This window comes from Binatus sp. (SeqCode) (assembly GCF_049584895.1).
Taxonomy (GTDB): domain Bacteria; phylum Desulfobacterota; class Binatia; order Binatales; family Binataceae; genus Binatus.
This window is the reverse complement of the sequence record NZ_JBAUYR010000003.1, coordinates 1-40,796: the sequence shown is the minus strand read 5'-3', so window position 1 is coordinate 40,796 and position 40,796 is coordinate 1. Positions and strand designations below refer to the sequence as shown.

Annotated in this window: 46 protein-coding genes; 19 read left to right on the top strand and 27 right to left on the bottom strand. The window is 60.8% G+C overall.

The window, feature by feature from the left end; all coding sequences use genetic code 11:
• The 13 genes from WB650_RS00870 to WB650_RS00810 all read left to right on the top strand — a co-directional run.
• Nucleotides 1-547, top strand: a 547-nt coding sequence (locus WB650_RS00870) for a cytochrome c-type biogenesis protein (RefSeq protein ID WP_423959070.1), incomplete at its 5' end; no start/stop codon positions are given.
• Between the two features lie 3 nt (nucleotides 548-550).
• On the top strand, nucleotides 551-1,102 hold the full coding sequence (gene ccmI / locus WB650_RS00865) for a c-type cytochrome biogenesis protein CcmI (RefSeq protein WP_422307803.1): 552 nt from the start codon (nucleotides 551-553) through the stop codon (nucleotides 1,100-1,102).
• Entirely contained in the window at nucleotides 1,051-1,800 is a 750-nt protein-coding gene (locus tag WB650_RS00860; RefSeq protein WP_423959068.1) for an ABC transporter ATP-binding protein, read from the top strand. Before ccmI ends, WB650_RS00860 begins: the two co-directional genes overlap by 52 nt.
• 9 nt (nucleotides 1,801-1,809) lie before the next feature.
• Nucleotides 1,810-2,481, top strand: coding sequence for a heme exporter protein CcmB (locus tag WB650_RS00855; protein ID WP_423959066.1), 672 nt, complete (start codon nucleotides 1,810-1,812; stop codon nucleotides 2,479-2,481).
• Nucleotides 2,482-2,490: 9 nt separating this feature from the next.
• Nucleotides 2,491-3,204, top strand: a complete 714-nt coding sequence (locus WB650_RS00850) for a cytochrome c biogenesis protein (RefSeq protein WP_423959064.1) — start codon at nucleotides 2,491-2,493, stop codon at nucleotides 3,202-3,204.
• A 13-nt stretch (nucleotides 3,205-3,217) separates the two neighbouring features.
• On the top strand, nucleotides 3,218-3,403 hold the full coding sequence (locus tag WB650_RS00845; RefSeq protein WP_422300839.1) for a CcmD family protein: 186 nt from the start codon (nucleotides 3,218-3,220) through the stop codon (nucleotides 3,401-3,403).
• Between the two features lie 37 nt (nucleotides 3,404-3,440).
• Nucleotides 3,441-4,577, top strand: coding sequence for a DnaJ C-terminal domain-containing protein (locus WB650_RS00840; protein WP_422300838.1), 1,137 nt, complete (start codon nucleotides 3,441-3,443; stop codon nucleotides 4,575-4,577).
• A gap of 17 nt (nucleotides 4,578-4,594) precedes the next feature.
• Complete coding sequence (locus WB650_RS00835) at nucleotides 4,595-4,885, top strand: chaperone modulator CbpM (protein WP_422300837.1); 291 nt, start codon at nucleotides 4,595-4,597, stop codon at nucleotides 4,883-4,885.
• 82 nt (nucleotides 4,886-4,967) lie between these two features.
• Nucleotides 4,968-5,240, top strand: a complete 273-nt coding sequence (locus WB650_RS00830; protein ID WP_423959063.1) for a YciI family protein — start codon at nucleotides 4,968-4,970, stop codon at nucleotides 5,238-5,240.
• Between the two features lie 5 nt (nucleotides 5,241-5,245).
• Complete coding sequence (locus WB650_RS00825) at nucleotides 5,246-6,451, top strand: CaiB/BaiF CoA transferase family protein (RefSeq protein ID WP_423959061.1); 1,206 nt, start codon at nucleotides 5,246-5,248, stop codon at nucleotides 6,449-6,451.
• Between the two features lie 2 nt (nucleotides 6,452-6,453).
• Nucleotides 6,454-7,698, top strand: coding sequence for a CaiB/BaiF CoA transferase family protein (locus WB650_RS00820; protein WP_422303826.1), 1,245 nt, complete (start codon nucleotides 6,454-6,456; stop codon nucleotides 7,696-7,698).
• A 9-nt stretch (nucleotides 7,699-7,707) separates the two neighbouring features.
• Nucleotides 7,708-8,556: an SMP-30/gluconolactonase/LRE family protein gene (locus WB650_RS00815; protein WP_422303829.1), complete on the top strand. Its 849-nt coding sequence runs from the start codon at nucleotides 7,708-7,710 to the stop codon at nucleotides 8,554-8,556.
• Nucleotides 8,557-8,600: 44 nt separating this feature from the next.
• Nucleotides 8,601-9,929 (top strand): aminopeptidase P N-terminal domain-containing protein, encoded by a 1,329-nt coding sequence (locus WB650_RS00810; RefSeq protein WP_423959059.1) that lies wholly within the window; start codon nucleotides 8,601-8,603, stop codon nucleotides 9,927-9,929.
• Nucleotides 9,930-10,175: 246 nt separating this feature from the next.
• Here WB650_RS00810 and WB650_RS00805 read toward each other — a convergent pair whose 3' ends face one another.
• From WB650_RS00805 to WB650_RS00790, 4 genes are read right to left on the bottom strand one after another with little or no spacing between them, the layout of a single operon-like run.
• Nucleotides 10,176-11,057, bottom strand: coding sequence for an FAS1-like dehydratase domain-containing protein (locus tag WB650_RS00805; RefSeq protein WP_423959057.1), 882 nt, complete (start codon nucleotides 11,055-11,057; stop codon nucleotides 10,176-10,178).
• 18 nt (nucleotides 11,058-11,075) lie between these two features.
• Nucleotides 11,076-11,471, bottom strand: coding sequence for a thioesterase family protein (locus WB650_RS00800; RefSeq protein ID WP_422302161.1), 396 nt, complete (start codon nucleotides 11,469-11,471; stop codon nucleotides 11,076-11,078).
• Nucleotides 11,472-11,474: 3 nt separating this feature from the next.
• Complete coding sequence (locus tag WB650_RS00795) at nucleotides 11,475-11,897, bottom strand: MAPEG family protein (protein WP_423959055.1); 423 nt, start codon at nucleotides 11,895-11,897, stop codon at nucleotides 11,475-11,477.
• Between the two features lie 6 nt (nucleotides 11,898-11,903).
• Nucleotides 11,904-12,515: a 2-hydroxychromene-2-carboxylate isomerase gene (locus WB650_RS00790; RefSeq protein ID WP_422302158.1), complete on the bottom strand. Its 612-nt coding sequence runs from the start codon at nucleotides 12,513-12,515 to the stop codon at nucleotides 11,904-11,906.
• Between the two features lie 389 nt (nucleotides 12,516-12,904).
• On the opposite strand from WB650_RS00790, the gene WB650_RS00785 reads away from it, so the two are divergent.
• Nucleotides 12,905-13,075 (top strand): Flp family type IVb pilin, encoded by a 171-nt coding sequence (locus WB650_RS00785; RefSeq protein ID WP_422302156.1) that lies wholly within the window; start codon nucleotides 12,905-12,907, stop codon nucleotides 13,073-13,075.
• 49 nt (nucleotides 13,076-13,124) lie between these two features.
• On the opposite strand, the gene WB650_RS00780 is transcribed toward WB650_RS00785, so the two are convergent.
• Both WB650_RS00780 and uppP read right to left on the bottom strand, forming a co-directional pair.
• Complete coding sequence (locus WB650_RS00780; RefSeq protein WP_423959053.1) at nucleotides 13,125-14,117, bottom strand: DMT family transporter; 993 nt, start codon at nucleotides 14,115-14,117, stop codon at nucleotides 13,125-13,127.
• A 3-nt stretch (nucleotides 14,118-14,120) separates the two neighbouring features.
• Complete coding sequence (gene uppP / locus WB650_RS00775; protein ID WP_422302152.1) at nucleotides 14,121-14,909, bottom strand: undecaprenyl-diphosphatase UppP; 789 nt, start codon at nucleotides 14,907-14,909, stop codon at nucleotides 14,121-14,123.
• A gap of 188 nt (nucleotides 14,910-15,097) precedes the next feature.
• Here uppP and WB650_RS00770 point away from each other — a divergent pair, with 188 nt between their 5' ends.
• Nucleotides 15,098-15,421: a hypothetical protein gene (locus WB650_RS00770; protein ID WP_422302151.1), complete on the top strand. Its 324-nt coding sequence runs from the start codon at nucleotides 15,098-15,100 to the stop codon at nucleotides 15,419-15,421.
• Nucleotides 15,422-15,527: 106 nt separating this feature from the next.
• Here the strand turns inward: WB650_RS00770 and WB650_RS00765 are convergent, their stop codons facing one another.
• The gene (locus tag WB650_RS00765; protein ID WP_423959051.1) at nucleotides 15,528-16,148 is read right to left on the bottom strand and encodes a hypothetical protein; all 621 of its coding nucleotides are present in this window, start codon (nucleotides 16,146-16,148) and stop codon (nucleotides 15,528-15,530) included.
• Nucleotides 16,149-16,321: 173 nt separating this feature from the next.
• Between WB650_RS00765 and WB650_RS00760 the strand changes: the two genes are divergently transcribed.
• The 3 genes from WB650_RS00760 to WB650_RS00750 all read left to right on the top strand — a co-directional run bounded on the left by WB650_RS00760 (nucleotide 16,322) and on the right by WB650_RS00750 (nucleotide 20,217).
• Entirely contained in the window at nucleotides 16,322-17,683 is a 1,362-nt protein-coding gene (locus WB650_RS00760) for a hypothetical protein (RefSeq protein ID WP_422302148.1), read from the top strand.
• 94 nt (nucleotides 17,684-17,777) lie between these two features.
• On the top strand, nucleotides 17,778-19,025 hold the full coding sequence (gene glyA, locus WB650_RS00755) for a serine hydroxymethyltransferase (RefSeq protein WP_422302146.1): 1,248 nt from the start codon (nucleotides 17,778-17,780) through the stop codon (nucleotides 19,023-19,025).
• Nucleotides 19,026-19,137: 112 nt separating this feature from the next.
• Nucleotides 19,138-20,217, top strand: a complete 1,080-nt coding sequence (locus tag WB650_RS00750) for a TIGR03617 family F420-dependent LLM class oxidoreductase (protein WP_422302144.1) — start codon at nucleotides 19,138-19,140, stop codon at nucleotides 20,215-20,217.
• A 9-nt stretch (nucleotides 20,218-20,226) separates the two neighbouring features.
• Here WB650_RS00750 and WB650_RS00745 read toward each other — a convergent pair whose 3' ends face one another.
• The 14 genes from WB650_RS00745 to WB650_RS00680 form a co-directional block, all read right to left on the bottom strand.
• Nucleotides 20,227-20,928 carry a TenA family transcriptional regulator gene (locus tag WB650_RS00745; RefSeq protein WP_422302142.1) on the bottom strand — a complete coding sequence of 234 codons (702 nt, stop codon included), beginning with the start codon at nucleotides 20,926-20,928 and terminating at the stop codon, nucleotides 20,227-20,229.
• Nucleotides 20,929-20,939: 11 nt separating this feature from the next.
• The gene (locus tag WB650_RS00740) at nucleotides 20,940-22,583 is read right to left on the bottom strand and encodes a (2,3-dihydroxybenzoyl)adenylate synthase (protein ID WP_423959048.1); all 1,644 of its coding nucleotides are present in this window, start codon (nucleotides 22,581-22,583) and stop codon (nucleotides 20,940-20,942) included.
• A 6-nt stretch (nucleotides 22,584-22,589) separates the two neighbouring features.
• Nucleotides 22,590-23,252: a TetR/AcrR family transcriptional regulator gene (locus tag WB650_RS00735; RefSeq protein WP_423959046.1), complete on the bottom strand. Its 663-nt coding sequence runs from the start codon at nucleotides 23,250-23,252 to the stop codon at nucleotides 22,590-22,592.
• 9 nt (nucleotides 23,253-23,261) lie between these two features.
• Nucleotides 23,262-24,002 carry a Phenylacetic acid catabolic protein gene (locus WB650_RS00730; protein ID WP_422306378.1) on the bottom strand — a complete coding sequence of 247 codons (741 nt, stop codon included), beginning with the start codon at nucleotides 24,000-24,002 and terminating at the stop codon, nucleotides 23,262-23,264.
• A 65-nt stretch (nucleotides 24,003-24,067) separates the two neighbouring features.
• Nucleotides 24,068-24,826: an SDR family NAD(P)-dependent oxidoreductase gene (locus tag WB650_RS00725; RefSeq protein ID WP_422306380.1), complete on the bottom strand. Its 759-nt coding sequence runs from the start codon at nucleotides 24,824-24,826 to the stop codon at nucleotides 24,068-24,070.
• Nucleotides 24,827-24,855: 29 nt separating this feature from the next.
• On the bottom strand, nucleotides 24,856-25,611 hold the full coding sequence (locus WB650_RS00720; RefSeq protein WP_422306382.1) for an SDR family NAD(P)-dependent oxidoreductase: 756 nt from the start codon (nucleotides 25,609-25,611) through the stop codon (nucleotides 24,856-24,858).
• Nucleotides 25,612-25,781: 170 nt separating this feature from the next.
• The gene (locus tag WB650_RS00715) at nucleotides 25,782-26,339 is read right to left on the bottom strand and encodes a Spy/CpxP family protein refolding chaperone (RefSeq protein WP_422306384.1); all 558 of its coding nucleotides are present in this window, start codon (nucleotides 26,337-26,339) and stop codon (nucleotides 25,782-25,784) included.
• Between the two features lie 103 nt (nucleotides 26,340-26,442).
• Entirely contained in the window at nucleotides 26,443-27,291 is an 849-nt protein-coding gene (locus tag WB650_RS00710; protein WP_422306386.1) for an isocitrate lyase/PEP mutase family protein, read from the bottom strand.
• 60 nt (nucleotides 27,292-27,351) lie between these two features.
• Nucleotides 27,352-30,522, bottom strand: coding sequence for an error-prone DNA polymerase (locus WB650_RS00705; RefSeq protein WP_422306388.1), 3,171 nt, complete (start codon nucleotides 30,520-30,522; stop codon nucleotides 27,352-27,354).
• A gap of 19 nt (nucleotides 30,523-30,541) precedes the next feature.
• Nucleotides 30,542-32,266 carry a DNA polymerase Y family protein gene (locus WB650_RS00700; protein WP_423959043.1) on the bottom strand — a complete coding sequence of 575 codons (1,725 nt, stop codon included), beginning with the start codon at nucleotides 32,264-32,266 and terminating at the stop codon, nucleotides 30,542-30,544.
• A 20-nt stretch (nucleotides 32,267-32,286) separates the two neighbouring features.
• The gene (locus tag WB650_RS00695) at nucleotides 32,287-33,135 is read right to left on the bottom strand and encodes an ATPase domain-containing protein (protein ID WP_422306392.1); all 849 of its coding nucleotides are present in this window, start codon (nucleotides 33,133-33,135) and stop codon (nucleotides 32,287-32,289) included.
• A gap of 104 nt (nucleotides 33,136-33,239) precedes the next feature.
• Complete coding sequence (locus WB650_RS00690; protein WP_422306394.1) at nucleotides 33,240-33,413, bottom strand: hypothetical protein; 174 nt, start codon at nucleotides 33,411-33,413, stop codon at nucleotides 33,240-33,242.
• Nucleotides 33,413-34,048: an O-methyltransferase gene (locus WB650_RS00685; RefSeq protein ID WP_422306396.1), complete on the bottom strand. Its 636-nt coding sequence runs from the start codon at nucleotides 34,046-34,048 to the stop codon at nucleotides 33,413-33,415. The genes WB650_RS00690 and WB650_RS00685 overlap by 1 nt, the downstream gene beginning before the upstream one ends.
• Nucleotides 34,049-34,152: 104 nt before the next feature.
• Nucleotides 34,153-34,803, bottom strand: a complete 651-nt coding sequence (locus WB650_RS00680) for a POTRA domain-containing protein (RefSeq protein ID WP_423959041.1) — start codon at nucleotides 34,801-34,803, stop codon at nucleotides 34,153-34,155.
• On the opposite strand from WB650_RS00680, the gene WB650_RS00675 reads away from it, so the two are divergent.
• Nucleotides 34,784-34,999, top strand: coding sequence for a hypothetical protein (locus tag WB650_RS00675; RefSeq protein ID WP_422306400.1), 216 nt, complete (start codon nucleotides 34,784-34,786; stop codon nucleotides 34,997-34,999). The genes WB650_RS00680 and WB650_RS00675 overlap by 20 nt on opposite strands.
• 43 nt (nucleotides 35,000-35,042) lie before the next feature.
• Here WB650_RS00675 and WB650_RS00670 read toward each other — a convergent pair whose 3' ends face one another.
• From WB650_RS00670 to cofG, 6 genes are all read right to left on the bottom strand, one after another.
• The gene (locus tag WB650_RS00670; RefSeq protein ID WP_422306402.1) at nucleotides 35,043-36,242 is read right to left on the bottom strand and encodes an FAD-dependent oxidoreductase; all 1,200 of its coding nucleotides are present in this window, start codon (nucleotides 36,240-36,242) and stop codon (nucleotides 35,043-35,045) included.
• Nucleotide 36,243: 1 nt separating this feature from the next.
• The gene (locus WB650_RS00665) at nucleotides 36,244-37,254 is read right to left on the bottom strand and encodes a polyprenyl synthetase family protein (protein WP_422306404.1); all 1,011 of its coding nucleotides are present in this window, start codon (nucleotides 37,252-37,254) and stop codon (nucleotides 36,244-36,246) included.
• Nucleotides 37,255-37,281: 27 nt separating this feature from the next.
• Complete coding sequence (cofE, locus tag WB650_RS00660; protein WP_422306406.1) at nucleotides 37,282-38,034, bottom strand: coenzyme F420-0:L-glutamate ligase; 753 nt, start codon at nucleotides 38,032-38,034, stop codon at nucleotides 37,282-37,284.
• 15 nt (nucleotides 38,035-38,049) lie between these two features.
• Nucleotides 38,050-38,955, bottom strand: coding sequence for a 2-phospho-L-lactate transferase (gene cofD, locus WB650_RS00655; RefSeq protein WP_423959038.1), 906 nt, complete (start codon nucleotides 38,953-38,955; stop codon nucleotides 38,050-38,052).
• The gene (gene cofH, locus WB650_RS00650; RefSeq protein WP_423959036.1) at nucleotides 38,942-40,195 is read right to left on the bottom strand and encodes a 5-amino-6-(D-ribitylamino)uracil--L-tyrosine 4-hydroxyphenyl transferase CofH; all 1,254 of its coding nucleotides are present in this window, start codon (nucleotides 40,193-40,195) and stop codon (nucleotides 38,942-38,944) included. Before cofH ends, cofD begins: the two co-directional genes overlap by 14 nt.
• A partial coding sequence (gene cofG, locus WB650_RS00645; protein WP_423959034.1) for a 7,8-didemethyl-8-hydroxy-5-deazariboflavin synthase CofG occupies nucleotides 40,192-40,796 on the bottom strand: 605 nt, incomplete at its 5' end. The genes cofH and cofG, both read right to left, overlap by 4 nt.

The window sequence follows — 40,796 nt, the reverse complement described above, 5'->3', positions numbered from 1 at the left end:
GATGCAGCGCCCGGAGGTGACTGAATTCGTGCGCGCCAAACTCGTATTCGTTTCGTCGATTTTATTCTTCGTAGTCGCGCTATTCGTTTTTCTTTCTCCTGAACTAAAAAACGTTTCACGTGAAACGTTCGCGTCGGAAACTCCAACCAACGCGGAGGTTTCTGAGGGTTTGACCTGCCAATGCGGCTGCGGTTTGACGGTCGCCAATTGCAATATGCCGACCTGCGGATTCTCAGTGCCGATGCGCCGCGAAATCGATCGCATGATCGCCGAGGGCAAGACCCGCGCGCAGATAATCGCCTTCTATCGGCGTCAATATGGCGAAAAAGTTTTGTCCGCACCGACCACCGAGGGCTTCAACATCCTTGCGTGGACGATGCCGTTCATCGCGCTCGCACTCGGCGGCGGCTTGATGGTGCTAGCCGTCGGACGATGGCATTCGAATCAGCCGTCGGTGTCTTCGGACTCGACGGCGGGCGCGCAGCCGGCGTCATTCGATCCCGAGCTCAGACGCAAACTCGAAAAAGAACTCGAGGAGCGCAGGTAGCCGGTGTTCATCCTCGCCGCCGCGCTGATTGTCGCCGGAGTCGCGCTGTTCGTCGCGGCTCCGCTCGGCATCGGCCTGGTCGGAGCGCGCGCCAAGTCCGCCGGCGAGCTGCAAGTCGAGCGCCACGAGCATGAACGCGCGCTGGCGGTGCAAGGTCTGCGCGAGCTCGAATTCGATCGCGAGATGGGCAAGCTGTCCAACGCCGACTACGAATCGATGCACAAAGCGCTCGAAGATCGGGCGTTGACGGCGATGGCCGCGGTCGAGAATATCCGCGTGCAGGCCGACAACGCCGCGAACGCGAAGAAGCCGAGCGTCACACCTTTGGCCCCGCGCAAGTCCGCGCCAGCGCTGCGGCGCATTGACCCGATACCGACCCTCGTCGTGCACGCCGAACCACCGCGCCCGCCGCAACCTGCGCCGCAGTCGTCACAGTCGCGAAAGATCAGCTTCTGTCCGCAATGCGGGATGCGTGCGGCAATCGATTCGAAGTTCTGCGCGCAATGCGGCATCGCGATCAAACCGATGGGCGCGGCAATCGCCCGGTCCGAGTGATGTCGGCGCCGGTCGTCGAGACTCATAGCCTCGCAAAGACTTACGGTCTGTCGCCCGTGCTGCGGGAGGTGGAGTTGCGCCTGTTGCCGGGCGCGGGTGCATTCGTGATCGGCGGCAATGGCGCCGGCAAATCAACACTGCTGCGAATCCTCGCGGGACTCGAGGCTCCCAGCGACGGTTACGCTCTTGTCTTCGGACAGGACACGCGCAAACTTGCGGCGCGGTACCGGCGTCGAATCGGCGTGGTGGCGCATCAGAGTTTCCTCTACCCGAATCTCACCGCGCGCGAGAATCTGGAATTTTACGGCGAGCTATATTCAGTCGCCGACCCGCATGCGTCCTCCCAACTGTGGCTTGAACGTGTCGGCCTGGCCGACGTTGCCGATTCCCGCATGCGTACATTCTCGCGCGGGATGGAACAGCGGCTGTCTGCCGCGCGTGCGATGCTTCCTGAGCCTGCGCTGTTACTGCTGGACGAGCCGTTCGCGTCGCTCGATCATGATGGAAGCGAAGTAATCGCGTCGCTGATTCGCGGTGCAGTCGAACACGGCGCCTCGGTGATAGCTACCGCTCACGCGATCCCCGAAATAGAAGGCGTGGACTTCGCCGCCTACGAAATTTCGCGAGGCCGCCTGCAGCCGCACGTACATAAGGAGGAGGGGCGGCGCGGCGGGGCGAATCCGCTCGCTGCTCGGTAGATAGAAGCGATGTCGGGATTCACCGCAGTGCTGCGCAAGGATTTGCGTCTCGAACTTCGCAGCGGCGAGAGCACGCTGGCGCTGCTCGCGCTGTCGATGCTGGTGCTGGTCGTGCTCGTATTCGCGCTCGACGCGGCGCGCGTGCGCAGCTTCGAGGTGGCGGCGGGTGCACTGTGGGTCGCGATGGTGTTCGCCGGGATGCTTGGTGCGAATCGCGCGCTGCTCGCCGAGCGCGACAACGGCGCGATTCGCGGCCTGCTCCTGAGCCCGCTCGATCCCGGCACGCTCTACGCCGCCAAACTCGTCGCGGCGCTGATGTTCATGGCAGTCGCGGAGGTGGGCGCGGTCATCCTGATGGTGCTGTTCTTCAATCTTGAATTCGACGCGTCGATAGCGCGCCTCGCGCCGATCCTCGCTCTTGGCGCGATCGGATTTTCCGCGCTTGCGACGCTGCTCTCCGCGATCACCGGACGGACTCGCGGCGGCGATATGTTATTGCCGATTCTCGCCGTGCCGATTTTCGTGCCTGCTCTGATAGCGGGCGTGAAGGCGAGTGCGGCGGCGCTCGCGGGCATACCGCTCGATTCGATGGGCCAGTGGCTGAAGATCATGGTCGCGTTCGACGTGCTGTTTGTCACCGCCGGTTACCTGTTATTCGAGCATGTGGTAGGTGAGGACTGATTTTGCTCCATGACTAATTCCGCGATTCGCAACGGACTCGGATACGTGACGCTGGCGCTGATGATCGCGGCGCTGTTCATGGTATTCGACTACGTGCCGCCTGAGGCCGAGCAGGGAATCGCGCAACTGATCTTTTATTTTCACGTGCCGCTGGCATGGGTCGCTTTCGCGTCGTTCGGAATTGTCGCGATCGCCGGAATATTTTATCTGTGGCTGGGAGATCAGCTGTGGGACGACCTGGGCTACGCCGCCGCCGAAACCGGGATGGTCTTCTGCACGTTGATGATCATCGCGGGTTCGATTTGGGCAAAGCCGATTTGGGGCACGTGGTGGACGTGGGACTCTCGCCTGACGACTACCTTCATCCTGTGGCTGATGTACGGCGGCTACCTGATGCTGCGCGCGAGCGCCGACGATACGCCCCAGGTGGCGCGCTTCGGAGCCGTAATCGGAGTCGTCGCCGCGCTCGACGTGCCGATAGTGATCGCGTCGGTGCGGCTTTGGCGCACCATTCATCCCGCGGTGCTGGTCACCAGGCAGGGCGGGCATGGACTCGAAGACCCGCGGATGGTCGCGACGCTGCTGGTATGCCTGGCCGCATTCACGGCACTATGGGCGTGGCTGCTGATGTTGCGCTTCACGCAGTTGCGCGCGCGCAGCAGGATGAGTGAGCTGGCGGTCAGAATTGCGTTCGCCGACGCGGCACTATCGGACAGCAAGTGATTAAGTTTATTTGATGGAACACCTTGGATACCTGTTCGCCGCGTACAGCATCATCTTCGGGGTGATTTTTCTGTACGTCGTATTCATCTGGCGCCGGCAAGCGGCGCTCGACGCCGAGCTTCGCACGCTGGAGACGCGGATGGCGGCGCTGACGGAAGAGTCAACAGCATCGGCGTCGCAATCACAGCCTGACGCATGATTCGCTGAAATAAGATTTTCCAAACTGAGCATGCTGGATGGAATTTCAAGACTACTACAAAACTCTCGGCGTTGACCGGAAGGCGAGCGATGCGGACATCAAGAGCGCCTACCGCAAGCTCGCCCGCAAATTCCATCCCGACGTCAATCCCAACAACAAAGAAGCCGAGGCCAAATTCAAGCAGATAAACGAGGCCTACCAGGTCATCAGCGACCCCGAGAAGCGCAAGAAGTATGACGAGCTCGGCGCAGATTGGGAGCATGGCGTGTCGCAGGAGGAGATGATGCGCCGATACGCGCAGCAGCAACGGGCGGCTGGCGCGGGCGGTAGCGGTGCGGATTTTGGCGGCGGCGGTGGCGGCGACTTCAGCGATTTTTTCTCACAATTCTTCGGCGGTGGTGGCGGCGGTGGTCGAAGCGGTTTCGGCTTCGGACGCGGCGGCGGCCGCACGTCACGCGGATTTTCCGGCTTCGACTTCGCCAACCAGCCGGTGCGTGCGCCGGACCTGCACGCCGACGTCGGAATCACGATTATGGATGCTGTCAAGGGCGCCAAACGGCGGCTCGATCTGCTTGCCGAGGACGAATGCACCACCTGCGGTGGCACCGGGATGATCTCGCGCGAGGAGAAGCAGGGCAAGGCGCGCGTGATTCGATCAGCCTCGCCGTGCCCGACCTGCAGCGGGACCGGAGTGGTGCAGGCGCGGCGCACCCTCGAAGTCACGATTCCGGCGGGTGTGACGGACGGCACGCAGTTGCGCTTGAAGGGGCAGGGCGGGCGCGGGCCGCGTCCCGATCTGAATGGCGATCTCTTCCTGACCATCCGAATCGAGTCGCATCCGGTGTTTCAGCTCGCGGATCGATCCATCAGGGTTAATTTGCCGGTGTGGGATTACGAAGCAGCGCTTGGCGCCGAGATCACCGCGCCGACCGTCGACGGACGCGTGTCGCTCAAGATTCCAGCCGGGAGCCAGACCGGACGCGTGATGCGGCTGCGCGGGCGCGGGCTGCCTGCGCGCGGCAAGGAGCCGGCCGGCGACCTGCTCTATGAGCTGAAGGTGCTCGCGCCGACGGACATGACCGCCAAAGAGCGCACGCTGATGCAGCAGCTGGCCGATAGCTTCACGGCGCGCGGCGTTCCGGATCCGCGCGCGGAACTGATGGCGTCGAAATAATGCGGAGCTGAGTTGCGATGGCGCGCCGGTCTTCATCTAAAACCTCGACTCGCGGCGAAGTGGTGCTGATGAGCCGCAGCGTGTTCTGCGCAGTCGGCGGAATCAGCGAGCGCGAGTTGGCGTCGTGGGAGCGCGAGGATTTGATCGCGCCGGCGCGCCTCGAGCGAGTACGCGGGCGCCTCGAGGCGCTGTACGATCGCGAGGCTCTGCGCCGGGTGCGCGTAATTCGCACGCTCGCCGAGGAGCTCGAAGTTAATATTCCCGGGATCGGTGTGATTCTGCATCTGCTCGATCAGATGGAGCGGTGATTGAGGTACTTTTGCGGGACCGGGTCGGCCGTGCTAAGTAACATCGGTTCATTCCGCATATTATTTTCAGAAGGACGATGAGATGCTGTTCGTGATTATCGGCCATGACGGACCCGAAGGCGCTGCGCTGCGACCGAAGGTGCGGCCGGCTCATCTCGCGAATCTGCAGCCGTTGGTGAACGCCGGCAAAGTGAAGATCGCGGGGCCATTCACCGACGGCAGCGGCAGTCTTATCATTGTAGATATGGAGAGCGAGGCGGAGGCGATCGCGTTTGCGAATAGCGATCCGTACGTCACGAGCGGCGTTTTTGCGAGGATCGAGGTGAAGCCGTTCAGGCAAGTGTTTCCGGAGTAGTATCGATGGCGGGAGCGTTATCCAGTTTAAAAATCGTCGAAGTAGGCGAGATGGTCTCGGCGCCATATTGCAGCAAGCTGCTGGCGGACATGGGCGCCGAGGTCGTCAAGATTGAGCGGCCGGGCGTCGGCGATCGCGCTCGGACGCGCGGTCCGTTTCCGGGCGACAAACCGAACCCCGAGACCAGCGGTCTGTTCCTCTATCTCAATACAAACAAACGCGGCGTCACGCTCGATATCACAAAGCCCGAGGGCTTCGAGATTCTGGAGAAGCTGGTCGCGGGCGCCGACATCCTGATTCATAACGTCACGCCGCCCGAGATGGATCGCGTCGGACTCACCTACGAGCGGATGCGGCGCGCGAATCCAAAACTAATCATGACGTCGATACTGCCGTTCGGCCTGTCGGGGCCATATCGCGACTACCGGGCTGAGGACCTGACGATCTGGTGCGCGGGCGGCGTGTGCGTGTTGAACGGCGGCGGGCCTGAACATCCGGAGTTGCCACCGCTCAAGACTGCGGGCCATCAGGCGGGCTACCAGGGCGGAGTGCATGGCGCGACTGCGACGATTGCGGCGGCGTTCGCGCAACTCCGCGACGGGGCAGGGCAGCATGTCGAAGTGTCGGTGCAGGAATCGATCGCGTCGATCCTCGAGATGACGTTCGAGTACTGGCCGTACATGAAGATGATCGCGACTCGCCTCGGGCAGAAGCCGCTGCAGCCGGTCGAGACGATGCAATGCAAGGACGGCTACATTTATCTGTGCTGCATCGAGGAGCATCAGTGGCGCAATTTCGTCGAAATCATGGGAAATCCCGAATGGGCGGAGATGGAGATTTTCAAGGATCGGCTGGTCCGCGCGCTGAACTGGGACGCGCTCAAACCGTTGCTCGAAGAATGGGTCAGCCAGCAAACGGTGCTCGATCTGTACCGCAAGGCGCAGGCCAAGCGCGTTCCGTTTGCGCCGGTGTCGACCATGGGCGACCTGCTCAACTCGGAGCATCTCAAGGCGCGCGGATTCTTCGTCGAGATCGCGCAACCGGTCGCGGGCACGCATAAATATCCGGGCGCGCCGCTCAAGTTCGCGCGCACACCGTGGGAAATTCGGATGCCGGCGCCGACCATGGGACAGCATAACGCCGAAGTATTCGGCAAGCTCGGGATAACGCCAACGCGCCTCGACGAACTCAAGCGCAAGGGTGTGATTTAGTAATGGCGAAGCCTCCTCTATCAGGAATTAGAGTTTGCGATTTCACCTGGGTGTGGGCGGGACCGTACTGCACCCTGCAACTGGCGCATCTTGGGGCCGAAGTGATCAGAATCGAGACCAAGACTCGCCCGTGCGTGACTCGCATGCTGCCGCCGTGGCCCGACGGTGTGTTCAACAGCCTCAACAAGTCCGGCTACTTCAATCAATACAATCAGGGCAAGAAATCGCTGTCGCTGAATTTCAAGCATCCCGAGGCGAAGGAAGCGGCGTGGCGGCTGATCAAGAATAGCGACGTTGTGATTAACAACTTCGCGGCGGGCGTGCTCGAGAAGATGGGATTCGGCTACGAAGAAGTGAAGAAGGTAAATCCCAATGTAGTAATGATTACTCTGTCGGGCTACGGCGACACCGGACCGTATAGTCACTACGTTGCTTACGGGCCGGCGCAGGTGCCGTTATCGGGGCTGTCGGCTTTGACTGGCTATAAGGGCTTTCCCCCGATGCACGCGGGGTTCAGCTACGCCGACCCCAACGCGGGAGTACATGGCGCGTTCGCGATAATCAGTGCGCTGTTCCATCGCGCGAAAACCGGCGAGGGACAGTATATCGACATGAGCCAGTGGGAGTGCGCGATGGACCTGCTGGCAGAAGGGATTCTCGAGTACACGATGAACGGACGCGAGCCGGAGCGAAACGGCAATCGCGATCCGTTGATGGCGCCGCATCAGCTTTTCAAGTGCGTCGATCTGCCGGAGAAGATACTTGACGTCACGATCGATCAATGGGTCGCGATAGTGTGTGCGGACGACGCCGAATGGGCGCGACTGGCTAGAGCAATAGGTAAACCGGAACTAGCCAATGATCCGCGATTCGCTACGCTCGCGGCGCGCAAAGAGAATGAAGATGCACTCGAAGCAATAGTCAGTGCATGGACCGCGACTCGGAGAGCTGCCTATGTAGTGGATACTCTGCAGGCGGCTGGAGTCGCGGCGGGAGCATGCGCCGATAACAAGTACCTATCGGAGGATCGGCATCTCACAGAGCGCGAGTACTTTGTCTACCGCGAGCATCCCGAAGTGGGTAAGCGGCAGCATTGCGGAATTCCGTGGCGGATGAGCGGGACGCCGTGCGAGGTGAAAGCGGCCGCCCCCGTGCTCGGGCAACATACTGACGAGGTGATGACGGGGTTGCTCGGCTACAGCGCGGCTGAAGTCGATGCAATGCGCGCGAAGGGCGCGCTGGATTAGAGGTTCATAATCACAATGCGTACTCTCAAGGTTTTGGTCGATGGGCTCGCGTTTCCCGAGGGACCGCGATGGCGTGATGGGAAGTTCTTTTTCTCCGACATGCATGCGCATCAGGTGGTCGCGGTCGATCTGGCGGGTAAGCCCGAGGTCATTTGCGAAGTGCCGAATCGGCCGTCGGGGCTTGGATGGTTGCCGGATGGGCGAATGCTCGTGGTGTCGATGACGGATCGGAAGTTAATGCGTCTCGATCGCGATGGCCTGAAGACAGTGGCCGACATGACCAAGCTCGCGCCCTTCGATTGTAACGACATGGTGGTCGATGCGCGCGGCCACGCGTACGTCGGGAACTTCGGATTCGATTTGCACAAGAACGAGACTCCGCGCGGGACGACGCTGGTGATGGTTGGCGCGGACGGCGTCGCTCGCGTCGTGGCCGAGGAAATGATGTTCCCGAACGGGATGGTGATTACGCCGGATGGGAAAACGCTCGTCGTTGGCGAGTCATTCGGGCAGCGTTTAACGGCGTTCGATATTGGCGCGGACGGCTTGCTGAGCAATCGACGCGTGTGGGCCGATATCGCGGGAAGAGTGCCTGATGGAATTTGTCTGGATGCGGAAAATGCAATCTGGGTGGCGTGTCCGACCGCATCGGAAGTGATTCGGGTCAAGCAGGGTGGCGAGATTGTCGAGCGGATAAAGGTCGAGACGGACGCGTTCGCATGCATGCTCGGCGGTCCCGACGGGCGGACCCTGTTCATTGCGACGGCGCCGAATTCGGATCCGGAGAAATGTCGCGCGACGCGCGGTGGGAGAATCGAGACCACTCAAGTCGAAGTTCCGCGCGCGGGCTTGCCGTGAACGCTACTGGCGTGAACAACACGCGCGTGGCGTAATGATTTGCGATGGGTGTTAACGGACACAGCGAAAACGAGACTTTTCGCGCGCGCCGCAAACGCATGATGGATGCGATCGCGCCAGGCGCTACTGCGATCATGCCCAGCGCGCCGGTTGCGGTGCGATCGGGCGACGTCGAGTTCGTGTATCGGCAGGACAGCGACTTCTACTACCTGACCGGATTCGCAGAGCCGGAGTCGGTCGCGCTGTTGTCGCCGGGGCATCCGGACGGCGAATTCGTAATGTTCGTGCGGCCGCGCGACAAGGAGCGGGAGACGTGGACTGGCAGGCGCGCGGGAATCGAGGGCGCGATCATCGAGTACGGCGCGGACAAGGCCTACGTGATCGACGAGCTCGAAAAAGTTCTGCCCCGCTATCTCGAAAAAAGTGAACGTGTGCATTACCCGCTCGGGCTCAACGAAAAGATGGATGAGCGGGTGATGAAGCTGATTCGATGGGCGCAGACGATGCGGCCGCGAATCGGGATGGGGCCGTCGGCGATAATCGATCCGCGCGACATCATCCATGAGGCGCGGCTGATGAAGGAGCCCGCGGAACTCGAGGCGATGCGTCGCGCGATGGCGATTTCAGCCGACGCGCACAAACGCGCGATGATGAAGGCGCGCGGCGGGATGCGCGAATGGCAGATCGAGGCGGAGGTTGACTACGCGTTTCGCTCGCAAGGCGCGACGGGGCCGAGCTATCCGTCGATCATAGCGTCGGGACCCAACGCGGCGACACTGCACTACATCAGCAACGATCGCGAGATGCGGACCGGCGAGCTGCTGCTGATCGACGCGGGCGCGGAGTACGATTTTTATGCGGCGGATATCACGCGCACGTCGCCGATTGGCGCGCGCTTCTCAGGCTTGCAGCGCAGTTTGTACGAAGTAGTGCTCGACGCGCAGCTCAAAGCGATCGACGCGATCAAGCCCGGTGCGCATTTCGACGATCCGCACGAAACCGCTCTGCGCGTGCTGGTTGACGGCATGAGGCAGCTCGGAATCCTGCAAGGATCGGCAGAAGAAATAATCGAGAAGGGCGCGTATCGCCGCTACTATATGCATCGCACGAGTCACTGGCTGGGCATGGACGTGCATGATGTTGGGCTTTACCGGGTGGACGGTTCGTCGCGAGTGCTCGAGCCAGGGATGGTACTGACGGTCGAGCCGGGGCTGTATATCGCTCCCGACGACGACGAAGTCGCTGACAGTCTTCGCGGGTTGGGGATTCGAATCGAGGACGACGTGCTGGTGACGCCAGACGGTCACGAAGTGATGACGGCCGCGACGCCGAAATCGATTGCGGACGTCGAAGCACTGACTACTGCGCAATAGTCAATTCAATAGTATATCCAGGAATGACAACTGCTGCGCTGGTCCTGACAAGCTACCGTACAATTACCGATTTCGTTTCGGCAATAGAATTCGTCATTGCCGTGTAGCTCGCATACCTGGTAATTGCGATTGCATTCGTACTGGCATTTGGTCTGTGCGTAGTCGCATCGATTGGCGCATCCTGCGACGAACAGTCCCATTCCCGCGGCCACGAGCAATACCTTCGCGCTCACGAGCGGGACTGCGTTACAGTTCGAGCGCGCTCGCACTGCCGACTATGGTCTTGGTTCCGTCAGCCTTGTCGCACCAGACTTCAACTTCCGCGCGTGAGCGGCTGCCCTCGGGGTGACGCTCGACTATCAAGCCTTTCGGCCCGGTGACGTCGTTGCCCCACACGACGTTGACGAGCCGCAGATCCATCTTGCCGCCGTAGAGGAAGCCGGGGCCGAAGCGTTTCGTCATCATTTCGGCGACGAGGCATACGGAGAGCATCCCCTGCACGACGATTTCCGGAAATCCCAGCTCGACCGCCTTTTGCTTGTCGTTATGGTAGTTGCGGACGGGCCCTGAAAAAGCCATGCACATATCTTCGGTGATCTTGCGCATCGGAGATTCGATCGGATCGCCGCCGCGCTCGCCTATTGTGAATGATCGCGACGAATCCTTCTCGCGCGACTTATCGACGACGAACCCCTGCTTGGTTTGTTCGGGGAGCAGGAAGCTCTGATGGGTGCGGCTGCGCGAGACGATTTGCCCCGACGCGTTGCTGACGAGGACCTCGTTTACGACGTACTCGCGATCGCGCTTGACGTAGCGGTCGACGATTACGGCGCGAGTCGTGAGCCGCTCCCCCACCATCACGGGCGCGAACAGGCTCCATTCCTGGCGCGCGTGCAGGTTGCCGTAAATGTTCGGCAGATACCACCCGAGCGAGTGGTAGACGGCGTCGTAGAGAATCAGAGCGGGCGCGACAGGGCCGCCGAACGGAGACGGGCCGCGATACCACGGATTGTCGTCTCCGGTGCCGGCGACGTACTTAGCGACGAACTCGGGCGTAATGTCGTAAGTGACGCCGCCGAAATCGCGCCCGACGTAAACCTCTTTGCGATCGAAAATTTCCTTGGCCATCGTGCTGTCCTGAGCGCGCTAGTTTTTCTGTTTGGTTTTGAGGCGATCGTTGAACTTGGCGGCGTCGACTACCGCGCGTCGATGAGTCCCGGAGCCAATCTGCTCGACGTCATCGAAGGCGCGCACGATAAACTCGAGTCGCCGCCCCTCGACCTTGGTCACTTCGGCTTCAGCGCGAGCGCGATGCCCCGGCGGCGTCGCCGCAGTGTGGCTGACTTCAACCGACATGCCGACGGAACTCTCGCCCGCGTCGAGAAACGGCTTGATCGCTTCGATAGCAGCCTGTTCCATCATCGCGACCATTGTCGGCGTCGACAGAACCGATGCGAGCGACGAATCGAGTTCGCTCGCGAGATGCCGCGTCTCGACGATCTGTTCGAACTTGCCTTTGGCTCCAACTGGTACGGGTTTCATAGCTTAGAGCACCGCGCCCAGGATTTGGATGGAAAGCGTGACACATACAAACATTCCAACGGTGAAGAAAATTGTTCGCCATGGTTGCATGCCGTTCAGGTACGCAATCGTGTGCAGGATTCGCGCGATGACGAAGATCGTGAAATAGATGTAGGCGCCTTCGGGCCAGCATCCGACCGTGACGTAAATCAACCCGAGAAACAGGAACATAGGAATGTTCTCGAGGTCGTTGCGCCAGGCCATCGCGGCGCGCTTGACGATCGGCGCCTCCTCCAGCGCGGGCGGCGCCTGCGCGAAGAAGCGCGCGTCTTCAGCCGTCACGAATGTTTTCGTGTTGACTCGCCCGACACCCTGAACCACCGAGATCGCGATCATCTTGAAGAACAGAATCACAGTAGTCAGCGCGTAAAACTGGTATTCGCTCATCCGCAGCTATCTCCTCAGTCCCATGGTGTCGAGCTTCTTGACGATCCATTCGACGCGATCGTTGCCCCAGAACGGTTCACCGTCGACGATGAAGGTCGGCACGCCGAAGACGCCGTCGCGATCGCCCGTCGCGAATGCCTCGGACAGTTCGCGCTGGCCCTCGTGGGCGGCGTAGCGCTGAAATGCGTCAGGGTCGAGCCCCGTTTCCTTCATGACGCCGGCGAGAGCGGAGGCGTTTTCGATATCCAACTCGCGCTTGAAGAAGCGCTCGAAAACGCGGTCGGAGTACGGGCGAAAGAGGCCGTGCCTGTCGGCAAACAATCCGGACATGAGAGACAGTTTCGAGTCAAAGATCTTCTGCGGTCCGCGGATGATCATGCCGCGCGCATTCGCGTAGCGCCGGGCGTCCAGGTACAGGTACCTGACCTTTCGCCATTCGCGCTCGGGCCGCTCCTCCAGTTCGCCGCCGAATGCGCCGCGGACGTTGAGCTCGTGCGGGATGTAATGCAGGCGGACGCTATGCGATTCCATCAGGGCGTACGCAGGATGCATCGCGAGATACGCGAAGGGGCTCTTGTAGTCGTAGTAAAGTTTGATGGTCAGGAGTTCTTCGGCCATGGATGAGGGTTTAGCATCACGGCCGCAAGACAGAAAGAAGTGGCGGGCGCTGGATGAATCGACACCCAAGGGCGCAGTTTTCGCCTCCTTTAAGGATAATTTCATGGCGGCAAGAGATGTTTTGATATCCTAATTTATATATAGCTGCTTTATCAAGCTTTAAAACAAATAAATCTAAGTTTGAAAGAAAAAAAAGAGGGTACTACATGCTTGACTTAAGTATGACATATTTAGTACATCCAATAGGCAGTGAATTGTAGTTTGACGAAGTTGGTTAGTAGTCAGTTTGGAGAGTTTTTATACTATTTGAGTAGGTAATCAATACATACCAACTAGGTTTTCCTACAAATAGTAAAGTTACGAAAAACGCATGGACGGAGGGACAAAAAATGGACGTAATCAGAAAACTCTATGTGAAGGCCGATAGTTTCGCGCGCGGCCAGACGATGGCTGAGTATGCGCTCATCCTGTCGTCGATCGCCGTGGTGGTTTATGCGACCTTGCATACCACCGGCACTGCCATTAGCACGGTGGTGAACACCGTGGACGGCAAGCTTTAGGGAAAGCATGAAGAGGGGCGCCTCGAGAAGCCGCCGTAATTCACACCTCTTAGATGAGCGGTTCGTGGATTGCTTCGGCGGCTTCCGAGGCTGCTTGTTTGCGATGGGGATCCGCGCCCAGGACGAGGGCCAGCACGCCGCTGACTGAAATCAGAATGCCGACGACTTCACGCCTCGTTGCGCGCTCACCCAGAAACATCACCGCGAACAAAATCGACAGTATCGGGATGCCCGGGACGACCAGGGCCGTCGTCCACGCCAGCGAGAGCCGGTTGATAGCGCCGTACCATGTGAGCCCGCTCAGAAAATACACGAAGAAACCGGTGACCATGATGACGCCGAGCGTGGTTGGATCGGCAAGTTGCAGCAGCGCGTCGCGCCGGAAAATCAACAGCATCGCCGTCAGCACAATCGACGCGTAAAGGAAGCGGCCGCCGGTCATCGAGGTCGGTGTCAGCGGCGGCATCAGCTTCAGCCCCAACACGTGCGACGTCTGCCAGAACAGCGGAGTCGTGAAGATGATCGCCGACGCCCATAGCGGTGAAAATGAGCCGCCACCAGCGAACACCGACCCGATCCCAACCAGCACGGTTGCGGTCGCGAGCACCTGGCGAATCGACGGCCGCTCACCGACGAAGATCGTCGAGAGCACCAGCGAGTAGACCGGCTCGGTTTGCAGCAGCAACACTCCCGCGACCGCGCCAATACGGGTGAGTCCGTAGGTGAGCGTGAGACTGGTCATCACGGTTCCCGCCATCGCGATCATGAACAGCCGACCGCGGTAGCGCGGGTCGAAGATCAACCTCAACTCGCCGGTGAACTGGAGCACGGGAATCGTGCATAGCGTCGCGAATACGACAGCTCCGGTGCAAAAAAGCAGGGGATCGAGATGAACCGCGCCCCATCGCGTGATGACGGGCTGACCCGCGCCAATGATCGTGTTGATGATGCATAGCGTCAAACCCACCTGAAAGGCGCGAGCGCGCAGAGCCGTTTCGTGGGCGACAGGCGGCATCGAACCCGCCGAGGTCTCGGTGGACATCGATTACGCCCGCGCTAACGCGACCGCGACCACGACTGCGGCGAGCATGATTCGATAGATCGCGAACGGCCGGTAGGTGTTGGTTCGCACATAATTCAGTAGCCAGACGATTGCGATCAGACCGAAAACTGCCGACGCCCCAAATCCCCATCCAAGCTGTGGTGTAACGCCGGCGTTGAACGCCTTGTGCGCTTCATGAAGGCCGGCGCCCGCGATGATCGGCGTCGCCATCAAGAACGAGAAATTGGCGGCGTCCGCGCGTTCGATTCCAAGAAAGCGCGCGGTCGTGATCGTTGCGCCGGAGCGGGAGACACCGGGGATAATCGCGAGTGCCTGGCTGAACCCGATGACGATGGCGTCGACGAAGGTGAGGTCGTCTATTCTGCGCTTTTTCGACCCAAACGCGTCAGCCGCCCACAGAATAAGGCCAAGTGTAGCAAGCGTGATAGCAATCAGCACTGGCGATCGAAAGATCGTCTCGGCTTGCTTCTCGAGTAGAACTCCGATGATTGCCCCAGGTATCGAAGCGACTATCAATAGAAGGAGTAACCGGCGGCGGACGCGATCGCCGTTGACGAACGACATGGCCATCTCGAGCCATTCGCGCCAGTAGAAGACTACCAGCGCCAGCAGCGTCCCGAGGTGAAGCACGACATCGAAGGCAAGACCCGGGTCTTCCTGCCATTTCAAGAGCCACGGGACCAGTATTAAATGACCCGAGCTTGAGACCGGCAAAAACTCGGTCAGCCCCTGAACGATGCCCAGAACGATAGCCTGAAATACTGAAAACATAATAATTTCAGCTACTTAAGAACGGTTGCGCCATTTCTTCGCGATCGCGCCGCGTAGCTCACATGCCTACGAAACTCACCGATAAGTGAAAACATATCCAAAATGCTCCTTGACCGGCCCGCTGCTTCGTCTAGAATTGGTGCCTGCAAGCGGAGAGTAAACGTGGGTAGCGGGAGGCGTTACTGCCTATGAATCGAGTTGCCAGAGGCAAAGTAGTTCCCTTGCGGGAAGTGAACGCAGTTGAGTCGGACGGCGCGCCGGACCAGTCTGGCGTTTGGGACAACATCAATCCGGGCGAGCCGCGTCCGTTTCCGGTAGTTTCAACGCTGCCCCGCCTGCCGGTGATGATCCCGGACGAGATTCTTGACTACTACGGATGGGTATTCTGCCAAGGCGGATTCCTCAATCTCCAAATGACGTTCGAGCAGTTTCTAGCCGTGGTCGCCGCCGTAAGTCCTGCGGGACTAAGCCCGGAATACGACGCGAGCGAGGCATCTTACCCCAACGATTGATCCGCGCGATAGCGCGAGAGCGCTATTTCGATGCCCGCCCGGACGCACTAGGGCGGGCATCGATTTATCTAAGCTTCGATTTTTCATGCTTCCGGGGGGCCCCTTTTCAATTGTCCCCGGTGGAACCCTTATTCGGCACGCTCAGCAAGGTGTTCCTGATCCAGATACTGGGCAGACTGGCGCCGTCGGTCGGCGATTTGAGACCATTGTCCTGCGCGATTAGCCGCCAGTTGTCCTCATTGCCGGTCGCCCGCTTCGCCAGCCCCTTCAGATCCTCATTGGGAAGCAGAGCATAGTTGACGCCGCCTTCTTTAGGAGTGCCCTCCGACGGCGGGAATTTCGCGGCGAGGTCGGTGATCTTGTTGAACAGGTTGAGACGCGTGCCAGCCTTGTACTTGGCGATGTCTTCCTCGGGAATATCCTCGACGCGCACGTTGACGACCACCCTGGAGCTTCGATCGGTAAGCGGCACGGCTTCAATTTCATAGCGGTATTGCGGATGCTTCCCGATCAGACTGCCGAGCGCGCCGGCTCCCGTGTCAGCGTCTTTCCACAGCGTGACGAGCGAGTCGTTGGGCTTGACCTCGAACAGTATGCCGTCGCCTCGGAGCACGTCCTGGGTTAGAAGGAATGAATCATGCGCCGTGTAAGGATAGTCGTGCTGCTCGCCTTCTGCCGCATCGGCCCCGCCGCTAACGGCATATGCGCAGCCAGCCAGCAGGAGCATCAGGGAGACAATCGCGATTTTTGGAAGTTGTCGAAACACAATCCGCCGCCCACGCATCACAAGGCTAGGAAACCATGAGAGTTCCATACGCGCAAGACGAACTGGTGCAAGCGTCATCGCATAGCGATTGAGATTGCACGGCAGAGCGGCAGACGCTAATCAAATATACCCTTATGACCGACTCAGAAAATAAATCATCGCGCCACGTGATGGCGGTGGTCGGGGCCGCGACTGCCGGTTCGGAGATCGCGCGAATCCTGGCCGAGCGCGGCGCGCTGGTAATTGTGTTCGAGCAGAATCCGCGCCCGTATGGAAAAATCGAGGACGGGCTCCCGCGATGGCACGTCAAGCAGCGCAAGGACGAGTACGAGGAAATCAACCAGCGCCTCGACCATCCGAACATCGAATACGTGCCGATGACGCGGATGGGCCGGGAGCTTGATTTTGAGGACCTGCGGACGGCGTGGGGACTCAGCGGAATCGTGCTGACCCACGGCGCGTGGAAGGATCGCGCGTTTCCGGTCGAGGGCGCCGACCAGTTCATCGATCGCGGCCTCGTCTACCAGAACAAGCTCATCTACTGGTTCAATCACTACCTGGAAAAGAACTACGACGGCCCGCGCTACGATCTGACCCCCGGCGCGATCGTCGTAGGCGGCGGACTCGCGTCGATCGACGTTGTGAAAGTGCTGCAAATCGAGATGACGCTGGCTGCGCTGAAAGCGCGCGGCATCGCGGGCGACATGCTCGCGCTCGAGCGCGAAGGAATCGATCCGGTGCTGGCTGCGAGCGAATTAAAGTACAACGACCTGGGTATTGCGCCCTGCAAGCTGTACTACCGGCGGCGCGTGCTCGACATGCCGCTCTCGGACATCCCGCCCGACGCACCGGCCAAGCGCGCGGAGGCGCTCAGGCAGGCGCGCGCGAAAATTCTCGAAAAAGCGCAGCGCAAGTTCCTGTTCGAGTTCCAGGAATTGCGCGCGCCGAGCGGAGTGATCGTCGAGAACGGCGTGATGGTCGGGGTGAACTTCAGTCGCACGGAAGTTGCGGATGGGCAGGTGCGAATCGTACAGGAGGGCGTCGAGTCCGCGCGCGCGCCGCTGACGATCAGCTCGATCGGCAGCATCCCGGAACCGATACCCGGCATTCCGCAGAAGGGCGAGACATATACCTACGTCAACCAGAAGATCGGCCTGCTGATGGACGGTCCGACCGGCGTGTTCGCGGCCGGCAATGTGCTGACGGGCAAGGGCAATATCAAGGACTCGCTCGACAGCGGCAGCGAGATTGGAACGCTGGTGGCGGAAGCGTACCTGGGATTGTCCGGCGAGGAACTTAAGATAGCAGAGAGCGCGCGCAAAGAGGCGGCGGCGTCGGGCGAGAAAATCGCGGGCGCGCTCAGCACGCGACCAAAGATCGCGCCCGAAAACGTCGCGCGATTGCTCGGGCACGTGCGAAAACGCCAACTCGCGGTCGGATACGACGGCAACTATCGCGCATGGATCGCGAAAGTCACGCCGCCCGATTTGCATTAAAATCCGTTTCTCCCGGTGCGGCGTGCACCCCTGCTTTTGCCTCGTCGCATTCGCGACTGTAGGCTCATTTCGATGACGGCAAAGGAGGTGCGGTGTGGACGAACTCAAGCGAACTGACCCCGAAATTTATCAGCTCATCAAGGACGAGGAGCGGTACGAAATCGATTCGGTCCGGCTGATCGCGTCGGAGAATTACGTTTCGAAGGCGGTGCTCGAAGCGACCGGCTCGATTCTCACCAACAAATATTCCGAGGGCTACCCCGGACGCCGCTACTACGAAGGCCAGCGCAACGTCGATCAAATCGAAACGCTCGCGGTGGACCGCGCCAAGGCGTTGTTCAAGGTCGAGCACGCGAACGTGCAGCCGTACTCCGGCTCGCCCGCAAATGTCGCGGTATATTTCGCGCTGCTCAAGCCGGGCGACACCATCATGGGCCTCGCGCTGCCACATGGGGGGCATCTGACCCACGGATGGCCGGTGAGCATCACAGGTACGTTCTGGAAGTCGGCGCAGTACGAGGTTGATCGCGAGAGTCACATCGTCGATTTCGACAAGGTCCGCGCGCTCGCGCACAAGGAGCGGCCGAAAATAATCGTGACCGGCGGCACTGCGTATCCGCGTCTGTGGGACTTCAAGAGTTTCAGCGAGATTGCAAAGGAAGTCGGCGCGTTGCTGCTGGCCGACATCTCACACGTCGCCGGACTGATCGTCGGCGGCGTGCATCCGGATCCGTCGCCCTACGCCGACGTGATCATGACGACCACTCACAAAACCCTGCGCGGCCCGCGCGGCGCGATGATTATGTGCCGCGAGCAATACGCCGAAGCGATCGACAAGGCGGTCTTCCCGGGATTGCAGGGCGGTCCACACAATCATACGACAGCCGCGATAGCAGTCGCGTTGAAAGAGGCGGCGACGCCGGAGTTCAAGGCGTACGCAAAGAAAGTCGTGAGCAACGCGAAGACGCTGGCCGACGAACTTCTCGCGCGCGGATTCAGTCTCGTCTCGGGCGGCACCGATAATCATCTGATACTGGTCGATCTGACCAGTAAAAAGGTGATCGGCAAAAAAGGCGCGAAGGCGCTCGATGCGGCCGGAATCGTCTGCAACTACAACACCGTCCCATACGATCCGCGCAAACCGTTCAGCCCCAGTGGCCTTCGCCTCGGCACGCCGGCGGTAACCTCGCGCGGAATGGGCGACGCCGAGATGCGCCAGATCGCAAAATTCATGGACGAAGCAATCGCTCACGCCGGCGACGAGGTGGCGCTCAAGAGGATCGCAGCCGCAGTCACCGAGATGTGCCGAAAATTCCCCGCCCCCGGGATCGCCCTCAGCTGACTATGAATCTGGTTCCGCTTCCCACAATGGGAAGGAGTTAGGGGTTAGGTCGCTCGCATCGAGCTGACTGCGCCGGTTGACAGCGCGGTCGATGTGACGCGATAAAACCCACATGGCAAAAATAAAAATCGAACGCGGCCTCAATCTCGGCACGGCCTACACGCCCGATATGCAGGACGGCACCAAGCGGCCCGAGCCGACGTGGAGCACGATTCGCGACCAGGTGCGCGAGGCCGACGCGCTCGGCTACGACACCATTCTCGCGGTCGAAACCCAGCACGACCCGTATCTCGAGCTGGCAATCGCGGCGCAGGAACCGTCGAAGATAGAGCTGGCGACCGGCATCGCGCTCGCATACACGAAGAGTCCCGTCGCGACCGCCTACACTGCGTGGGACTTGCAGCGCATGAGCGGCGGGCGGCTGAACCTCGGACTCGGATCGCAGGTGAAAGGCCATGTGACCCGGCGCTTCGGGATGCCGTGGTCGAAACCTGCGCAACGGATGAAAGACTACGTCGGTGCGATGCGCGCGTGCTGGCGGACCTGGCAGACGCGCGAGCCGTTCAATTTTCAGAGCGAGCATTACAATCTCTCGCTGATGACCCCGAACTTCGCGCCGCCGCCGGTCTCGAATCCGCATATCCCCGTGCTGATTGCGGCGGTGCAGGAGCGGATGCTGCAAGTTGCGGGCGAAGTCTGCGACGGCGTGCGGCTGCATGGAATCGTCACGCGGAAATATCTCGATCAGATCGCGTTCCCGAATCTGAAAAAAGGATTCGAGAAATCGGGCCGGCCAGCCGCTGAGTGGGATAATTTTCAAATCGGCGGCGGCGGCTTTCTATGCGCAGGCAAAGATAAGGACTCGCTCGCGCGCGCCGTCACCGGAATGAAATCGACGATCGCGTTCTACGGATCGACTCGTTCATATCGTTCCAGCTTCGAAATCGACGGATGGGGAGACACGGCCGACCAGTTGCACAAATTATCAGTGCAACAGAAGTGGCCCGAGATGGCGAAGCTCGTCACCGACGAGATGGTTCACGCCTTCGCCGCGGTCGGCACCTACGACGAAATCGCGGCAGTGATAAAGAAACGCTTCGCTGGCGTGAACCGCCTCTCATTCGACATGCCAGTAAAGAACGACCACGACCGCGGCGTTCTAAAGGAGATCATCCAGGACCTGCGACGTTAGCAGCCGCTATCACACGGGCGGCGGGTTGATGTCGGACCACAGCCGGCGCATCAACTCGATGTGAGTCTCGACGGCCCACAAAGTCTCTGCCGCGGCGCTCTCGGGTATCGCGCGGAAGATCGAACCGGCGCTCGAGTCGCCATGGTCCTGGTCGACCTTGACGTGAACGCTGAAGAACAGCAGGGCGTCGTCGGAGAGTTTGTAATGCCGGCTGAGTCCGTCGATCACGCGGACGTACGCATCGGGGTTGAAGAGCTCGGAGCCGAGACTGATGCCGGCGAGCGTCACGTACCACGGTTTCGAATCGGCCAGCCAGTACATCCAATGCATCATCGCAGTCGCGTCGGGAGTCATGCTGGCGTTGAGCAGTTCGGCGCGCGGGATTCCGATCGCCTCGCCAAATTCGAGGTAGAGCTCGGGATGCGATCGATTGGCGCCGGAGACGCGGCCGAGTTCCTCCTCGATCAGATTCTCGACTATCGCCTTGCGCGCCGGAAAGTCGTCGCACTTCGCGTAGATGAGCCCGAGGATATTTGCGTTGTGCGCCTTGTTGCCGATGAAAAGCTGCGTCGCCCAATGACGAAGCTGCGCTTGCGACAACTCGCCGCGCTCAATCTTCTCGATCGTTGGATGCGAGCGAAGCGTGCGATTGTTGCGCTCGAGCTTTTCGATCAGGCTTTTGAGCTGACGAGTCCCTTTTTCGACGTCCATGATCAATTTCCTTATAATGCGACTGCTCTGGAAGCCAACGAGCCGAGTTCGGCAGCGAGTTTCTCCGCTATGTCGCGTCGCAGTTCCGCTTTTCTTATCTTGCCGACATTGGTTAGAGGTAGCTCGCCAACGATTTCGATTCGTTCGGGCCACTTGAACTGAGCGACGCCTCGAGCCGCAAGAAACTCGCGCATCGCGGCGAGCGCGAATGTTTCTCCGTGATGCAGAGACAGATAGGCGCAGGCCTTCTCGCCGAGAATTGCGTCGGGCATCGCCACTACAGCGGCAGAGCTGACGGCAGGATGCGCGATCAGGTGCGCTTCGATTTCCTCGGCATTGATCTTTTCGCCACCGCGATTGATCAGGTCCTTGATTCTTCCTTCGACTACCAGATTCCCGGACGGATCAAGCCGCACCAAGTCGCCGGTGCGGTAGAATCCGTCGTCGGTGAACGCTTCGCGATTGCGATCCGGCGCGCGAAAATAACCGCGAATTGTGTACGGTCCGCGACACCATAGTTCGCCGATTGCACCCGGCGCAGAATCGGTGTCGTCGGGGTCCACGATCCGGATCTCGTCGGCAGGAGAGAGTGGACGGCCTTGGGTCATGAACGCGATTTCCCCGGGCGCGTCGAGCGGCGTGTAGCACAACAATCCTTCGGCCATTCCGAGAACTTGCTGCACGATGAGGTGCGGAAAGGCGCGCTGGAATGCGCGTGCGGTTGGCTCCTGGAGCCGTTGACCGCCAACTGTGATGACGCGCAGAGAGGCCAGGCTCGCGCGTAAAGATTGTGGAAGGTCAAGCAACGCGATCGCAAGCGCGGGAACGCATGGCAGGTGAGTAATCCGTTCGCGCTCGATTACATTCGCGAGATCGGCGGCCTTGGACGATTGAGTGAAGACAGTGTGCGCCCCGGTTAGCAAAGCGCCGAGTAACCCCGGGCATGCCAGCGGGAAGTTGTGCTCGGCAGGAAGCGCGATCAGGATGCGTGACTCGTGTGTTAGACCGGTCGCCGCACCGGACTCCCGCGCGTTGTATAGATAGTCGGCGTGAGTGCGCGGAATCAGCTTCGGCAGGCCGGTGGTCCCGCCAGACAGCAGGAACAGCGCGACCTCGAAAGGATCGTCGCTGGTCGAAGATCCAATCGAGCGCGATGAGACGCCATGTTCACGCATCGAGACGCATCCAGCGGCCGGTGACGTCGAAAGAATGAGCCGAATATTGAGATCGCGCGCCAGCGCGGCGTGATCGAACCCACGGTGCTCCGGTGCGATCGCGATTGCCTTCGCATCAGAAAACGATATGAGGTATTCGAGCTCGGCCTTGCGGAAAGCTGGGAGCGCCATGACAGGAATCGCGCCGATTTCGAGACATGCGATGGTCAGCGTCGCGAATTCCACGCAATTCGGAAGTTGAATGATGATCCGATCGTTGGAATCGATCCCATTGCGGGAGAGGAGGGTGGCGATACTTCCCGCTTCAGCAATCAGTTGCGAATAGGTAAGGCTTCGAGTCGAATCGCTGACAACGATCGAATCAGGATGCTCCAGCGCTGCCTTTGCGATTGCTTGCGGGATGGTTTCGTCGCGCCAGATTCCCTCCCGCACGTAGCGCTCTGCAAGTTCGGCGGGAAATGGCGTGCATCCTTCGAGCATCGTCGCTCAACGCGCGGAAAGTGTCCCCGCGATCATACGGAAGCATTCGTCCATGATACGGCCGCGCTGTTCGTAGTCGCGCGCAGGATCGTACCATGTGTAAAACCAGTTCATCGCGCCGAACAGCAGCGAGGTGAGGATTCGCGCCTGCTCACGGTCCAGCGTTTTGTTGCGATGTGCGGCGTACCCTTCGAGCAAACGGCGGCCGATTCGCGAGTACTCACGCTTGAGGCGCGTGATGTCGGCGGCGTAACGGCCCGTCAGCGAATCAGCTTCGCGCACGAGCACCTTCATCTCGGCGAGATTGCTCATGTGATATTCGAGATGGCTGCGGATGAAGAGCCGCAGGCGTTCTTCAGGGTCGTCGGTCTCGGACATCCGCGACTCGGCGAGCGAGACCAGCTGCTCGAACGCGCGCCGCGAGATGAGGTAAAGCAGCTCCTCCTTGTTGCGGAGGTAGTAGTAGATGCGGGGAAACGAAATTCGCGCGCGCGCCGCGATGTCGCGAATCGAGGCGAGGCCGAAACTCTTTTCAGCGAAGACGGCCGCAGCCGCTCGCAAAATGTTGTCGATGTTTGCGTCGTAACGTTCGTCGGGCGCCATCGCGCGCGAGACCGGCTTGATTCGCGCTACGCGCTTCGGCGCTTCCTCGAGATTCGCCTTCTTCAATTCGTCACCTCAACTGAAGCGGCGTCCGGCTGCCGGATCGGGGATTGGAATCTCGAGCTTGGTCAGCAGATTGTTCACCTCTTCGGTGAACTCGTCGCGCATCTGCTCGTTGCTGCGGCGTCGCAGGCCCCATCGCACGTAGTCGAATTGCCGCTTGGATCCAGATTTTCCAAACATATCGAGGCCGGCGGGGTACCACTTTGCGAGATGTTTTTTCAGGAGTTCCCGTCCAGCGTCACCTTCGCGTTGGAGATACCTGCGAATGAGGCGGTAGCCGAAGGCGGCGTGGCCGAGTTCCTCTTTGTGCACCCGCTCTGCTATTCGCGCGAGCGGCTCGTAGCTGCATCCTACCCATTCGTATCCCATGTAGGCGCCCTGGCGGTCGGCAAAGAAGCTGAACAGGCCATATTCGAGCCAATCTTCGGCCTGGTCACGCATTTCGAAAATGTAGATTGGCATGGGAGACGCCATGAACTTGCTGTCGACGGTGACACCGAGGTCTTCGAGCAGCTTCATCCAGTAGCTGGCGTGGCGGACTTCATCCGACCAGAACGCCGCATATTCGGCCTTGTCGTCGGCTGTGGGAGCCATCGCGAGCGGCTTCAGCAGCGTGCGTTCCGGCGCGAGCATGTACTCGGACTCGATCCGCGACTGTATCGAGAGCATCCGAATCAAGAGATCTGTGTAGTCGGCGGGGAGCCCGTCGGGTCCCGAGAATCGGATATCGGTCGCAGGTGGTGGATTGCTCATTCTATCGTTCCGCCCGTTGATGATGTTCTGAACGATAGTTCAGATACCATCGCAGCGGCTTGCGGTCAACCGGCCATTGTGAGGCCGCCGCTGACGCTCAGTACCTGGCCGGTGACGAAGTCTGAGTCGGAGCTTGCGAAGAAAGCGACGGCGCCGGCTAAATCCGCGGGTTGTCCGAGCCGGCGAAACGGGATGCCGCGCGCCATCGCGTCGAGGACTTTCTCGCGCCCCGCCATCGCAGTCTTGAGCAGAGCGGTGTCGGTTGGGCCGGGACAAACGACGTTGACGTTGATGTGATTCGCCGCAAGTTCGCGCGCGAGTGTCTTGGAGAAACCGATAATGGCCGCCTTGCATCCTGCGTAAACCGCTTCGCCGCTCGAGCCGACGCGAGCGGCATCGGAAGATATCGAGATGATCTTGCCGGATCCGCGAGACTGCATCCGGGGCGCCACGGCCTTGCAGCAGTTGAGCATCCCGCGATAGTTGATTGCGATCACTTTGTCCCAAAGATCGGGGGTGGTTTCGACGAACGGCATCAGGACGTCCCATCCGGCGTTGTTTACGAGGATGTCGATCGGGCCCAGTTCACGCTCGACGCGATCGGCTGCTGCGATCGCATCGTCAAGGTTGGTGACGTCGAGTGCGACCGCGATCGCCTTGGCACCGGTGGAACGAATTTCCGACGCCACACGCTCTGCGGCGTCGAACTGAATATCGGCCAACGCCACCTTGGCGCCCTCATCGGCGAGTCGCGATGCGATCGCTCGCCCGATTCCCTGCGCGGCGCCGGTTACGATTGCGACTTTGCCGGTGAGGCGGTCCATGGCGTGATTTCAGCTCGCGAACTTTATCTTCAACTGGCGATCCAGCCGCCGTCAATTATGAAGGGCGCGCCGGTGGCGAACGGTGCTTCGTCGCTGGCGAGGAACAATGCAGTGTGCGCGATTTCGTCTGCGCTGCCGACGCGACCGAGCACCGAACTGCGCTGGATGAACCTGGGCTGCAATCCGTCGGGACCGGTGATTCGATCGACCATCGGCGTGTGGATCACGCCCGGGCAGATGCAGTTGACGCGAACGTTGTAGCGTCCGTATTCGAGCGCCGCGACGCGCGTCAGCGAGATCACGCCGGCTTTCGCCGCGCAGTATGCGGCCGCGCCCTTGAGTCCGACGATCCCTGCGACCGACGCCGTGTTGATGACGGCGCCGCCGCCGCGCTCGACGATCCTCGGCAGTCCATATTTCATCCCGAGCCATACGCCGCGCAGGTTGATCGCGATCACGCGGTCGAACGCCTCTTCGCTGAGCTGCGCGATGAAGCCCGACTCGCCTTCGATTCCCGCATTGTTGTAAAGCACGTCGAGTCCGCCGAATGCGCGGACGGTTTCTTCGACCATCGCGCGCGCGTCTTCCGAGTCAGACACGTCGGCGCGAAATGAGATGGCCTCGCCGCCCGACGATTTGATCATCCGCGCAGTCTCGGCCGCGGACGCCTCAGTTACGTCGATTGCCGCGACTTTTGCGCCTTCGCGCGCGAACAGTACGGAGGCCGCGCGCCCCATTCCAGAGCCAGCGCCAGTGATCAGCGCTACCTTTCCTTTAAGTCTCATAGAGAATCTCCCGCGAATTACCTGCCGGCGGAGAGATTAGCGCATTTTGACGCGAGGCGGTTAGCGCGCGTGCTCAACCACTTTATTTTATGTGAGGGGAAATAGGGGGGCGGAGTCGCAGCCTGGAAGCCGCGACCCCGCCTGGTCCGATGGAGGTATCGGACTGGGTGCTACTCAGTCGGGGTGGAAGTTGAGTCGCTGGTGCTGGCGCTGCCGCTTTGCGCCCACAAGGCCTTCATCTCGGCGTGAATCGAGTCGAGCTTGGCCTTGGTCGCTGAGATCTGCGCGAGTTGCGCCGGTGTCAGCACGTTGCGGATGGCGATCGCGTCCTGAATCTGCTCATTCATCATCTGATCATGAATCTGGGTGATGGTCGTAACCGGAACGGACAAATCGCTGGCTGCAACGCTGCCGGTTGACGTGAACTTTGCCGCGATTGCTTCCTTGGCGGCTTTGAGCTGCTGGTATTCAGCCTTACGCGAGGCGCGCCGATTCTGGAAGATAGTGTGAATTTGCTGCTTCTGCGCGTCGGTCAGATTGGCGGTTCTCAACAAGAGCGGCAGCGGCATCCCGAGCGCGTCCATACCGCCATGCATCCCGTGAAAACCTCGATGCCCCATGTGACCACCCATCCCGCCCGAATTCGACGATGCGACATGCGCGACGGCGGCGACCAGAATGATCGCCAGAACTGCCGGTACAATACCGCGAGAAAACTTCGAAACCATATAAACTCCTTGAGTGATTAAGCGCTGCCTTTTTGGCAGCGGCCGCTCTCACCTAACTGTACGTTAACCCGAAAAACCGGTTACGCATTGAGTCCTGGCGGCACTAACTTCGGCGACTGGCCATCAGACGGTTCGCGTCGGCGAACGTGATGTCGCCCACCAGCATCGATTCGTACGTGCCGGTGCTCAACAATTCGGCAGCCGTCTTCTTCAATGCCGACATCGCGTTGAGAGTCAGCCGCGTCCCGACGCTCAGTCGCGCAACTCCCAGACGCTCGAGCTCGGGAATCGTGGGGATGCCGGGGAAGGCGAGCAGATTGAGCGGACCGTCGAGGGCGGGCACGATTTGCTCGATCTCGGCACGACGCGTGACCGCGGGAAGGAACAGGCAATCGGCGCCGGCCTTGCGGTACGCGTTCGCGCGGCGAATAGCATGCGCGAAACGCGTTTCGGGCTCGCCGATTCCCAGGAGATACACGTCAGTGCGCGCATTGATCACGACCGGGACGCCAGCGGAGTCGGCAGCTTCGCGCGCGGCGCGGACGCGATCGACGGCTTGGTCGAGATCGTAGAGGCGTGGGATGCCGTCGTGAACCTGGTCTTCGAGGTTGATTCCAACCGCGCCGGCGTCGATAACGCGGCGAATAGTCTCTGCGAGCTCGCGAGTGTCTCGCGCAAAGCCGGACTCGATGTCGGCAGTGACGGGAATCGTGACGACGCGAGAGATGCGGGCGATCGCGGCAATCATCTCGTCGCGCGGAATCGCCTCTCCGTCGGGATAGCCGACCGAAAATGCGACGCCCGCGCTGGTGGTCGCGATCGCACTCGCCCCCGCCTCTTCGATTACGCGCGCGCTCATCGCGTCCCATGCGTTGGGCAGCACTAAAATCCGCGAGCGATCGTGCATCGCTCGAAATGCTTCAGCTTTGGCCCGTTGGGTGTCGCGGTTCATGGTTGCCTCCTGATCTGTTGATACATACAACATCGCAGCGGGCTTCGTGTGAAATCGCGATCAATGGAAATCGTGCGATGGCGGGACTGTGCCGGGAATCTTGATCTCCTCGAAGCGGCGCGCGCGAATCGCGGTCACGCCGTCAACCTGCTGCAGCACGCCCTCGGCCAGCAGGATTCCGGCGCTGCGCAACAACAGGCGATTCTGCTGGAACAGGTCAGGCGTAACGATCAGATTTGAAATTCCGGTTTCGTCCTCGAGCGTGATGAACAGGAAGCCCTTGGCGGTTCCGGGACGTTGCCGCACGATTACGACGCCGGCGGTCTTCACCCACGACTGATGTTTGGCGCGCGTGAGATCGTCGGCGCTCAGAATTCCGCGCGCGGTCAAGTCGCTGCGAAGATACGTCATCAGGTGTGGCCCGGCGGTGAGGCCGGTCGCGGCGTAATCGGCCAGCGTCTCATCGATCGGCGTCATCGATTCGAGGGGAGCTTCACCGTCCCGCGGCTTCACCCCCGCCAGCAGGCTCGCGGGATCGCGCTCGACCGCGGCCGCATTCCACATCGCGTCGCGCCGCGCCAGGCCGAACGATGCGAACGCGCCTGCATAAGCCAGCGCGTCGATCTCGCGGCGGTTCGGTCCGACGCGCGCGGTAAGATCAGCAATCGAGTCGAACTGCCGCCGTGCACGCTCGCTCTCGATTCGAAGCCCAACTTCTACGCGCAGGCCAGTGACGTATCGCAATCCCATGCGCATCGCAGGCCGCCCATCAACGATCTCAATCGTGCATTTCCAGCTCGATCGCGTCACATCAATCGGCAGCACGACGACGCCGTGACGCGCGGCATCTTTCACCAGCGTCGAGGGATGATAGAAGCCGAGCGGGTAGCAATTGAGCATCGCGGCAACGAGCGCGGCCGGATGATGGTACTTCAGGTACGCCGAAGCGTACGCGATCAGCGCGAAGCTCGCGGCGTGCGATTCGGGAAATCCGTACAGCGCGAATGACGTGATCGATCGCACGATATCGTCGGCGACGCTGCCTTGCAGGCCGTTTCGCAGCATCCCGGCACGCAGCCGCGCTTCGATTTTTTCCATCCGCTCCGCCGAGCGCTTGAATCCCATCGCGCGCCGCAGTTCCTCGGCCTCGCCGCCGCTGAAGCCCGCAACCGTCATCGCCATCCGCAGCAACTGTTCCTGGAAAAGTGGGACACCGAGCGTGCGTTTCAGGATCGGCTCGAGCGACGGATGCGGATACTCGACCGGCGCGCGTTGGTTGCGGCGATCGAGATACGGATGCACCATTTTGCCGACGATGGGGCCGGGGCGAATTATCGCGACCTCGACCACCAGGTCGTAAAAGCGCTCGGGCTTCATCCGCGGCAGCGTCGCCATCTGCGCGCGGCTCTCGATCTGAAAAACGCCGACGGTATCCGCGCGTCGCAGCATCGCGTACACGTCGGGATCGTCGGCCGGCAGATGCGCAAGATCGATCTCGACGCCTTCGTGCGTGCGAATCATCGGGATCGCCTCCTTCAGCGCGGCCAGCATCCCGAGTCCGAGCAGATCGATCTTGATGATGCCGAGATCGGCGCAGTCGTCTTTGTCCCATTGAATCACAACGCGGCCGGGCATCGAGGCCGGCTCGAGCGGAACGATCTCGTCGAGCGGCTGCGCGGCGATCACCATCCCGCCGCTATGTTGCCCGAGATGGCGAGGCAGGCTCTGAATTTTGCGCACGAGCTCGACCAGCATCCTGATTCGCGGTGTTTCCGCATCGACCCCGCCGCGCTTTAACAGCGTCACCAGATCGTCATGATGGTCGCGGAACTCGTACACCTGGTTGAGCTTGGCGAGCCGGTCAACCTGCTCGGGCGAAAAGCCGAGCGTCTTGCCGACCTCGCGCACCGCACTTTTTGTTCGATAGGTGATCACGTTCGCGGTCATCGCGGCGCCGCGTTCGCCGTAGCGGCGATAGACGTATTGTATCGCCATCTCGCGATCGTCGCCGCTGGGCAGGTCAAGGTCGATGTCGGGCCATTCGCCGCGCTCCTCGGAAAGAAAGCGCTCGAACAGCAGTTCCATCTTGACCGCGTCCACCGCCGTGATTCCGAGCGCGTAACACACCGCGCTGTTGGCCGCGGATCCGCGTCCCTGCACCATGATCCGATTCTCGCGGCAGAACTGCACGATGTCCCAGACGATCAGGAAGTAGCCGGCGAGCTTGAGCCGCTCGATGATCCCGAGCTCGTGCTCGAGTTGGCGGCGTGTGCGATCATCCATCGCGCCGCGCCATCGCTCGCGCGCACCTGCATAAGTGAGTATCCGCAAATAGCTATCGGGCGTTTCGTTCGGTGGCAGCGGATAATCGGGGAAGCGATAACCCATGTCACAGAGCTGGAAAGCGCATCGCTCGGCAATCGCGCGCGAGGCGGCGACAGCGCCGGGCAGATCGCGAAACAGCGCGGCCATCTCGGCTGGAGATTTCAAATGACGCTGACTGTTGATCCACAATGCGCGGCCGGCTTCCTCGAGCGTGGTCTTGAGCCGGATGCAGGTCAGCACATCGAGCAGCCTGCGATCGGAACCGCCGTGGCATACGTCATTGCTCGCGACAATTGGGATTCGCGCCGCGTCCGCTAGCGCTGCGAGCTTGCGATTAAGTCGCTCCTCGCCGGCGTCGAGATGACGCTGCAAATCGACGTAGAAATTTTCCGCGCCGAAAATCCCGACGAGCCGCCTGCTCAGCTCGCGGGGATCCTCGCCACGCACGAGCATGCGCGACAACGGGCTCATCACGCCGCCGCCAAGGCAGATCAGGCCGCGGCCGTAGCGTTCGAGTTCGTCGAGCGTGATGCGACTCGCGCCCTTGGCGGGATAAACGGGCGCAGCGACCGAGCCGTCGCGTGCGAGCGCACCAGGATTGAGCACGCGCATCTTCGAGTCGGTGATCATGCGGCAGAGATTCTGGTAGCACTTTCGATCGGGCGCGAGGACGTAGAGGCGCGAGTCGTCGTCCAGCGTCAGCTCCGCGCCGACGATTTGCCGGATTCCCGCGGACTTCGCGGCCGTATAAAAACGCGGCGCGCCGTAAAGTCCGTCGCGATCGCCAAGCGCCATCGCGCCGTACCCAAGTTCCGCCGCGCACGCCGCAAGATCCTCAGGCGTGCTCGCCCCTTCAAGAAAACTGAAAGCGCTGCGCGCGCGCAGCTCGATGTAATCGGACTTCATGGCGATTCGCCGCGGTTAGTCAGTCGTAGGTGCCGTCGAGAAACCATTTGTGTGAGTTTGCATCACGGTAGACGCGATAGACGCCGCCGTCTTCGAGCGCAAGTTCATAGTAATCGCGGATGAAGCCGCATTTATTTGCGCCGTTCATTTCTGCTCGCGCACCGTTTCCGTTGGCGCTGTTGAGATGCGGAGTGGGCGAGGGCACCGGCGTTAGCGCGGACAGTGCTTTGAGATTTTCCGCGGAGACCTGGCGCGGATGCGCTCCGAACATGCGTCCGTCATGGAGTTCAAGGCCGTGCTTCAGTGCTGGATTTGTTTTGTCGGATGAATCCGAGTGCGTATCGGTGTCTTCGATGCATCCGAGCCACCATTCGCCGTCGCGCCGCCACGGGCCGGCGATCGAGATGACGCGCGCGCCGAGATTCTCGCCGCGGACGAACTCCGGAATCTCCCGCGAGCACATCACTTCGATTTCCCGCGCCGGACGAATCGCGCGTATCACGAGCTGCGTCACATTTTTCGCGGGAGCGTTTTCGGGAATTGGCGGCGGAGCGGGCGGCGAGAACGCATCAAGACGCGTCGCTTCGGGGCGATGCGAATTCTCGGCGCTCAGCATGCCGACGTTGCCGGGGCCGCATAGCGCGGACAGCCGCGCAATCGTGGTCTGCAGCTTGTCGGGCGCGGGAGCGGCGGGCAGGAACATGTCGGTCTGCGCAGGGCGCGGGACGCGCGGCGCGATTTCGATTCTAATTGATTCGACGGCGGCTTCGGGCGGCGACGCCTCAAGACTCAGGTTGATTAGCGTGAGAATCGCGCGGACGTCGTTCGACGGCGCCGCCACCGCGACCTGCCGATTGAAACTGCGATGACCGCTCATCCCGAATGCGAGCGTGATATCGCCGGCCACCATGCCGCGAAGCGAAAGCCGTTCGACCAGCCGCTCGAGCATTGCACGCATGACGAATCCCAGCGGCTCCAGGAGCTCGATCCCGTATTCCAGCTCGACTGTCTCGACGAAAAACTCGGCGCGGCGACGCGGTACCAACGGCGCGTGACTGCCACCACGCGCAAGGCGGACCAGCTCGACGCCACGGCGCCCCAGCCGCGTGCCGACCGCGTCGGGATTGAGGCGCGCAAGCTCGCCCAAGCGGCGCATCCCCCACCTGGCGAGCGTGGTCTCGAGATCGTCGCCGCGATCCGATTTTCCGAGACCGAGCATGTCGAGCGGCAGCCAGTTCAGGAATTCGCGCTCGCGCCCGGCTTCGATCACGCGCAAACCGCCGCATCGCGCGGCCAGATGCGCAATTTCCTTGTTGGCCGCGACGCCGGCGGCCGGTTCCATCCCGACTCTGCGCACGCATCGCAAAAGTTCTGCGGTGATTTCTTCTTCGCCATTGTAGATGCGATGCAGGCCCGCGAGATCGACCCACGCGCATCCCGGCGCGCCCGACTCGATCACCGGCGAAACCGATTCGGCCGCGTCGAGCAGCGCGGAATGCGCCGAGCTTTCCGCGGCGGGCGATCGATGGACTACGATCAGATCTGAAGAGATCGCGCGCGCCTGCGCGATCGTCATCCCGGGACGGATTCCATGTTCACGCGCGCGGTTAGAGACGGCGTCGAGCTCGGCATGCGGCGCGAGGCTGTTTCCAATAGCCAGCACCTTGTCCGCGAGCGCTGGATTCGAGCGCACGAGAGCCGCAATAGAAAAATCTGCGACCATGATGCACGCGATACGAGCCATCGGAACACCGTTTTTAGCTGCTAGCTGCTTGCGGAAATTCGAACCGGAAATTCTTTGCCGTCGGAGTGCGGATGCACCTCGAATGGATTTGGAATTGGATCGACGAGCGCGCGAACGCGGACATGCCGTCCCGTCCCGCCCATCTTGTTGCGCGCGATCATCGCATCGACTGCGAGGCCGTCGAACATTACTGGTGAGCCGGGAGCGAGCCGGCTGAACGAAGTCTCGGCGCGGCTGGCAGCAATGCTGAGCGCGGCGAACGTCCCGCACATCCGCCACGGCGCGATTGCAATCACAGCGGCGCCACTGCGCTCAGCCGCGCGCGCGATTCGCAGCGATGACGCGTAAGTGAGTGCGCGCGGCGTCTCGCCGAAATCGACGACGACCAGGCCGAAGCCTCCCGCCTCGAGCACGAGTTCCGCAGCTTTGACGATCGACCTCACCTCTAATCCCACTGGCCTCCCCTTCTGGAGAGGGGAACAAAGGTTCTTCGATCCTCGCCTCATCGACGCCCACAGCATCCGGCGAAGATCCACTCCAGCGGCCGCCATGCTCTCGGGATCGAAACTGCTGGAGCTGTCGAGCCATGCGGCGACCTCGCCGCGACGAGTGGCGAAGGCGGCGAACGATGCGGCAATCGAGGTCTTGCCCGAACCGGCACGCCCGGTGATTTCGCTGATTCGCCCGCGCGGAATTCCGCCGTCGATCAGAGCGTCGAGCGGCGCGAGTCCGGAGCTTATCCGTCGGTCCTTGCGAGTGAGTTCATGCCCCCGAAAAACCCCAGAAAATTCAAGCTGTTGTGGCCGTTTGACGACCTGAATCGGGCTTGGAGGATCGATCCACAACGAAGGTTTCGGAAGCGCAGCCACAAGTTACGTTTTCGCTCTTTCTTCGCTTCATGTCAATGGTGATACCAAAAAGCAAAAGGCCGAACCCTCGAGTCCGACCCTTTTCAAAGATGCGCGAGACGCGACTATTCTTTGGCTTTAGCGAGAAGACCGTCTAGTTCGCGATTGACGCCATCCATCGTCTCAATCAGACGATCCAAGGCGCTATCGAGTGTGGCCTTGTCCAAACCTTTTCCGTTCGACGCGGAAGCTTGGCTCAAAGCCTGAATCCGCTTTTGGCTTTTGTTTATCCGTTTCATCATTTGAACTCGAGGCCGCGGGTGCAGCGGCTTAGTTCGATCCCGCTGCCGACCGGCAACAACACCGATTGGATGTCGGTCTTCACGCGGACGTGCTTGCGATACTCGGCGGCGTCAGCGCGCGAAAATTCGGGAAACAACATATTGTCGGCGACGATCATCGCGCCCGATCCCAGCTTCGGATAGAAAAGGTCGAAGCACAGGATGTAGAGATCCTTCCATAGATCGAGCAGCACGAAATCGATCGGTGCGGATAGCGCCGCAATCGATTCGCGCGCGTCGCCAAGCTTGAACTCGACCACATTCGCAAGCCCGGCCTTGCCGAGCGCATTGCGAGCGTATTCCTGCTTGCCCGCGTGGACATCGAGCGTGATGACTTTACCGCCCGTCGCGCGCGCTGCCTCGGCCAGCCATACCGTCGAGTACCCGTGCGAGGTTCCGATCTCGAGGATAGTTTTCGCCTTCGCCTCCTTGATTAGGATGTTCATCAACTGCCCAGTAGCAGGGCCGACGGGAAGCAGAAATTCGTCGATGTGCTGCATCATCTCGGCGGGCGGAAGCGCTTGCATCCGCTTCATCTCGGCGGCGGCACGTTGATCGTACTCACGCAGGACGGTTTCGATTGCGGCATCCATACTGAAAGTCCTTTTATGTGGGATTTCTATTTTGAAATTCTGACTCAGCTTCGCAGCAACATCACGCAGTCCGAAAACGAGAGTTCGAGCCGGAACCTGGCGCTTCAGCCTTTGGATTTTTCGACAACAGTCAACTTCACGTTGATCTCGTCCCGCTTGGTTGAAGGCTCAGTCGTTATCTCAGGTCTAAGGCCTAGTTCTCCTAACCGAGCCATCGATTCGCGGATAGCGTGCGCCGAGTAGAGTTCATGTTCATGAAATCGCAGCGCCGCTCGGATAACCTGGTCCGGCGTTGTCGTGTTTCCGCTTATCGTGATTTCGTCGATCCGTATCTCGTCACCGGGCTTGATGAGAACGTTCACGTTGACGAGATGACGCTTGGAATCGATTTTCGTTCTCGGATCTACGTTTACGAACGCGAATCCCCGATCTGCATAAAAGTCCGCTAGCGCAAGAACGTTGCGTTGAAGGGTCGAACTCTGGAAAGGCTGCCCACTCCGCATTGTCATTTGCGACTCAACGTCGCGCCGCGGAAGTCTCAATTCACCTTCGATCGCAATCGATCCAATTCGGTACAGTGGACCTTCATAGATTCCGATCATTACCCGATCGGTGGCCGAGGCGATCTGTGGCTGGTCGACCTGAACATTCAAAAAACCGTTGTCGTAGTAAAAGGCAGTTAGATTGTCGGTCACTTCGTAAAGGGCGGCGGTCGGAATTAGACTGTCGGAATCGGTGAACAATCTGCTCGACAATATCTGCCATAACTTTTCGGAACTGAAGGCTGTGTTTCCGCTGAAGACAATTTCAGGTGTCTTCGTTCCGCGCTCGATGTCAGCCTTGTTTCCGGTCGAGTCGCGCGCAACTGCGATGGCAGTGAAGGATAAGGACGACAACAGGAACAGGAGAGAGCCGCAAAATCTTGTGGCGCGCGAGGATCGTGGTCCTTGATGGCAGGCACTGTGCATTGCCATTTCCTCCCGCTAATGGCGCCTTACAACTCCATCACGACGCGGGTGACGCCGTTCAGGAATGGGTCGAAGCGCCGCACCAGGTAGCCGCCGAGGAAGGTTTTTGCGAAGGCGATCATCGGTGCGCTGACTACGATGCGGCTTAGGAGCGAGTTCGACAGCAGGAACCGGGGGCCGATTTGCTGCATGTCCTGGATGGTTGTGATCTCGGGCCATCGCTCGGCTTGAATGTTGCGCGCGGCGAAGTCGAGCGTGGCTTCGTCTTCGCGCATCTTGAGCGCGCGACCGAGATGGTTCGCCGTGACGACTGCGTCGCGAAGTGCGACGTTGATGCCTTGTCCGCCGACTGGCGACATCGGATGAGCCGCGTCGCCGATCAGGAGGAGGCCGGGCGCGGTCCATTCGCGCAGCCGATCGCAAATGACGTCGAGTAGGAACGGACGCGCGAGCCCGGTCTTGTTCGCCGCGAGATATTGTCGCAGGTCGGGTGACACATGCGGCGCGAGCTCGTCGATCCATCGATCGCCCATCCGTTTGATATCGCCGAAGGTCCCCTTGTCTATCACCCAGCCGATCTGCGTGTGGCCTTCGGGGGACGGATACATGATGAGCAGATGCCCGTTTCCGATGTAGGCGCGCGCGGTGCGGCCGTCGGGAAATTGGCCCGGGACGTGGCCCCACACCACGTCGAAGCCTTGCATGATGCGATCTTGTGGGAGCGCGGCGCGTTTGCGAATCACAGATGCGCGTCCGTCGCATGCGATCACAAAGTCGCCGCGATATTCGCGCGGACCGTCGTGCGCGTCGGCATGAACGCCTATCACTCGATCTTTTTCGTAAATCAAATCGCGCACAGTCACGCCGCGCTCGAGCTTGAAGTCCGGGAGTTTCGACGCTTCAGCGACAATCATCTCGAGCATCGCAGGTTGCGGCACAACTCGCGGGCGCACCTTGAGGCCGTCAAGCGGACCATTGAACACGGGCCGTTCGCCGCGAAAAATCTGGACATTTCCAATCGGCAGGTTTGGCAAGGCGTCGAACTGCTGACGAAGTCCGGCCTCGTGCATCGCCGCGATTCCCGAGGGCATCAGGATCTCGCCGCGGAACTCGCGCGAAAAATCAGTCTGTCGTTCGAGCAATGTTACCGGAACGCCGCGGCGGGCGAGCATGTAAGCGAGCAGGGCGCCTGCGGGTCCGGCGCCGACGACGATTGCGTCCGTCATTCTAGACTTCGCGCGAGGTCTGGTCGTCGATCAACGTTGCCAGGCCGTCGCGGTAGGGCGATGGTTCGAGCTGACTGACGATCGCGCGTGCGATCGCGATCTGCTCCGCGGCCAGGCGGCGTGCGGCGCCGATAATTTCGGGATCGCGCAGCAGGTCGAGCGCACGATCGAACGCCGCGCCTTCCATCTGCGTACCGTTCTGAAAGAGCGCGCGCAGTTCGGCGTTGCGCTCGACGCCGAGCACGACCGGCAGCGACGGAATGCCGGCGCGCAAATCGGATCCAACCGGTTTGCCGATTTTTTCTTCCGGGCCGAGGATGTCGAGCAGGTCGTCGACCATCTGGAACGCGAGGCCCATCGCGGTCCCGAGCTTGGCCATCGCGTCGATGGTCCGCGCCGATACACGAGCCAGTTCCGCCGCGAGCCTGCCGCCGGCATAGAACAGCGACGCGGTCTTGCGATCGATCACGTTGATATAGTCGGCCAGCGTCGCAGCCGCGTTATGACGGAACCTGCTCTCCATCACTTCGCCTTCGGTGAGTTGGATGCAGGCCTGCGCCGCTGTGCGTACGAGACGTTCCTCGAAGCGGCCGGAGACTTCGAACGCGCGGCAGAACAGGTAGTCGCCCGCGATCAGCGAGGGGCCGAATCCGTAGCGGGCGAAGGCCGACGGCTTGCCACGGCGCAGCAAGCCGCGATCGATGATGTCGTCGTGGAGCAGTGTTGCGGAATGGATCAGCTCGAGCGCGATTGCGGCGTCGATCGGCTCGTCGACGCGCGCGTCGGGCCCGCCGCATGCGCGATACACCAGCATGATGAAGGTCGGACGCAGCCGCTTGCCGCCGGCGTCGACGAGGTAGTGACAAATTTCCGCGATAATCGGTTCTTTCGAGTCGAGCAGGCGCGACAGCTTCGCTTCGACCGCGGCGAGGTCGGCTTCGACGAGGCGCGCGGGATTCAACGCCTCGGGCGTCGATGCGGCTGCGAGTTGAGTGGCCTTGGCTCTTTTCATTGTTTCAGTTTTTTCAGTGAAATCGTATCAACGGAATAAATCGGCTTCGGCGGGGCGAATCAATATTTTCGCGCTGCCCTCGAACGGTTCGTATTGGTATCCCCGCACGACCACCGCGGGAATAGCGCCCGCTTTTTCCATCAGCAGGCCGGCCGCGGACGCGATCTCGTCGGCGATCGCGACGACAGTGTGATGCAATTCGCGGCCGCCTAAGTCAGTGGTGCCGCGCAAGTCGAGTATCGGATTCATGCCGGCTATGCCGAGACAGATCTCGGTGAGGCCGTCGCGCCACGGACGGCCGAAGGTGTCGGTGATCAGCACGGCGACGGTGACGCCGAGACGGCGGCGAATCTCGTCGCGAAGGCGTCGCGCGGAGGCGTCAGGATCTTCGGGCAACAGGATCGCGAGGTCGTCCTCGAGGCTGTTGGACTCGTCGACGCCGGCGTTGGCGCAGACCCATCCGGGTCCGGTCTCGACGATCATCACGCCGCGATCGTTGCGAACGATTCTACTGGTCTGGCGCAATACGATTTCGACCGCGCGCGGGTCTTTCTCCCATCGCTTGGCGTAGGCCTTGGCGAATTCGGAGGGCTCGAAATCCTTGAAGTTCACGATGCGACCCTCAGATTTCGAGACTACCTTCTGACAGACGACGAGAATATCGCCGGCCGCGAGCTTGAAGCCGCTGTCTGCCAGCCCTTTGACGATCAGCGCGGCGAGATCGTCGCCCGCCTTCACCATCGGGATGCCCTCGACCGCTGTGAGACTTATCGTGCGCATTCGCGGACCAGAGTACTACACCTGCAAGGCTTGCAGAACCACTTTTGCCAACTCGGCGGCGCGCTCGGGAGTGGTCATGATCGTGTCGGTGGCGAGCGCGCGCATCCCAAGGCGCTCGATCGGTTCGACGTAGCGCTTATCGGCGTTGTCGAGAACGAACAGCCCGACGATGTCGCGATAGATGCGCGCGACTCCCAGGGGCGAGACTTCTATTCCGAGGCCGCGAAGCATTTTATCGGCGGGACCTTTGATCGTCTTGCCGCCGACGATGGGACTGATAGCAGCGACGCTCGATTTCACCTGGCGCAAAGACTCGCGCACGCCTTTCAATTGCAAAATCGGACCGAGCGACACAAATGGATTCGACGGCGCAAGGATGACGGCCGCGGATTTGCGAATCGCGTCGAGGACTGCGGGCGTCGGGCGCGCGTCAGCGATTCCTCGCAGCTCGATCTTTTCGACGACGCCGCGAGCGCGTCCGCGCACGAAATATTCCTGGAACGGAATCGCATGACGTCCGCGCAGCTTCACGAAGGTCCGTACGCGATCGTCGCTCATCGGCAAGATTCGCGATTTGACTCCGAACGCTTGCGCGATCTCCGCAGTGATTTGAGTGAGCGATGCACCCTGACGCATCCGGTCGGTCCTATATAGATGAGTGGCGAGGTCGCGATCGCCAAGACCGAACCACGGCTTGCCGTAAAAGCGCTCGAGCGCCGGGAGCATGTTGAAGGATTCGCCGTCGAGGCCCCAGCCCTGCGCGCGATTCACCGCGCCGGCGAGCGTGTAAGTAACGGTGTCGATGTCGGGCGAGACGTGAAGCCCATAAAAGGTTTCGTCGTCGCCGGTGTTGACGACGACCGTCAGCTGCGCCGTATCGATACGCCGAACGAGTCCGCGAATGAACTTAGCCGCACCCACTCCCCCCGCTAGCGTGGTTATCTGCCGACGTGGGAGGGTTCGCGATTGGCCGCGCGCCATTGGGTGCCTTTTTTCCGTAGAGCTTCTTGTAGAGAGTGGTGCGCTCGACCGCGACGCGGCCCATCTCGCGCGCTTTTTCTTCGAACACGTCGACCGGGATGAACTCGCCCGAGTCGCCGCCCGCTTGCGCCGTGATGCTTTCTTCCATCAGCGTGCCCGACAGATCGTTGCATCCGGCCTTGAGCGTCAGCGCGGCGAGATCGATGCCGCACTTCACCCACGACGTTTGTATGTTGTCGATCTGCCCCCGCAGAAACAGGCGCGAGGTTGCGTACATCTGGAAATCCAGTTGCCCGCGATCGACAGGCGACACGAGACCCTTACGATAGAGCATCGTGTTCTGATGGATAAATCGCAGCGGCACGAACTCGGTGAATCCATGCGTTTGTTTCTGGATCGTGCGCAGCAGATCGAGATGGTTCACCACGTGTTGCGGACTCTCGACGTGCCCATACATCACAGTTGACGTCGTCGGCACGCCGACCGCGTGCGCAGTGGTGATTATCTCGACCCACGCGGCAACGTCGACTTTTTTGTGGCTCAAAATTTCGCGTACGCCGTCGTCGAGGATTTCCGCTGCGGTGCCGGGAATCGAGCCGAGCCCGTGCTCCTTGAGCATCGTGATGTATTCCGGGTAGTCCATCCGCACGCGCTTGGCGCCGTACATTATTTCCATCGGCGAGAACGCGTGGATGTGAATCTCGGGGAACGCGCGCTTCATCGCGTCGAGCAGGTCACGATACTTGAACGGCGGCATGTCGGGGTTGATTCCGCCCTGCATGCAAATCTCGGTGGCACCGCGCGCGACCGCGTCCGCAACTTTGCGCACGATTGTATCGTCGGAATGATCGTAGGCGTCGGCCTCCCAACGCTGCCGCTTGAAGCCGCAAAACTGGCATCCCACGAAACAGATATTGGTGAAGTTGATATTGCGATTGACGACGTAGGTGACTTCGTCGCCGATGTCCTCGGCGCGCGCGAGATCCGCGCATTTCACCGTCGCCCGCAGATCGTCGCCCTCCGACGTGTAGAGCAGCAGACCTTCTTCGGGCGTCAGCTCTTTTTTCAGGAGAGCATGCTCAAGGGCGGTGCGCACCGCGGGGGACGCCTTGCCGAGCAGAGCCTCGACGGGGGTCGCTTCGATTTCGTCGACGTAAGTGCGCCAGTACTCCAGGTTCATGATTGGCCTCCGACAGGTCGATCCCATATCGCGCGCACTTTAGTCGCGACCGCCGGGTCGAGCCATTCATCATTGATGTATTCGTTGTAAATTGCGAGCCTTTCACCGAGCGCAAAACCAGCTCGCGCGCATTTCTCGCCGAGCCGATCGAGATGCGGCCACGGCGCCTCGGGATTCACGTAGTCCTTGCTGAGCGGCGAAATCCCGCCCCAGTCGTTGATTCCCGCATTCAGGAACAACTCAATCTGACGCGGCGACAAATTAGGCGGCGCCTGCACGTTCATCGTAGGCCCAAGCACCAGGCGCGCAGTCGCAATCGCACGCGCCATGTCGTAGGCGTCGGGCTCCGGCGCGTCAGCCATCGCGATTTCAGGCTTCGCGCGAAAATTCTGGATGATCACCTCCTGGATATGGCCGTGACGCTCATGGGTGTCGCGAATCGCGGTCAGGCTGAGCGCGCGCTCGGCCGGAGTCTCGCCGATACCGAGCAGGATTCCCGTAGTGAACGGAATCCGCAGCGCGCCTGCATCGTCGATCATCTTGATCCGCAGCGCGGGATCCTTGTCGGGCGCCGCCTGATGCACTCCGCCGCGCGCACGCA

Coding starts and splice junctions, on each gene's coding strand:
- WB650_RS00860 (WP_423959068.1), top strand. CDS start 1,051: ATGCGGCATCGCGATCAAACCGATGGGCGCGGCAATCGCCCGGTCCGA.
- WB650_RS00855 (WP_423959066.1), top strand. CDS start 1,810: ATGTCGGGATTCACCGCAGTGCTGCGCAAGGATTTGCGTCTCGAACTT.
- WB650_RS00850 (WP_423959064.1), top strand. CDS start 2,491: ATGACTAATTCCGCGATTCGCAACGGACTCGGATACGTGACGCTGGCG.
- WB650_RS00845 (WP_422300839.1), top strand. CDS start 3,218: ATGGAACACCTTGGATACCTGTTCGCCGCGTACAGCATCATCTTCGGG.
- WB650_RS00840 (WP_422300838.1), top strand. CDS start 3,441: ATGGAATTTCAAGACTACTACAAAACTCTCGGCGTTGACCGGAAGGCG.
- WB650_RS00835 (WP_422300837.1), top strand. CDS start 4,595: ATGGCGCGCCGGTCTTCATCTAAAACCTCGACTCGCGGCGAAGTGGTG.
- WB650_RS00830 (WP_423959063.1), top strand. CDS start 4,968: ATGCTGTTCGTGATTATCGGCCATGACGGACCCGAAGGCGCTGCGCTG.
- WB650_RS00825 (WP_423959061.1), top strand. CDS start 5,246: ATGGCGGGAGCGTTATCCAGTTTAAAAATCGTCGAAGTAGGCGAGATG.
- WB650_RS00820 (WP_422303826.1), top strand. CDS start 6,454: ATGGCGAAGCCTCCTCTATCAGGAATTAGAGTTTGCGATTTCACCTGG.
- WB650_RS00810 (WP_423959059.1), top strand. CDS start 8,601: ATGGGTGTTAACGGACACAGCGAAAACGAGACTTTTCGCGCGCGCCGC.
- WB650_RS00805 (WP_423959057.1), bottom strand. CDS start 11,057: ATGGCCAAGGAAATTTTCGATCGCAAAGAGGTTTACGTCGGGCGCGAT.
- WB650_RS00800 (WP_422302161.1), bottom strand. CDS start 11,471: ATGAAACCCGTACCAGTTGGAGCCAAAGGCAAGTTCGAACAGATCGTC.
- WB650_RS00795 (WP_423959055.1), bottom strand. CDS start 11,897: ATGAGCGAATACCAGTTTTACGCGCTGACTACTGTGATTCTGTTCTTC.
- WB650_RS00790 (WP_422302158.1), bottom strand. CDS start 12,515: ATGGCCGAAGAACTCCTGACCATCAAACTTTACTACGACTACAAGAGC.
- WB650_RS00785 (WP_422302156.1), top strand. CDS start 12,905: ATGGACGTAATCAGAAAACTCTATGTGAAGGCCGATAGTTTCGCGCGC.
- WB650_RS00780 (WP_423959053.1), bottom strand. CDS start 14,117: ATGTCCACCGAGACCTCGGCGGGTTCGATGCCGCCTGTCGCCCACGAA.
- uppP (WP_422302152.1), bottom strand. CDS start 14,909: ATGTTTTCAGTATTTCAGGCTATCGTTCTGGGCATCGTTCAGGGGCTG.
- WB650_RS00770 (WP_422302151.1), top strand. CDS start 15,098: ATGAATCGAGTTGCCAGAGGCAAAGTAGTTCCCTTGCGGGAAGTGAAC.
- WB650_RS00765 (WP_423959051.1), bottom strand. CDS start 16,148: ATGCTCCTGCTGGCTGGCTGCGCATATGCCGTTAGCGGCGGGGCCGAT.
- WB650_RS00760 (WP_422302148.1), top strand. CDS start 16,322: ATGACCGACTCAGAAAATAAATCATCGCGCCACGTGATGGCGGTGGTC.
- WB650_RS00750 (WP_422302144.1), top strand. CDS start 19,138: ATGGCAAAAATAAAAATCGAACGCGGCCTCAATCTCGGCACGGCCTAC.
- WB650_RS00745 (WP_422302142.1), bottom strand. CDS start 20,928: ATGGACGTCGAAAAAGGGACTCGTCAGCTCAAAAGCCTGATCGAAAAG.
- WB650_RS00740 (WP_423959048.1), bottom strand. CDS start 22,583: ATGCTCGAAGGATGCACGCCATTTCCCGCCGAACTTGCAGAGCGCTAC.
- WB650_RS00730 (WP_422306378.1), bottom strand. CDS start 24,002: ATGAGCAATCCACCACCTGCGACCGATATCCGATTCTCGGGACCCGAC.
- WB650_RS00725 (WP_422306380.1), bottom strand. CDS start 24,826: ATGGACCGCCTCACCGGCAAAGTCGCAATCGTAACCGGCGCCGCGCAG.
- WB650_RS00720 (WP_422306382.1), bottom strand. CDS start 25,611: ATGAGACTTAAAGGAAAGGTAGCGCTGATCACTGGCGCTGGCTCTGGA.
- WB650_RS00715 (WP_422306384.1), bottom strand. CDS start 26,339: ATGGTTTCGAAGTTTTCTCGCGGTATTGTACCGGCAGTTCTGGCGATC.
- WB650_RS00710 (WP_422306386.1), bottom strand. CDS start 27,291: ATGAACCGCGACACCCAACGGGCCAAAGCTGAAGCATTTCGAGCGATG.
- WB650_RS00705 (WP_422306388.1), bottom strand. CDS start 30,522: ATGAAGTCCGATTACATCGAGCTGCGCGCGCGCAGCGCTTTCAGTTTT.
- WB650_RS00700 (WP_423959043.1), bottom strand. CDS start 32,266: ATGGCTCGTATCGCGTGCATCATGGTCGCAGATTTTTCTATTGCGGCT.
- WB650_RS00690 (WP_422306394.1), bottom strand. CDS start 33,413: ATGAAACGGATAAACAAAAGCCAAAAGCGGATTCAGGCTTTGAGCCAA.
- WB650_RS00685 (WP_422306396.1), bottom strand. CDS start 34,048: ATGGATGCCGCAATCGAAACCGTCCTGCGTGAGTACGATCAACGTGCC.
- WB650_RS00670 (WP_422306402.1), bottom strand. CDS start 36,242: ATGACGGACGCAATCGTCGTCGGCGCCGGACCCGCAGGCGCCCTGCTC.
- WB650_RS00665 (WP_422306404.1), bottom strand. CDS start 37,254: ATGAAAAGAGCCAAGGCCACTCAACTCGCAGCCGCATCGACGCCCGAG.
- cofE (WP_422306406.1), bottom strand. CDS start 38,034: ATGCGCACGATAAGTCTCACAGCGGTCGAGGGCATCCCGATGGTGAAG.
- cofH (WP_423959036.1), bottom strand. CDS start 40,195: ATGAACCTGGAGTACTGGCGCACTTACGTCGACGAAATCGAAGCGACC.